Raw genomic sequence first — 55,187 nt, forward strand, 5'->3', positions numbered from 1 at the left:
CGGGGCTGCTGCTCTGCTCGGTGGGCGGTGCTGTTTCTTCGGCGCCGCTTTCGAGTTCGAGGTCGAAGTCCTGGACCACGGTGCCGCGGAGCGCGGCCTCGGTGTACTGGCCCCAGGTCCGGGCGGGTGTGTCACCGCCGTTGACGCGGTCCAGTCCGAGTGCTCCGTAGAGCGGTTTCTGCACGCCGGTGTCGGGGTCCTGGCCCATGACGGCGATGACGGTGGTGAGGTCGGGGGTGTATCCGGCGAACCAGGCCGCCTTGTCGTCCTCGGCGGTGCCGGTCTTGCCCGCGGCGGGGCGGCCGGCCGCCTGGGCGGCCGCGCCGGAGCCGCTCTCGACGACGCTCTGGAGGATGGAGGTGGTGGTGTCGGCCGCTTGCCGGCCGACGGCCTGCTCGGTGTTCCTGTCGGGGAGATCCAGGTCCGTGCCGCCCTTGCTGACCCTGCCGACGAGGACGTACGCGCCGTGCCTGCCGTGGTTGGCGAGGGTGGCGTACGCCTCGGCCATGTCGAGGACCCCGGCGGTTGCGACGCCGAGCGCGATGGACGGGTACGGGGTGAGGTCGGGGGTGTTCTCGGGGATGCCGAGGTCGATGGCGGTCTGCTTGACCTTTCCGGGACCGACGTCCTCGGCCATCTGGGCGTAGACGGCGTTGACGGACTTGTCGGTGGCCCTGCGGACGGTGATGGGGCCGTAGTCGATGTCGTCCTCGTTGGCGGGGGCGTATCCGGTGGGTCCGTCGGGGCCCTCGACCATGCGTCTGTCCATGCCGTCGTAGATCGTGTTGGGAGTGATGCGCCGACCGTCCTGGGTGGTGGCGCCGTTGGCGACGGCGGAGGTGAAGACGAACGGCTTGAAGGTGGAGCCGACCTGGTAGTCGCGGCGGGTCGCGTTGTTCACGTACTGCTTGGTGTAGTCGACACCGCCGTACATGGCGACGACCCGGCCGGTGCCGGTGTCGATGGAGGCGCCGCCGACACGGACGTTGCGGTCGGCCTTGCGGTCGGTGCTCGTTTGGGACATGACGTTGTCGTCGACGGCTGCGACGAGCGCGTTCTGTTTCTTCCTCTCCAGGGTGGTGGTGATCCGGTAGCCGCCGGTGGCCAGGGTGTTCTCGTCGATGATCTTGTTGTTGGTGAGGTAGTCGTCGACGGCCTGGACGATGTAGCCGCGCTGTCCCGAGAGTCCGGTGGGCGGCTTGACCTTGCCGGGCACGGGGAACGCCATGGCGGCGCGTTCCCCGGTGCCGAGCCACTTCTCCTTGACCATGCCGTCGAGTACGTAGTTCCAGCGAGCGACGGCCGCGGCCTTGTTCCCGGGGTGGACGACGACGTCGTACGCGCTGGGGGCGTTGAGGAGGGAGGCGAGGTAGGCGCCCTCGGCGGTGGTGATCGCGCCGATGTCCTTGCTGTAGTAGGCCTGGGCGGCGGCCTGGATGCCGTAGGCGTTGCGACCGAAGTAGCTGGTGTTGAGGTAGCCCTCGAAGATCCGGCTCTTGGATTCCTCGCGGTTGAGCTTGACGGAGATGAAGAACTCCTTGATCTTGCGGGCGACGGTCTGTTCCTGGCCGAGGTAGTAGTTCTTGACGTACTGCTGGGTGATGGTCGACCCGCCCTGCGTGCCCTTGCCGGTGAGGGTGTTCCAGGCGGCGCGGGCCATCGCCTTGAGATCGACGGCCCGTTCGGAGTAGAAGTCGCGGTCCTCGGCGGCGAGCACCGCGCGCTGGACGGTCAGCGGGATCTGGGCGAGCTTGACGTTCTCCCGGTTGACCTCGCCGGAGCGGGCGATGACGCTGCCGTCCTTGTAGAGGTAGACGTTGGACTGCGCGGTGGCGGTGGCGTTGGCGGGCGGGATGCCGACGAGTTCGTACCCGGCGATGAAGCCGCCGATCAGGAGGACGACGAGGACGAGGAGGGCGCCGAGGACCATCCGCCAGGTGGGGACGGCGCGGCGCCAGCCGGTGCGCCCGGGGCGCTTGGACTTCCTCGTCCTGCCGGGTCCGCCACCCCGTTCTCCGTCGTGGCCTTCGTGGCCTTCGTGACCGCCGTGGCCGGCGTGAGCGCTGTCGTCGTGGGCGGACGGATCCCTGGGGACCCAGGGCCGGTGTTCGTTCCCCCCGCTCGGCTGCTGTGGCTCGTCGCTCATGTCCGTGCAGACTCCTCGGCCGCGGTCAGTTCCCCCATAGTGCCCTTTTCCATGGAATAAGCACCGGATCGACCCCGAAAAGCGGTCGCGGCGGTCGTCCCCATGGGTCTAAGGTCTTGCGCTTTGGTGTCCAACGCCGTTGGGCGCCCGAGCGATGAGCGACGGGGGTGGATGCGGTGCGGCTGTACGCGGTGGTGGCGGCGGGCGGGTTCCGGCGCCATGCCACCTATCGGACGGCGACGGCGGCGGGAATCTTCACCAACACCGTCTTCGGTTTCATCCTGGCGTACACCTATGTGGCGCTGTGGGACCAGCGTCCGCGGCTCGGCGGCTACGACATGTCCGAGGCGCTCACCTATGTCTGGCTGGGGCAGGCTCTGCTGATGACCTGCGCCATGCTGGGCGGCGGTTTCGAGGACGAGCTGATCGAGCGGATCCGTACCGGCGATGTCGCGGTCGACCTCTACCGCCCGGCGGATCTCCAACTCTGGTGGATGGCGGGCGATGTGGGCCGGGCCGCATTCCATCTGCTGGGCCGCGGCATCGTGCCGATGCTGGTGGGCTCGCTCGCCTTCGATCTGGCGCTGCCCGCCTCACCGTGGGTCTGGCCGGCCTTTCTCGTCTCGGTGACCCTCGGTGTCCTGGTCAGTTTCGCGATCCGCTATCTCGTGGCGCTCTCCGCGTTCTGGCTGCTGGACGGGGCGGGGGTGTCGCAGATGACGGCCCTGGCCGGGATGTTCTTCTCCGGGATGCTGCTGCCGCTGACGCTGTTCCCCGGCGCGCTCGGCGAGGTGGCACGGGCGATGCCGTGGTCGTCGCTGCTCCAGGTTCCCGCCGATGTGCTGCTCGGCAAGCACACGGGGTGGGGTCTGGTGGAGGCGTACGCCTTCCAGGGCGGCTGGGCGGTGACGCTGCTGCTGGTGGGGCGGTTGGTGCAGTCGGTGGCGACGAGGAGGGTGGTGGTCCAGGGTGGCTGAGACGGCCGGTGCGGTGAAGACGGCCGGGGCCGGGACGGCGGACCCGCCCGAGGTGGTGTTCGTCGAACGGTCGAGGCTCGTCGAGGGGGTCCGGGCGTACGGGCTGATCGCGGCGATGTGGCTGCGGTCGACGATGGCGTACCGTGCCTCGTTCGCGATGACGGCGTTCGGGAACTTCGCGGCGACCGCCTTCGACTTCGTCACGATTCTGCTGATGTTCTCGCACGTGGACGCGCTGGGCGGTTACTCACTGCCCGAGATCGCGCTGCTGTACGGGGCCTCGGGCACCGCGTTCGGGCTCGCCGACCTGGTGATGGGCTCGATGGACCGGCTGGGACGGCGGGTGCGCGACGGCACGCTGGACACGCTGCTGGTACGGCCGGTGCCGGTGCTCGCCCAGGTCGCGGCGGACCGGTTCGCGTTGCGCAGGCTGGGGCGGATCACTCAGGGGGTGCTGGTCCTCGGGTACGCGCTGGTGGCGCTGGACGTCGACTGGACGCCGCTGAAGGTGGTGATGATCCCCCTGATGCTGCTGAGCGGGGCGGCGATCTACGCCGCGGTGTTCGTGGCCGGGGCGGCGTTCCAGTTCGTCGCGCAGGACGCCTCCCAGGTGCAGAACTCCTTCACGTACGGAGGGAACACGCTGCTCCAGTACCCGCCGTCGATCTTCGCGAAGGATCTGGTGCGCGGGGTGACGTTCGTGGTGCCGCTGGCCTTCGTGAACTGGCTGCCCGCGCTCTACGTGCTGGGCCGGGACTATCCGCTGGACCTGCCGGACGGGGTGGCGTTCCTGCCCCCGGTGGTGGCGGGCCTGTGCGGGTTGCTCGCGGGTCTGGCCTGGCGCGCGGGTCTGCGTGCCTACCGCAGCACGGGAAGTTGACGGAGCACCGGGCAGGACAGGTCGGGACGGGACAGGGCCGACAGGACAGGGACGAGAGGCATGGACGCGGAACTCACCACCGACACCGCCACCGGCGGTGTGGACACCATCGGAACCACCGACACCGCACGCACCGGCGCCGGAGCCGGTTTCATCGAGCTCGACAACGTCGAGAAGGTCTTCGACGTGCGCCGGAAGACCGGCTTCATGCGTGGTGAGCGCCACCAGGTGCGCGCGGTCGACTCCATCAGCTTCCGCGTCGCGCGCGGCGAGATGGTCGGTTACATCGGGCCGAACGGCGCCGGGAAGTCGACCACGATCAAGATGCTGACCGGCATCCTCACCCCGAGCGGCGGCCGGCTGCGGGTGGCGGGCATCGACCCGTCCAGGGAGCGTACGAGGCTGGCGCACCGGATCGGTGTGGTGTTCGGCCAGCGCACCACACTCTGGTGGGACCTGCCGCTGCGCGACTCGTACCGGCTGATGCACCGGATGTACCGGATCCCCGACGCACGCTTCCGCGAGAATCTGGACCGCTGCGTCGAACTCCTCGATCTGGGCGAGCTGTTGGACGTACCCGTACGACAGCTGTCGCTGGGGCAGCGGATGCGCGGTGACATCGCGGCGGCGCTGCTGCACGATCCCGAGGTGCTGTACCTGGACGAGCCGACGATCGGCCTGGATGTCGTGTCCAAGGTCAAGGTCCGACAGTTCCTGCGGGACCTGAATGCCGAACGCGGAACGACCGTGCTGCTCACCACGCACGACCTGACGGACATCGAGCAGCTCTGCAGGCGCGTGATGGTGATCGACCACGGCCGGCTGATGTATGACGGCGCGCTCGCCGGACTGCACGAGGTGGGCGAGAGCGAGCGGACCCTGGTGGTCGACCTGGAGCGTCAACTCCCCCCGATCCGGCTGGACTCGTTGCCTTCGGTCCGCACGGTGAAGGTGGAGGGGCCGCGCCAGTGGCTGGCCTTCCCGGCCTCGGAGTCGGCCGCGCCGCTGGTCGCCCGGATCGCCGCGGACTACCCGCTGGTCGACCTGTCGGTGCGCGAGCCCGACATCGAGGCCGTGATCGCGAAGATGTACGCGTCGTCCGGCGGCAGGCAGGTCGGTGACGGGAGCGTACGCGTTCAATAGGCTGCGCGGTATGACAAGTGACCTTCCGGAAATGCGTGCCTCCGATACCGAGCGTGAGCGTGTCGCCGAGACCCTGCGCGAGGCGGTGGCCGAGGGCCGGCTGGAGATGGAGGAGTTCGAGCAGCGGCTCGAATCGGCCTACAAGGCGCGTACGCACGGGGAGTTGGAGCCGCTCGTACGCGACCTTCCGGCACCGGGCACGGAGGTGTCCTCGTTGAGCCCGGCCCCCGCACGCGCGGCGAAGGGATCGGCGGTGCGCTGGGCGGAACGGGTCGGCAAGCCCGCCACATCGAGCGGGGCCTTCGCGTTCTGGGGCGGGTTCGGCCGCCGGGGGAACTGGACGGTGGGCCGGAAGTTCACCGCGTTCGCGATGTGGGGCGGCGGTGAGATCGATCTGCGCGAGGCGAACTTCGAGGACCGCGAGGTGGTGATCCGCTGCATCACGATCATGGGCGGTATCCATGTGGTGGTGCCGCCGGAGCTGAATGCCGACGTCAGGGGCATCGGCATCATGGGCGGCTTCGGGGAGCACTCGAAGGACGAGGGGGTGCCGTCGCCGGATTCCCCGCGGGTGCGGATCACCGGGTTCGCGCTGATGGGCGGCGTCGGTGTGGAGCGCAAGCGGAGCAAGGCGGAGAAGCAGCGGCTGAAGGAGGCCGAACGGGCCCGGGAGCTGGACGGGGAGCGCGGTGACGGGCGGGGCCGGCTGGAGAAGGGGCCGTCGGACTGAGTGGCTGTGCGTGCGCCGTAAGTCCGGGCGGCCTGCGGCCGGTTCAGTGACCCGGCCGGACATCGGGGTTCTGCGGCGCGTGCTCGCTGGGTTTGAACGGGTCTGACGATCGCGCATGCCGACGCCGCCCCGGGCGTTCCGGTCCGGCCGCTCCCGTGGAGGTGGTCGCCGCCGTCGCAGGCCGGCCGGAGCAGCGCCCAATGGTGCGGCGGCATCTGCTCCGGGCGGTCTGGCGTGGTGTGTGCGGTCAGCGGGGGGAGAGGCCGGCGAGTTCCCGGCCGAAGCCGGTCAGCAGCTTCCCGCCCGGTGCCACCGCCACCGCGCGGACAGGTGCGGGGAACACCAGCTCCGCACCGATCATTTGGCCGGTGGCGAGGTCCCACACCCGTACCGCCCCGTCGCGACTGCCGGTGACGGCGACGGTGCGGCCGTCGACCGTTCCGATTGCCACCGCACCCACGTGGTCGGCGTGGTGCCCGAGGGGCTCATCGGCGTGCCGACCGGTGGTGAGATCCCACCTGCGCACGGTTCCGTCGCGGCTGCCGGTGACCGCCACGGTGCGGCCGTCGACCACCGCGGTCGCCACCGCCAATACCGTGTCGGTGTGGCCGGTGAGGGGCCGGCCGATGAGCCGACGGGTGGCCAGATCCCATGCCTGCACCGTCCCGTCCTGGCTGCCGGTGACGGCCACGGTGCGGCCGTCGAGCGTCCCGGTCGCCACCGCGGACACGCTGTCGTCGTGGCCGTTGAGGGGTTCGCCGATCTGTCGGCGGGTGGTCAGATCCCACACCCGTACCGTCTCGTCGCGGCTCCCCGTGACGACGACGGGGCGGCCGTCGACCACCGCGGTCGCTGCCCCCCACACCCTGTCGACGTCGTCGGCGAGGGGTTCACCGAGCGGCCGGCCGGTGTCCAGGTCCCATACCCGTGCGGTCTCGTCCCGGCTGCCGGTGACCGCTACAGGACGGCCGTGAAGCGTCGTGGTCGCCACCGCCCACACCTGGTCGGCGTGGCCGATGAGGCCGGTGCCCGCCGGCCGGCCGGAAACCAGGTCCCACACCCGCGCCGTGGTGTCACCACTTCCGGTGACAGCCACCTGGCGGCCATGGATCACCGTGACCGCCACGGCGTTCACATCGCCCAGGTGACCGGGCAGCGGCCGGCCGGCCGACGGTCCGGCGGCCAGGTCCCAGACCCGCACGATCCCGTCCCCGCTGCCGGTGACCGCGACGGGGCGGCCGTCGACCACCGCGGTCGCCACCGCCTCCACCCCACGGGGGTGGCCGGTGAGGAGGTCACCGATCTGCTCGCCGGTGGTCAGATCCCACACCCGCGCCTCGTCGAAGGTTCCGGTGACGGCCACCGCACGGTCACCGATCACCGCAGTTGCCACCGTCTCCACCCCGCGGGCGTGGCCGGTGAGGGGTGCACCGATGAGCCGGCCGGTGGCCAGGTCCCACACCCGCTCCTCGTCGTAGGCGCCGACGACGGCCACGGGGCGGCCGTCGACCGCCGCGGTTGCGACTGCGAGGGCGGGGCCGAAGAGAGGGGCATAGATGAGTTGGCCGGTGATCAGGTCCCACACCCGTGCGGTCTCGTCATCGCTGCCGGTGACGGCGACGGGGCGGCCGTCGACCACCGTGGTCGCCACCGCTGTCACCCCGCCGGTGTGGCCGGTCAGGGGTTCGCCGAGGGGCCGGCCGGTGGTCAGGTCCCACATCCGTACGGTCTTGTCGTGGCTGCCGGTGACGGCGACGGGGCGGCCGTCGACCACCGAGGTTGCCACCGCTGTCACCCCGCCGGTGTGGCCGGTGAGGGGTTCGCCGAGGGGCCGGCCGGTGGTCAGGTCCCACATCCGTACGGTCTTGTCGTGGCTGCCGGTGACGGCGACGGGGCGGCCGTCCAGCGCCGTGGTCGCCACCGCTGTCACCCCGCCGGTGTGGCCGGTGAGGGGTTCGCCGAGGGGCCGGCCGGTGGTCAGGTCCCACATCCGTACGGTCTTGTCGTAGCTCCCGGTGACGACGACGGGCCGGCCGTCGACCACCGTCGTCGCCACCGCCGGCACGCCATCGGTGTGGCCGGTGAGGGTGTGCCAGAGCTGGTGGGAGAGCGTGCCACCGGTGGCCCAGTCCACGCCCCACCGCGCCGCGGGCTCGCCCTCCACCGGCACGGCCGTGATCCGGGCGGCCAGCTCCCGCTCGCCGTACCGGGTGGCATCCATGGCCAGCAACTGCCGCCGCGCCCCGGCCCCCGCCTTCCGGTGCAGATGCGCCGACGCCCGGTACACCGCGGCCGTCAGCACTTCCTCCCGGCCCACCGCACCACCCAGCGCCGCCAGGACCTGTGCCGGGTCGGTGTTCACCAGCCATTCCGGATCAGCCAACCGGTCGCCTGCCATCGCGTTCTCGTGCGGGCCGTTTTCTCGAAGGTAGTCAGACACGGCCGCCACCGTAACCACCCCCACTGACACCGACCCGCCCTCAAGCGCACGCACCGGCAAAGGAGTTCAGAGCAGGCCGGAGGCGGGCCGCTCGTGCGCCAGTGCCGTCAGGTCCACCGTGGACGCCAGCTGCTGGTAGCCCGCGTCGTTCAGGTGGAGGTGGTCGCCGCAGTCGTAGGACGGCAGGAGCCGGGAGGGGCGGTACGGGTCGCGGGCCGCCCTGTCGAAATCGATGACCGAGTCGAAGACACCACCCGCCCGGATGAGCTCGTTGACCTGTTCCCGTACGGCGTCCTGGGCGGGCGTCCAGGTGCGGAACCCCTCGTACGGCATCAGCGTCGCCCCGACGACCTGCAGTCCGCGTGCGTGGGCGCGCCGGGTCAGGGACCGCAGTGCGTCCGCGATGCGTCGCGGGTCGGTCTCCTGCGGGGACTGCTGCACATCGTTGATGCCCAGCGCGATGACGACGGTCCTCACCCCGGCGACGTCCAGTACGTCGCGGTCGAAGCGGGCACTCGCCCGTACGCCGCGTCCGTCGCGCAGGATGCGGTTGCCCGCGATGCCCGCGTTGGCCACCGCGTACCGGTCGTGCAGCCGGTCGGCCAGGACGTCGGGCCAGCGGCTGTTGGCGTCGAGGGTGGAGCCGGTGCCCGCCGTGAGCGAGTCGCCGATCACCGCGATCGTTCCGGCGGCGGTCTCGTTGTGCACGTCGACGGCGGTGAGGTAGCGCCAGTCGGTGGTGCGCCAGGTGCCCCGCTCGTCCTCCACGTACGACGTCTGGTGCGTACCCGGGTGGATCGTGACGGGACCCTCGGCGGTGGGAGTGCGCAGGGCGACGACGAGATCCGCGTCGGCGGCGACCGGGACGACGACCGGGTCGCTGACGACCCGCCCGCCCGCGGCGACGGTCACGGCGGACGTGCCCCGGAAGGTCACGGGACGGGTGTTCACCGTGGCGTGGTCTATCACCAGCGGGTGTGTACCGAAGAGGTTGGAGAGGGTGATGCGGGCCGCGTCGCCCCCGATGCTGGTGTGCACGACGTTACGGATGGTGCGCCGGGCCGGGTCGCCGCCGTGGTACGGGTCGATCACGCCGGTGGTGGGTGCGGCCGTCCAGGTGCTGAGCCAGAGGCCGGTGGAGCGGGCGGGCGCGGCGGGTGTACGGGCCACGGACCGCGGATCGGGCGCGGCGATCTGCTTGCGGCCGGTGCCGGAGCCGGAGAGCAGCAGCGGGCCGGCGAACGCCACACCGGCGGCGAGTGCGGCGGTGCCCGCCACGAGGGCGATGAGCAGGGCGTACCCCTGACGCCTGGGCATGGGCGGTGTGTCTCCTCGTGGTTGTCGGGCTGACCCCATGATGGGGCAGGGCTCCGGGAACTCGACGTGCGGCCCGGGAGTAGGTCAGGTAAGGACAATGCGTACGGGACACCGGGGGCGAGACGTACGCGGACGGGTGGAGCGGATGGAACGGATCGATCGGACCGGGCCCGGGGAAGAGGGTGCGGGGCAGGCGGAGCGTGCCCATGAGCAGGCGGCGGGCGCGGCCCGTTCCGGGCCCGGCGGCCGTCCGGCCCCCCTTGCCTCGTTCGCGTACACCGCCGCCGACGAGGAGAAGCGGCGCGGCGTACGCCGGATGAAGACCACGGCGACGGGCCTCCTTCTGCTGGTCGCGCTGGTGTACGCCCTCGCCACCTGGGCGAAGAACGCGGGCGTGGGCGGCTGGCCGGGCTTCGTCGCCGCGGCAGCCGAGGCGGGGATGGTGGGTGCGCTGGCCGACTGGTTCGCCGTCACGGCGCTGTTCAAGCGTCCGCTCGGCCTGCCGATCCCGCACACCGCCATCATCCCCACCAAGAAGGACCAGCTGGGGGCCTCTCTGGGTTCCTTCGTCGGGGAGAATTTCCTCTCCGGCGATGTCGTGCGCAGCCGGATACATTCTCTCGGCATCGGCGGCCGGCTCGGGGCCTGGCTGGCCGAGCCGCAGCACGCCGACCGGGTCACCGCCGAGCTGTCGACCGCGCTGCGCGGCGCGCTGACGGTGCTGCGGGACTCCGATGTGCAGGCCGTGGTGGGGGAGGCGATCACCCGGCGGGCCAACGCGGCGGAGATCGCCCCCGGCCTCGGCAAGATGCTGGAGAAGATCGTTGCCGACGGCGGGCACCGCAGGGTGGTGGACCTGATCTGTGTGCGCGCCCACGACTGGCTGGTGCTGCACGGCGATTCGGTGATGGACGCGGTGCAGGGCGGGGCGCCCGGCTGGACGCCGAGGTTCGTCGACAAGCGGGTGGGGGAGCGGGTCTACAAGGAGCTGCTGCGCTTCATCACGGAGATGCGGGACATGCCGGGGCACCCGGCGCGCGCCTCGATCGACACCTTCCTGACGGACTTCGCCGCCGACCTCCAGACGGACACGGACACCCGGGCGCGGGTGGAGCGGCTGAAGTCGGAGATCCTGGGGCGCGGCGAGGTCCAGGAGGTCATCGCCTCGGCCTGGTCGTCCGTACGCACGATGGTCATCGCGGCGGCGGACGACGAGCAGAGCGAGCTGCGGCTGCGGGCGCGCGCCTCGCTGCTGACGTTCGGCGCGCGGCTGGCGACGGACGGGCGGATGCAGGCCAAGCTCGAGGGCTGGCTGGAGGACGCGGCGGTCTATGTCGTCACGACGTACCGCACGGAGATCACGTCGCTGATCAGCGACACGGTCGCGAGCTGGGACGCGGACCAGACGTCGAAGAAGATCGAGGCGCACATCGGCCGTGACCTGCAGTTCATCCGGATCAACGGCACGGTGGTGGGTGCGCTGGCGGGGCTGCTGATCTACACGGTGTCGCGGGCGCTGGGGGCGTAGGGCGCAGGGCGGTCCGGGGCGTCGCAGGGCGCGTGCGGAGTCCGGGGCGTCCGGTCCCACGGAAGCCGTGGGAGCGGACGCCCCGGGTCCGGTTCCGCGGGGACGGGCGGGCGCCGGGCGCCCGGAGGGGCACGGGTCAGGCGGTCCGGCGCGTGACCGCCCATGACGCGGCGGCCACCCCGCCCGCCACGGCGAAGACGGCGGGCCAGGCGCCGACCTTCTTGGCCAGGGGGTGCGAACCGGCGAACGCGGCGACATATGCCGCGGTCAGCCCGGCGGCGGCACGCGGTCCCGCCTGACGGTTCCACTCGTACGCGGCGACGCTGCCCGCGGCGGCGAGGGCGACCCCGCCCAGCGGCCGCTTCTTCGTCCACCGGGCGACGGCGTACCCGCCGACCAGCCCGCTCGCCGCCACCGCCGCTGCAGGAACCTTCGCCATCGCAGCCACCTTCGCCTTCTCGTCCGTGTCGTCCGGGCCAGGAGCCCGGGTCTTCGAGGCTAACGCGGTGTCCGTACTTCCTGTCGCCGAGGGGGTGCACAGGCGTTTACCCTGAGGGGGTGAACGCTCGTGCACCCCTGCGCGACGCCCCGGCCGACGAGCACCGTACGGAGAGCCATGCCCGCGGACATACCCGCCCCGACCGCCGCCACCAGCACCGGTGAACAGGCCCCGCATCCCCGTTTCGCCGTCGGCGTGCTGGCCTTCTGCGGCGTCGTGGTCGCGGTCATGCAGACGATCGTCGTACCGCTGCTTCCGCACATCCCGGCCCTCACCGGCGCCTCCCCGGCCGCGGCCAGTTGGCTGGTCACCGTCACCCTGCTCACCGGCGCCGTCTTCACGCCCGTCCTGGGCCGCGTGGGTGACATGTACGGCAAGCGGCGGGTGCTCGTCGCCTCGCTCATGGTGCTGGTGCTGGGTTCGGTGCTGTGCGCGGTCAGCTCTCACATCGGGGTGCTGATCGTCGGCCGTGCCCTGCAGGGCGCGGCGCTGGCCGTGGCGCCGCTGGGCATCAGCATCCTGCGTGACGAACTCCCGCCCGAGCGCGTGCTGTCCGCCGTGGCGCTGATGAGTTCGACGCTCGGCATCGGCGCGGCGATCGGGCTTCCGGTCGCCGCGCTGGTCGTCGAGAACTTCGACTGGCACACGATGTTCTGGGTCTCGGGAGCGATCGGCGTCATCGACATCCTGCTGGTGCTGTGGTGCGTGCCGGAGTCCCCGATCCGCACCCGCGGCCGTTTCGACGCCGTCGGCGCGCTGGGCCTGTCCGGGATCCTGGTCTGTCTGCTGCTCGCGGTCACCCAGGGCGCGGACTGGGGCTGGACCTCGGCCCGTACGGTCTCACTGCTCGTCGCGGCCGTGGTGCTGGCGCCGGTCTGGGGCGCGTACGAGCTCAGGATCGCGACGCCCATGGTCGACCTGCGCGTATCGGCCCGCCCGGCCGTCCTGCTGACCAATGTCGCGGCCCTGCTGATCGGTTTCGCCTTCTACGCCAACTCCCTGGTCACCGCGCAGATGGTGCAGGAGCCGAAGGCGACGGGTTACGGGCTGGGCGCCTCGCTCGTCGTCAGTGGGCTGTGTCTGCTGCCGGGCGGCGTGATGATGGTGGTGCTCTCACCGGTCTCGGCGCGGATCTCCGCGAAGTACGGTCCGAAGGTCAGCCTGGCGGTGGCGGCAGGGGTGATCGCGGCCGGATACGTGGTGCGGTACTTCACCAGCCACAGCCTCTGGTTGATCATCACCGGTGCGACGGTCGTCGCCTCGGGCACGGCCATCGCCTACTCGGCGCTGCCCGCGCTGGTGATGCGCGGCGTCCCGGTCGGCGAGACGGGCGCGGCCAACGGTCTCAACACTCTGATGAGGTCGGTCGGGCAGGCGTTCTGCAGCGCGACGGTGGCCGCGGTGCTCGCCAACCTCACGTTCCTGGCGGGTGGCCGCACAGCCCCGACGCTCCACGCCTACCAGGTGGTCTTCCTGATCGCGGCGGGCACGGCGCTCGCGGCGCTGCTGGTCACGCTGTTCCTGCCCGGCAGCCGTGCATCCGCGACAGGTACGGTCGAAGGGAGCCGCAACGCCGCCCGTGACCGGGAGGACGGTGTGCGGACGATGTCGATCCGGGAGGGCGCATGACCAGCGGGCAGGCCACCGTACCGGCGCCGGGCGCCGTGGACGCGGCGGGCACGGGCCGGGACGCGATCCTGCGCGCCGCCCGCCGGGCGTTCACGCAGCGTCCGTACGCCGAGGTGACCATCAGGGCCATAGCCGCCGACGCGGGGGTGAGCCCGTCGTTGGTCGTCAAGCACTTCGGCCGCAAGGAAGAACTCTTCAACACCGTCGCCGACTTCGGCCCCGCGGCCGCGGAACTCTTCGACGCGCCGCTCGGCACGCTGGGCCGCCACATGGTCGTGACGCTGGTGAGGCGACGTCGGGAACTGCAGTCCGACCCCTTGCTGCGGGTCGTCTTCTCGCTCGGCAACCGCGACGAACGCTCCCTGCTGCGCGACCGCTTCCAGGAACAGGTCACCGACCCCCTGGCCGCCCGCCTGCCCGGCCCCGAACCCGCCCTGCGCGCCGAACTGATCGCCGGCCACCTCCTCGGCCTCGGCGCCACTCTCAGCCTCCACCGCGACGGTGCCGGCGCGGAGGCCGGCCCCGAACACATCGCGGACCTGTACGCGCCCGCGCTGCAGGCACTGATCACCGGCTGAGGACCCGGCCCGTCAGCGGCCGGAGGCCGGATCCCACGGACCGTACGTGTCGGCCCCCACCCGCGGCGACCTCCCGTACCCGCCCGTGGCAACTCCCCGCCTCGTGACGACCGCACCCCGGCACGAGCGGTGCGGCTCGTACCGGGGTGCGGTCGGACGGTGGTGAGGGACCAGGATCAGCTGAAGACGACGGACCGCAGCTTCAGCCGGCTGGAGGCGTGGCCGCCGTTCGGCCGGAGGATGAAGTAGTCGCCCTCGCAGCCGGCACCGGAGAAGACGATGGCGGTCGCGTCGGTGTGGTTCCACGGCGTATGGGCGGGGCTCGACGAGGCGGGGTCGGCGACCTCGGGCAGGGTGATGCAGACCCTGCTCGGCGGGTTGAACAGGAGGCCGATCTGCGGGGCGCCGTCGAGGCCGCTGTACGTGTAGCCGAAGTCTCCGGAGGCCGCGTCGGCGGAGGCGGGCACGGCGACGACGAGCGCGAGCGCTCCGAAGGCGGCAGCCACGGTGGAACGAAGACGCATGAAAGGCACTCCTTGTGCGGGAGAAGAAAGATCGGAACCGGCCCAAGTCTGCGTCGCTGACCTGCGATTACCGACGGACAAGGGATTTCTTCACCCGGACGGGAACTGCTGAATCGGTTCTGCCGACGGCCGTGTGGGTCATGTGTGAACCCTCGCCGGCGGTGGTTCCCCGGGGCCCGGCCGGACGGGCCCCGGCAGCCGGACGGCGCACTCGGAGACGGCCAGGCAGGGCGTCAGCCAGTGGTAGAGCCACGACCACCGGAACCCGCGTACGAGTATTGGTGTCAGTGGTCGATGCGATCCTGCCCGCATGGACGAGCTGATGCGGCGCCGGGTCTACGGCGCCGACCACGACGACCCCGATCCCGGACCGCAGCCCGGCCACGAGTACGTGGAACTCGTCGGCGGCCCCCTCGACGGGCTGCTGCTGGACGTGACCGGGTGGACAGCAGGGGAGCGTGCGACCGGAGCCATGCTGATCACGGAGATCGGCGCCTACGGTCCGGGTGGCCGCGCCGAGTACGGGCCCAGGCCTGGCACACCGGACAGGTGGGACTGGCTGGGGGACGTGCCGTAGCTCATCGCGTCCGGGTCACCGCCGGCGTTCCTCGCTTCCTGTTCCGGCACGGCTGGGAGCGCCGCTTCGGTGGCCGGCGCGGTGACCGGAAGGGTTCACCGGCCGGGGCGCCCGGCATGACCCGGACGAGAGACCCCGGCGGCGAAGCGGGACGGGGGCATGCCGAAGGTGCGCGTGAAGGCGGCGGTGAACGCGGCGGGAGAGGCGTAGCCGAGACGACCGCCGACCTCGCTGACCGAGGCGGTGCGCAGCAGCGGGACGGCCGCGAGCAGGCGGGCGCGGGCCCGCCAGACGGCGGGGCTGTCACCGGCCTCGGAGCGGAAGCGGCGGGTGAAGGCCCGTTCGCTCATGGCCGTCCTCGCGGCCCATGCGGCATTGGTGACGCCGGCGTCGGGGGCGGCCAGGTACTCCCGGCAGAGTCCCGCGAGATCGGCGGAGGCGGGGATCCCGACGTGGAACGGGAGCGGGGAGAGCTCGGCGATCTCGTGCAGGAGGAGCGCGGCGATGCTTCCCTCCCGCCCGGAAAGGCTGTAGTCGGCCTCGAACTCGACTGCGGCCAGCAGCAGTTCGCGCAGCAGCGGCGACACGTCCACGACCGTGCAGGTGCCGGGCCACCAGGGAATGGCATCCGGCTCGATGTACAGGCTCCGGGTGCTCACCCCCATCATGCGGACCCGGTGCCGGGTGGCGGCCGGAATCAGTACGGCGCGCTCGGGCGGAACGGTCCAGCTGCCGTCGGCGGTGTCGACGACCATGACGCCGGTGGCGCCGTAGAGGAACTGCGCGCGCCGGTGTTCGTGCCAGTCCAGCACATGGCCGGGCGGGTAGTCGGTGCCGATCGGCAGGACGGCCCGGTCGACGTGGTCGACGCCGTCCAGGGAGATGTTCTTCACCTCAGCCACCCTACTGGCCGAGACGCGAAGGAATGGTGCCGACCATCGCATGCGGGAACCTCGTCGCAGCTGGTGGAGTGAGGCCATGGATGTTGTGGCATTGATCGGGATCGGACTCCTCACCGGGACGACGACGGTGTTGTTCGGATTCGGCGGCGGATTCGTCGCGGTGCCGGTCGTGGTGTGGGCGGACGCCGCACTCGGCGCGGACGCGATGCGGGTGGCGACGGCCACCTCGGCCCTGGTGATGCTGGTGAACGCGGGGTTCGCGACGGCCGTCACACCGCGGCGTGTCCTCCTCGCACTCCGCGGCAGTGGCACGCTGCTGCTCCTGCTGGCGGCCGGTGCCTCGGTCGGCGCACTCGCCACGCGCCTCGCCCCGGCCGATCCGGCCCGCTGGGCGTTCGTCGCGTACGTCGCTCTCACCATCGCCGACCTGCTCCTGCGCCCCGGCTTCCTGCGCCCGCGCGCTCCGGTCGAGGCGACCTCCGATGTTCCGCGTCCGCCGTCGGCCGTCCTCGGCGCGCCGATCGGTGCGGTCGCGGCCTTCCTCGGCGTGGGAGGCAGTGTCATGACCGTCCCCGCGATGCGGCGGGCCGGGCACACGATGCAGGTGGCGACCGCGCTGGCCAACCCCCTCACTCTCGCCATCGCGCTCCCGGCCACCGCGCTGTCCCTGGGCGGCGCCGCGGTTCCCGCCGCCTCGGACGCGCATGTGCACCTGGTGGGTCTCGTCGACCTCCGCGCCGCCTCGGCGCTGCTCCTCGGAGCGCTGCCGGTGATCGCGGTGCTGCGACGGCGCCCGCCGCGGATCCCGGACCGCACCTACGCCTGGGCGTACGTCGGGCTGCTTGCCACGGTGGCGGTCGCGATGCTGCTCCCGGCCTGAGGTCCTTCGTTCGGGGCAGGGCGGTCATGCATCCTTCCCGCACTCGCCCGAGTGCCGGCGCCGGCAGGGCGCCTGCGCTCCTCGTGGCGTGCCGGGACGTCGGGCCGGCCGGATCGGGAGAGTCGATCCGGCCGGCCCCGGCCCGGGACACCGTCGCCGGTGCCGTCAGTCGCTGTAGACGCCGACCTCGTGGAGCGAGTAGCCCCACTGGGTGCCGCGCTCCACGCCCTGGATTCGTACGTAGCGCGCCGGAGTCCGGGCGAACCACGCTGTGTCCAGGCCGCCGTCACCAGAGGTCGTGGACCATACCGTCTGCCAGTTCTCGCGGTCCTCCGACAGTTCGATGCGGTACGACTTCGCGTATGCCGCCTCCCAGTCGAGGGTGACGCGCTTGACCGGCTTCACGGATCCGAGGTCGATCCGCAGCCACTGGTCGTCGTTCCACTCGCTGGCCCAGCGGGTGTCCTTGTCTCCGTCCACGGCCTTGCCGGGAGCGAAGCTGACGAACGGGTTCCACCACTCCGACGTGGACGCGTAGGCTGCCGCACCCGAGGCCAGATTCACCCCGGACTTGTGCCTCTCGGTGCTCCCCCAGGTGCGGAGGTAGGACTCGGCACCTGAGAAGAGGTCGTCCACGACCTTCTGTCCGCCGACGTTGCGGATGTCCTCGATCCAGTCCGGGACCATGCCGTAGTGCGCCGCGCCATCGGTGTTGAAGTCCCATGTGCGCTCGCCGGTGGTCTGCTTGTCGATCACCGAGCCGCCGTCCGTGCTGCGGAAGGGGTACTTCACCGGGTTCGGGGCGTTCGCGCCCCGGGGGGCCGGCCAGCCGCCGACGCCGTTCATGTCGGTGCCGTAGCCGTAGCCGACCTTGTACTTCTCGCGCAGCGCCTCCTTGCTCTTTGCCTCCGCGCTGAACGGCCCGGCGACGCTCATGTACTGGGCGGCGAACCCGCCGAGCTTGTAGAGACGCTCGGTCCACCCCGAGTCCATCCAGCTGTGCGAGGAGATGGCGCCCGGGTACGACTCGGACTCAAGGATGTCGAAGGCCTGACCCGCGGCCTTGACGCTCATGTGGTCGAGTTCCAGCATCATGTGGCGCTTCATCATCCCGCGCACCGCGTACTCGCCCAGGCTGGTCAGCCCGCGGGTGTTGCACTGCGCGCCCGAGGCGTACGTGGGGACGTCGACCCCCTCCGGCAGTTCCTTCTCCGCCTGCGCCGCCACCGCGTTGCCGATGGGGTTGTCGTGCTGCGGGCCGCGGCAGGTCTCCGTCTTCCAGAAGGTGCCGGTCGACAGGAACTGGCCCACGTTGATCGCCGTACCGAGGGCGCCGGAGTCGAAGCGCACCCCGCACAGGGCGTTGTCGAACTTGTGGCACAGGAACATGCTGCTCACGCCCAGTTCGCGCAGCTCGTCCAGACCGCGGTCGATGTCCGCCTTGCTGCACTGCGCGATGTCCAGGATCTGCTTGCAGCCGAACGGCTCGGAGGTCTCGACCCCCAGGACGACGGCCAGCTTGCCCTGCTCGATGACCTTACGGGCCTGCTCGCTGCTGGTGACGATCCGGAACCACCCCTTGCCCGGACCGCCGTACATCGTGTCGATGTAGGCCTGCATGTCGTACGACTTCTTCGCCTCAAGACGGATGGCGGTCATCTCGTCGCAGGTGCGGTCCTTGAAGAAGTAGACCGAGCAGATCACGCCGTTGGTGACCAGGTCGTTGACCAGCACCCGCTGGCCGCCGCGCCATGCCCGCTCGATTCCGGCGTAGTAGTTCTGCTGGTGGGTCAGCGAGTCGTGGGCGGGCCAGTCCTTGAAGGTGGGCCACCCGTCGGGGTCGTGCTTGCCGTCGCCGCCCTTGGTGATCATGTCGAAGATGGCGAGCGAACCGTCGGGGTAGTGCTCGGGGCAGTCCTTGAGCGCATCGGCCACGCCCTGCTCCGAGAACGGCTTGCCGCAGATCAGCCGGCCGCCGAATCCCTCGTTGGACATGATGTGGTCGTGGGCGTCCACGAAGCCTCGTACGCGGCCCTGGGCGTCGGTGCCCTTGAAGGGCTCGCCCGTGACGTCGATCTGCGCGTCGGGTGCGGGCCGCGCGGTCGGGAGCCACCAGCCGGGGTCGGGCTCCGCCGCGGAGCTGGGCATCGGGCCGAGTACCAGGGCCATCACGGCGAGGAGCAGTGACGCCACCGTGAGGGATCTGAGCCTGCGGCGCGGAGGTCGAACCATGGTCATCACTCACTTTGATTGACATGTGCATTCAAGTTACTGACGAGTTTTCAGAATCCCGACCGCCGTCGGCGGAGTCAACGGCCCGGACCGAAAAACATGAGGATTTCTCAACTTTGGTGAACTCGTGTTCCGATGAGGCCAGTTGAGGGTCGAGTGAGCGTCGGAAGTCGAGTGGCCCGGAGGGACGGGTCCGCCCGTCCGGCCGACGTCAGGCCACGCTGCGGATGCGGTTGACGAGAAGGCCGCCGATGAGGATGACCAGGGCCGCGGTGGTGTAGAGGCCGGTGTAGCCGCCGAGGTGGGTGATGATCGGCGAGGCGAGGGCGGGGGCGAGGACCTGCGGGCCGGAGTTGGCGATGTTGATGACCCCGAGGTCTTTGGCGCGGTCGGCGGCCTCGGGCAGGACCTGGGTGACCAGGGCCTGGTCGACGGCGAGGTAGATGCCGTAACCCGCGCCGAGGACCGCCGCGGCGGCGAGGGCGGACGGCCAGGTGTGGAGCAGGGCGAGCAGCGCCGCCGCTGCGGTCATGACCAGCGAACAGAGGACGACGAAGACCTTGCGGTGTCCGACGCGGTCGGACAGGGCGCCGACGGGGACGGCCGTGAGTGCGGCGCAGAGGGTGTAGATCACCGTGAGGATCAGTACGCCGGTGCCGGGGTCGTCGTAGTGGACGGCGTCGGCGAGGAAGTAGAACAGGTAGAGGGTGCCGAGGGCGTTGCCGAGGTTGATCAGGAACCGGGTGAGCCAGGCCCAGCCGAAGTCGGGGTGCTGCCGGGGACTCACCCAGAGCGAGCGGGCGAACGCGCGGGCGTCGAAGGCGGGGCGCAGTGCCCGGGGCAGGGGCGGCTCCGAGTGGCGCAGCGCGAAGGGGAGGGCGAGTGCGACGGTGAGTACGGCGAGGGTGCCGTAGCCGGAGCGGACACCGGTGATCAGCAGTGTGGTGATCAGCGCGCCGAGGACGAGGCCGAAGGACTGCATGAGGCCGGTCCAGCCGGAGACCTGGGCGCGTTGGGTGAGTGGCACACGGTCGGCGATCGGGGTGGTGACCCCGGCCAGCATCGCGTTCAGCCCTGCCTGCGCGAGGCACCAGCCGACGGCGACCCCGGCCACGGTGTGCTGGGTGGCGGTGACCGACAGCCCCGCTGCCCCGGCGAGGGCGCCGCCGAGAATCCAGGGCCGACGGCGGCCGAACCTGCTCGTGGTGCGGTCCGACCATGCGCCGGCGAGCGGGTTGGCCAGTACCGCGACGAGCGCGCCGAGGCCGGTGACGAGCGAGAGCGCATCGTTCTTGCCGTGCGGGTCGATGCGCTCCAACTGGAGTGGCAGCAGGATCTGAATGGGTGTCATGAACGCCATGAAGACGGCGAGCGTGGCCAGCGAGAGGCTCACCGTCCAGCCGGCTCTGACCGGGACGGTGGGCTCGGCGAGGACGGCGGTGTCGTCCGCCGCGGAGGCGTGGGACATGACGACTCCGTCGCTCAGGACCGCTGGGAGGCGATCAGGTCGCGGTACCACTCGAAGCTCGCCCGGGGCGTGCGACGTCGGGTGGTGAAATCGACCTCGACCAGGCCGAAGCGCTGGTGATAGCCCTCGGCCCACTCGAAGTTGTCGAGCAGCGACCAGGTGAAGTAGCCGCGCACGTCCACCCCGCGGGACACGGCGCGGGCGACCGCGGCGATGTGTCCGGCGAGGTACTGGATGCGCGCCCGGTCGTGCAGTCCGGCCGGCTGCGAGCAGCCGTTCTCGGTGATCCACACCGGCGGAAGGTCGTCGCCGTAGCGGGCCTTGAGGTCGGTGAGCAGTTCCGTGAGACCGTCGGGGACCACCGGCCAGTCGAACGCGGTTCGCTCGTACGGATCCGCGGGCTCGGCCAGGTCGAAGGGCAGCGCGGCGGCAGGATCGGCCGGGGCGGTGACCCAGGTGGGGTTGTAGTAGTTGACGCCCAGCCCGTCCAGCGGAGTGGCAATCGTGGCGAGATCGCCGTCGCGCACCACTCCTCCCCAGCTCGGGTCGGTCATGCCGTAGGCCGAAAGGTCGGGATAACTCCCCAGCAGCAGAGGGTCGTTGAAGAGCCGGTTGTGCAGGGCGTCATAGGCGGAGGCCGCCGCCACGTCCTTGTCCTGCTGGGCGTCGGGGCGCAGCCGGACGGGCGTGCAGTTGTTGGCGATCAGTATCTGCCCGCCTGGAACGGCGGCCCGCAGCGCCGCGGTCGCGAGGCCGTGGCCGAGCAGTTGGTGATGTGCGACGGGCAGTGCGTCCAGCATCAGCGCGCGGCCCGGGGCATGGACACCGAAGCCGTAGCCGAAGGACATGTGGACGAAGGGCTCGTTCAGGGTGATCCACCGCTTGACCCGGTCGCCCAGCCGTTCCGCGACCACGGCCGCGTACTCGGCGAACCGATCGGCGGTCTCGCGGTTCAGCCATCCGCCCTCGTCCTCCAGGGCCTGCGGCAGGTCCCAATGGAACAGGGTGGGTGTGGGCTCGATCCCGGCGTCGAGCAGCGCGTCGACCAGGCGGTCGTAGAAGTCCAGTCCGCGCGGCTCGACCTTGCCCGCGCCGGTCGGCAGGATGCGAGGCCAGGAGACCGAGAAGCGGTACGCGTCGAGCCCGAGTCGGCGCATCAGAGTGACGTCCTCGTCGAACCTGTGGTGGTGGTCGCAGGCGATGTCGCCGGTGTGGCCGTCGCGTACGGCCCCGGGGCGCCGTACGAAGGTGTCCCAGATGGACGCTCCCTTGCCGTCCTCGTCGGCCGCGCCCTCGATCTGGTACGCGGCGGTCGAGGCGCCCCAGACGAAGTCGGCCGGGAGCCGGGGGAGTCGGGTGGCATCGGTGGAGCTCGTCGTCACTTGCGCCTGCCTTCATCGGTGATGCGCGAGTCGCCCGGGTTCGGCCGCCCGCGCGCGGCTCCGGAATTCTGCCGATGGCCGCTCTCGCGCCCCAACGGCGCCCTGGGTGGGCCGCACCGTAACATGAACCACCGTTCACGTTCTATGGGTCGGGCCTGGCCACGAACCGGCCGACGGGGCGGAGGGGGCGGGGCGCTGCTCGGGCCGTGGCGGCGTCGGCCGGGACCCGGGGCGGGCGTCGAGGCCGAGACCACGGTCCGCGGCGGCGGACCTGGGGTGGTGGCCGGCTCGGCGAGCCCTCGGAGCCGGCCGTCGACGGGGGACCTCGGGTGGTCGGACCCGGCCGGCGCGAGTTGCCGGGCAGGGCCTCGCCGGGATGACCGCGCGTGTCACGACGCCCAGGGTGCGGGCCGGTCGGCGGCGGTACAGGGCGGCCCGACAGTCCGGGCCCGCGACCCGGCGAACCGCTGAACGCCTCGGTTCACCCTTCCGCGGCCGTCAACCGGCCGCGCAGGTCCTCCCAGTAGGCGTTCAGCATCCGCTTGAGCTCGTCCACGGTTTCCAGGTCCGGCTCGCCGCCGCTCTTGAACACTTCGTGCAGCACGGCGTTGGCGGCCCACACCACCATCCGCGTCGCCCGTTGCGCCCGGTGACCGCCGGGCCCGCCGGTCAGGTGCTCCACGATGCGCTGCAGGCCCTCGGCGATGTGTGTGTTGCTCGCCTCGTCGGCCCGCGCGAGCTCGGGACTGAGGTGCCGCCCGGCCCACAGAGCCATGCCGCCCGCCTGGGACCGGAAGAGCTCGGCGTAGACGCCGACCATCATGCCGACCGGGTCGGTCAGTTCGCCCTCGACGGTCCGCTCGACGAGTTCGTCGATGGCGGCCTTGAAGGCATCGAGGTACCGCTGGCCCAGCGCGTCCACGACGGCGCTCTTGTCCGGGTAGAACTGGTAGATGCTGCCGACCGGCGCGCCCGCCTCCTGGGCGATCCGCCGCATCGTCAGCGCCTCGTACCCGTCCTGAGACAGGATCCGGTCGGCCGCGGCGAGGATGGCCTCGACCCGGGCCCGGCTGCGTGCCTGCTGAGGCTGCCTCCGCAGCCGCGCCCGCGACGACGGCTGCGGCTCGCCTGCTTCCGTCACCACGTGCCCCCGGTCGTCCGATGACGCGAACGTAGCACGCGGCCACGGAGCGGGGGCCGGCCACCGGACTGCCGATCGGGAGAAGTGGTTCACGGCGCATGCAGCCCGACGCCTCGGTCGCGGCCGACGTGCGCCACACACCACGCACGCCCACCGGCCCGTCGGGCAGGATGAGAGCATGTCCAGGGCAAGCCACCGAGACGCTCGCCCGGCGACCGACCGGTCGCACCCGCGTCGTCCGGCCGCCGTGCACGTTGGCACATGAAGCGCACGACACGGGAAGAGGGACGCCATGACACGTGAGACCGCAAGTGCCGCGACGAGTCCGGTGTCCTGGGCCGCGCGTCTCGCCTGGGGCGCGCTCGGGCTCCTCCTGCTCGCCTGGACGGTCTTCGAGGCGGCGAAGCACACGGGCCTCACCATCCCGTTCGCCGTGATCGGGCTTCTCGTCCCCTTCCTGACCAGGCTCGCGCCAGGCTCGACGGCCGTTCGGCACACGCTGCTCCGGGTCTGGATCCCGCTCGCCGTCATGGTGATCTGCTCTGTCATTCCCGGCCCCGCCGACAACGCCGTTGCGCCCTTCACCTTCGGGATGGCCTGGCTGACCCATGTCGCGCTGTGGCGGGCTCGGGGAAACGGTCTCTGACACGTACGAAGACACCGTCTCGCCCACCGGCGGCTTCGTCGCCACCCCGAGAGCGCCCTTGACTGCGCCTGTGGTTTCTCCCGCGCCGCCCCCGACAGGAACGAAGTCTGCAGCCGGGATCAACTCCCCGAAGGACGTGTGGAGCCGACCACTAAGTGGTCGAGCTCCTAAATCCTTCGGGGGTTGATCACGCTGCCAGCGCGACGGAGGATTCTTCTTGTTGATCGGCGGTGTGCCGGTCGAGTCTGGCCAGCAGATCGTCCAGGTCGGAGGTGGTGAACTTCCACTGGAACGGCTGTGCCGTGGCGTTGTAGCGGTCTTCGAAAGCTCGGAGCCGGTCCCCGACCTGGGTGAGGTCGGTGAAGTCGTTGGGCGTGACGACCTTGCGCTGGACGACGGAGAAGTAGATCTCCGCCTGGTTCAGCCAGGAGGCGTGCACGGGGGTGTGGACCATTACCGTGTTCGGGAACGCCGCCGTGAGGCGGGCGGCGGCCTTCTGTCCGCGGTGGGAGGAGCCGTTGTCGACGATCCAGAACACGCGCTTGGCGCTGGCGTACGGCTCCTGGCTCATGACCTGGGTCACCAGGTTCATGAACGGGTCGATACCGGTGCGCGGCTCGGTGCGGCCGGACACCTTCGCATGGTGGACGTCGTAGGCGGCGAGGTAGGCCAGGGCGCCGCCGCGGCCGTAGGTGTGGTTCACGCGCATGGCGCGGGCCTGGCCGGGGGCGAGGGTGGGGTGGCAGCGGCAGCGGGCCTGGATAGAGGTCTTCTCGTCTGCGCTGATGACGTACTCGTCCTCGCCGAGTGCCTTGCCTTGCCAGGTGCGGGCGTACAGGTCCAGCACGCGCTGGGCCCTGGGCCGGAAGTCGGGATCGGTGATGAAGATCCAGGAGCGGTGCTGCCATGGTTTGAGCGCGTCGGTGGCGCTCAGAGGCGGTCAGCACGATGGGAGCGGCGGAGACGGGAGGCACGAGATGAACGAGGCCGATCATTCGGGGTGACAGAGGACGGGGCCGACATCAGGCCGCCCCGTGCCCCCAATATTGCATGAGGGCGCCTCGACATCCGAGTACCGGCACGAAATTCACGATACCTCGTTAATTGCCCCGCCAACAGTCCGCCTGCAGAATACTTGACCCTGAAGCTGACCTATTAAGAAGTCCCGGAGGGGCGATCTAGTCGAATTCCTCGGGCTCAGGAATATATTCCTCCGGATAGGTCGAGATTTCAGCGATGGATTCTTCAAGCAGGTCTTCAAACCCCGGAGCGACATAGCTCACCTCGTCCGGATCATGCACGTATGCAATGATTTGGCCAGGGGTACCTTCCTGTGTAGGGCAATAATCCTGCATCAGAATCCCCGCACCCCCGCCGAACTCGGCGAACGGCAGCCAACCGTCACTGAACCAGCCTGCCCTGATCCGAGGATCCCGTGGCTGTGGACCGACATAGTCGGTATAGCGTGGGGCGTTGCGCTTCATGGAGCGTCGCCGCTCAGTCGCTGCCTCAATGGAGAGAAAACCGTAACCACTCAGATATCCCGGCCTGGCGAACACTGGCATCCAAGTTGGTCCCCCATCTGCCTCCAGCCATGCCGCCCGCAAGCCTGGATCCAAAGGGAATCCAAGATCATTTTCAAATGATCGAAGTGCGACCATGGAGGCCGCCGGAGAAAGTTCGAGCTGACCCTCGGACGCCAAGTAGATTTCTGCCAGAACTTCCCGGTAAGTGTTGAATTCCATGGGGGGCTCCTATTATTCGCACTCAGTCCGCGTGCATCAGGGAATCTTTGCACACCGCTCGAACGAGCCGTTGCTGATGGTGCACAGGTGAAGGTGGCGTCTGCGGGCCTCTACCGCACCACCCTCGATCGCTGGCCCGCACTTCCCACGGGCTCTACTACTCCGTCAACCCCCGACGGACTTACGGCGCCGACCACTAAGTGGTCGCCGCTGAAAGTTCTTCGGGGGTTGACGTGTCGGTTGGTTATGTGGTCCGGGGTGCTCAGGCGGGCAGACCGCTAAAGGGCCGCGATCACTATGGTTTTATCGGGGTAGCCCCAGCTCGCCTGCACGCAGCCCGGCCTGGAAGCGGGAGTCGGCCTCGAGTTTGGCCATCAGCTCGGCCACACGCCGCCGGTAGGTGCGCAGTGAGACGCCGAGCCGTTTGGCCACCGATTCGTCGGTGAGGCCCGAAGCGAGGCCTTTGAGGATCATGCGGCCGTCGGTATCGAGGTGCGGGACGTCGCTGTGCAGATAGGTTTCGAGATCGACGGCGGCGTCCCAGATCGCTCGGAACAGCGAGTGAACGCCGTCGACCAGGATCTGTGACGTCGTCACGGTGTACTCGCGGCCGGTGGGGGTCTCCTGGCCGGCAAGGATCATCACCCGCCGGTCGATGAGGATGGTCTCGTGCGGCAGCGGCGAACGGCTGACCCGAACGAGAGCGCCCTTACTCCGCACCAGCCGCAGGTGCGCGCGGGCCTCCTCGTCGGCGAGTGCCACCGGGCTGAGCAGCTTCCGAGGGGTGAAGTCAGCGGTATCCGCCGCACGCATCCGATTCCGGACCGCGGCCCTGGCCCCCGGTTGCGACCAGGTCTTGAGATCCCGGGCGGCGCACAGGAACTCGGTCCGCGCGGACTCGAAGAGATGACCTGCGCGCGCGATCAACTCTGCGTCTCCTCGCATTGAAAACACCTCTTCGTTCCGCATCCCGCCAGTCTGGCAGCAAGCTGCCACGACCTCGCCGGGAGTCGTGCCGGCGGACACGATGAGCGTCATGACGATCAAGACCTTTTCCCTCGGCGGAGAGCTGACAATCAACCGGCTCGGCTTCGGCGCGATGCGCCTGGCGATGGGCACCTTCGCCGGTCCAGCGCGAGATCCCGAGACGGGCATCGCGGTGCTCCGCCGGGCCGTGGAGCTGGGCGTGAACCACATCGACACGGCCAGCTTCTACGGCAGGGACGCGGTGTGGGCCAATGAGCTGATCCGTACGGCATTGACCCCCTACCGCGACGACCTGGTGATCGCGACGAAGGTGGGGCCGTTGCCCGGACCGAACGGTGTGCCGAGCGGGCAGGCGACGGCTGATCAGCTGCGAGGCCTGGTCGAGGCGGATCTGCGCTGCCTAGGTCTCAACCGGCTCGACCTGGTCTATCTGCGGGTCGGCGGGATGACCGGGCCGGGTAACGAGTCGATCGCCGAACGGTTCGCGGTCCTGGCTGAGCTCCGCGCGGAGGGGCTGATCCGACACCTGGGCGTCAGTAACGTCGACGCCGCCCAGCTCGCCGAGGCCCGGGCGATCGCGCCCGTCGCGGCGGTGCAGAACCGGCACACCAGTGACATGGGGCTGATGGAGGAAAGCGAGGAAGCGGGCATCGCGTACGTGCCGTACTTCCCGCTGGGCGGCGGCGTCGGCAGCGGCCCGCTCGACGCCGAACGGCTCGGCAAGGTCGCAGCACGCCTGGGCGCGACCACAGCGCAGGTCACCATCGCCTTGCTGCTGGCGACCTCGCCGACGGTGCTGGCGATTCCGGGCACTGGTTCTCTCGAACATCTGGAGGAGAACCTCGCGGCGAACGATCTCGGTCTCAGCGATGAGGACCTGTCTGACCTGCGAGGCTAACTGGTCGGCTCCGGAAGTTAGCTTGCCTGCCATGCCCGTTGCCGCCGCCCGCCCGATATCCCCGACTGCGACCGGGCGGCACCGGTTGAAGAAGGCAGCCCGGGGCCACAAGACCGAGCACCGGCTTCGAGTGCGCTCGCAGATCGTGCTGCACGCGGCCCGCGGGCTGCCGAACGCGCAGATCGCCGAGCGCGTCGGCGTGCACGTGGACACCGTACGCACCTGGCGGAGCCGCTTCGCCGAGCTGGGCATGCCGGGCCTGGCCGACCGTAAGCGCACCGGACGCCCGCCCTCCTTCACCCCGCTACAGGCCACCCAGGTCAAGGCCCTCGCCTGCCAACTGCCCGCCGAGACCGGCGCGCCCCTGTCCCGCTGGACCACCCCCGAACTGGCCCGCGAGGCTGTCAAGCGCGGCATCGCGCCCTTCCTGTCGGCCTCCACCGTGCGCCGCTGGCTCGCAAGGGATGCCCTCAAGCCCTGGCACCACCACTCCTGGATCTTCATCACCGATTCCGTGCCAAGGCCGCGCGCGTCCTGGATCTGTACGCCCGCACCTGGAACGGCGAGCCGCTCGGCGCAGACGAATTCGTCGTCAGCGCCGACGAGAAGACCTCGATCCAGGCCCGCTGTCGCTGCCACCCCACCCTCGTCCCGGGCAAGGCCCGCGCGATGCGCGTGAACCACACCTACGGCCGCGGTGGCGCACTGGCCTATCTGGCCGCCTACGACGTCCGCCACGCGAAGGTGTTCGGCCGCACCGAGCCCCGCACCGGCATCGACCCGTTCATGGCTCTGGTCGCCCAGGTCATGAGCCAGGAGCCGTACGCCAGCGCCAAGCGCGTGTTCTGGATCGTCGACAACGGCTCCTCCCACCGCGGCAAGAAGGCCGTCGACCGGTTGGCTGCCGCCTTCCCCAACTCGGTGCTGGTCCACACCCCGGTGCATGCCTCCTGGTTGAACCAGGTGGAGATCTTCTTCTCCGTCGTGCAGCGCAAGGTAGTCTCGCCCAACGACTTCACCGACCTGAGCCAGGTCCGGGACCGGCTCCGAGCCTTCGAAGACCGCTACAACGCCACGGCACGGCCGTTCCAGTGGAAGTTCACCACCTCCAACCTGGACGCTCTCTCCGTCGCCCCGACAACGTGATCAACCCCCGAAGGACTTCCGGAGCCGACCACTAAGACCGTGTCCTATGTGGTGAGCCGGAGGAGTCGTTTGTAGCAGCAGAGGGTGGCGGCGAGGCCGAGGAAGGCCAGGTAGTTGCGGGGGTGGCGTTCGTAGCGGTGGTTGAGTCTGCGGTAGCCGGACAGCCAGGACATGGTGCGTTCGATGACCCACCTTCGGCGTCCGAGTCGTTCACTGGATTCGATTCCCTTGCGGGCGATACGGACGCCGATGCGCTTCCCGCGCAGCCATCTACGCAGGTCAGGGATGTCGTATGCCTTGTCGGCGTGGAGCTTGCGGGGTTTGTAGTTCCAGCCGTTGTGGGGGTCGTGTCTCGATTGGAGACCGGCCACCATGGGCTTCAGACCTTGGCTGTCGTGGGTGTTGGCGGCGGAGACGCCGACGACCAGGGGCAGTCCGTTCGCGTCCGACAGGACGTGCATCTTGGAGCCCGGTTTGCCCCGGTCCACGGGGCTCGGACCTGTGAGTCCGCCCCTTTTTTGGCCCGTACGTGGGCGGAGTCGAGGACCACGCGGGTCACGTCGAGCAGTCCGCACTCGTCGATGCGGTCGAGCACCGCTTCATGCAGCCGGCCCCAGACACCGGCCCTGGACCAGATGACGAAGCGCCGGTGGGCGGTGGACTTCGAGATCCCGAAGCACGGCGGCAGGGCCCGCCAGGCACACCCGCTCACCAGCACGTAGACGATCGCGGCGAACAGGGTCTCATCAGGCGTGTCCTGCGTCCCGCCGCCCTGCGGACGCACCTTCGACGGCGGGATCAACGGCTTCGCGATCTCCCACAGCCCGTCCGGAACAATCCAACTCCACGTTTCCCGCCCCATGAACAGCCCAACGAGTGATCACCACATAGGACACGGTCTAAGCCTCCGACCAGCCATCGAGTTCATCCGGCCGGAAGCCCATCATGACCGAGGCGGTCCACAGGAGTACGACGAATACGCCGCTCACGATCTCCCAGACGAGGTGGAAGACGTCCCTGCCGGGTCGGGGACCGAGGGCCGGGTGGACCTTGCGCTGCGGGTCGATGGTGATGAGATACCGATCTCCGGTCCGCAACTTCCGGTTCACCGTGGACAGCTCGCGCTGACGCAGGTGCCCGGGGTAGGAGACGGCGTAGGAGTAGGTCACGACGTTGTCCGGGTCGGAGGATGCGGAGGTCTCCTCCTCTATCACGCCGTACACCTCCCGGCCGCGGTCGTGCAGGGCGTTGGACGAGAGGTACTGCATGTGCAGGGCGCAGAAGAACATGGCCGCTATCCCTCCCAGCAAACCCCACGAGTACCCGACGCCGGTGCCCAGTCGCGTGAGTGCCATGGCGCAACCGATGGCGATGCCGCTCCCCAGCAGCAGCAACAGTCCGAGCGAGCCCTCCCGGGTGTAGAGGGCACGACCGAGCAGGGTCAGCAGCCACAGTGTCACCAGCCCGGCGGCCGGGCCGAGCACGATTCCCGCGCACAGCCGCAGACTTGGAACCCTCACTCGGCGGCGTGGCATGGACGACCCCCTCTGACGACACTGATCCGGCCTGTTCCGGTCTCCTATGGACTCATGAGCCCGGCGGGGACGTCCAGAGCTTATGGATCTGTCGGGTGAGCTCGGAGGCGCGGTCGTAGAGTTGCGTCGTGATGACTCGGATGATCGTGCTCAACGGTGGCTCCAGCTCGGGGAAGTCCGGGATCGTCCGGTGCCTGCAGGCGGTCCTGCCGGAGCCCTGGCTGGCCGTCGGTGTCGACACACTGGTCGATGCGATGCCCGCGTCCATGCAGGCATCGGACACGGGCATCGAGTTCGCACCGGACGGCGAGGTGAACGTGGGCCCCGAGTTCCGCGCGTTGGAGGCGGCGTGGATCGAGGGGGTCGCCGCGATGGCCCGTGCCGGAGCCGGGGTCATCGTCGACGAGGTCTTCCTCGGCGGAGCGGAGTCCCAGCGGCGCTGGCAGAAGGCGCTGGACGGCGTAGGGGTGTTGTGGGTCGGCGTACGGTGCGAGAGCGAGGTCGCCGCGGCCCGCGAGGTCGCGCGCGGTGACCGGGTCACAGGCATGGCGGCGTCACAGGCGGACCTGGTCCACCGGGGAGTGTTCTACGACCTGGAGGTGGACACGACACGGAGCGAGTCCATGGAGTGCGCCCGGATCATCGCCGACCGAGTGGAGTGAACCGTTCGTTCACGCCCCCGTCGGGGACCATGGTCATTTCCGGCCACGACACGCAGGCCACGCACCACACATGCGGCACACGCGACAGGTACGACGCGCGCGGCGCCGACGGCCGCACCGCGTGCCACCGACGGCCGCACGGCAAGCAGCGGGACCTCGGCCGGCCGACGGCCCCGTCCCCGCTCCTGTCACGGCCCGGAGGCCGCGACGGGAGCGGCGACGTACGGCTCGCGCCGTTCTCCTGCGAGGGGCGTCAGTTGGCGGGGGCCTGGTAGAGGCCCCGGCCCGCGCGGTGGGCGCGGGAGGTGGCGACGAGCCGGTCCAGGGTGCTGCGGACGGTGTTGATGCCGTTGGGGGTCAGCTCACGCCCCAGGGCCTTGGTGACGTCACGGGCACGGACCGGGGTGTCGCCGAACGTGGACAGCACCTTGATGGCCATTTCGGTGAGGCTGCCACTGTCGTCGACAGCGGGTGCGGCGGGCGCCGCCTTCTTCGGGGCCGCGGCCTTCACGGACTTGGTGGCCTTGGCGGGCGCCGCGGCCTTCTTGCCCTTCGGGGCGGCGGACTTCTTGGCCGCGGGCTCGGCGGGCTTCGTGGTCTTCACGGACTTGGCGGCCTTGGTCGCGACGGCCTTCTTGGCCTGGCCGCGCTCGCTCTTCGGCTTGGCGGCGGCAGCCTGCTTGCGGCCCTTGGGGGCGGAGGTCTTCCGGGCGGTGCGGCGTGCGGGGGCAGCCGCTGCCGGCTCCTGCGGAGCCTCTGCCCGGACGGCGGAGTCGATGGGGCCCTGAGCCTGCTGCGGGATCTGCGGGGTCTGCGGAACCTCGGCAGTGACAGCGCTCTCGGCCTCGGCCTCGATGTTCTCGTCCTCGGCCTTGACGTCCTCCGTCCGGACGTCAGGTGCCTCCGTGTTCACGGGAACGGGGGAGGCGGCCAGCGAACGCAGTGCCGTCAGTGCGGTCCGCACCGACTCCAGCCGCTCGGTGACATTCGCGAGTTCCTTCTCCAGGGTCTGCTGGTGCTGCTCAAGGCGCGGAAGTTCCGCCTCCAGCACCGCAGTTGTGGCATCGATGGTGCCCAGTGTGTTGGTCTCTGAGGTCATGTTGTCGCCCTTCTCTCCCGGCCGACCGTTGGTGACCGATGTGTTGCAGCGTAAGGGGCGTTGTGTTGTGGCCGGAAATCGACCCTTCGGTGCGAACAGTCAGGAGCCGCTTCCAGTGCAGGCCGCCAGTCTCCTGAATCCTCCTGCCGTGCGCCCCGAGACCGGCCCAGAGGCACTCGTTTGGCCGCATGCGCTTCATCGGTGGAGTGCCCGGTTGGACTGCCACGGTCTACGCGTCGCAACGTGACGCGGCACGAGGAGGGGCGACGGAACGCGATGCGCCGGGAGACGGCAGGGCGTGAGGTTTTCGTGGCGTGGGCGCCGCTGCTCGTACCCGCTGCCGGAGGCTGGGGTGGCGGCGAAGCGGCCGGGGGGCGACGTCTCGGGGGACGGGGGCGACGCTTCGTGGCCGGAACCGGGATGCCGGGTCGGCGGTCGCTCTGTTCGGCCTCGCGGGGAGAGGCGCCGGTTCGCGGTGGCGGCGGCTCGTGCTCGATGACACACCGGGGGACGCGCATCGCCCCGGACCGCGTACCGCGCAGGTCCGGGGCGGACACGTGTCCAAAGGCGGACCCACGACCTGGGCGAGACCCACGCCAGGAGGGATCCACGCCAGGGGCGGGGCCCACGGCCGGGACGGACCGCCGGGCCCGCCCCGGCCGTCAGCTTCCGATGCCGCTGCCGTCGCCACCGTCTGCGCCGGTGCCGTGCGAGGCGGCCTCGGCCATCCGGGCCGTGGTGCTGGCACCGTCCAGTGCCTCGCGGATGATGTCCGCGTGCCCGCAGTGGTGTGCGATCTCCCGGAAGACATGCAGCAGCACGTGTCGCACGGTCCATGTGATCGGCTCCGGCGGTGACCAGGGGTACCGAGGGAGTGTCACGAGTCGGCCGAGATCGGGCTCCTGCCGCACGGTGCGGTCGAATTCCGCCGCCGCCGCGTGAAACGCGTCGAGCAGGGCGGCCAGGGTCTCGCCGTCGGTCATCCGATTGCCGTCGGGATCGAGGTCGGCCCAGCCGACCTCGGCGGGCGCCGTACCGTCCACCACGGCGAGCCAGGTCCGCTGCACGTCACCGAGATGCTTGACCAGGCCGCCGAGCGTCAGCTCGCTGACGGTGGTGGTGAGTCCGGCCTGTTCGTCACCGATGTCGGCGACCGTGTACAGGAAGTTGGTGCGCTGATCGGCGACGATCGTGAGGAGATCCTCGCGTTCCCCGGCCCGTACATCGTCGGCGCTGGTCGTTCCCATGAAACGTTCCCCCTTCGGACGGTTCCCGGCCGCACACACTACGGCTCCTCCCGGACGGCCGCGGCTCGGAGACGAGACGGGGGCAGATGGGTACGACGGGTTTCAGGTTCGCGCCTCTGCGCGCTTCTGTCCGCCGGGGACGGCCGACGGTGCCTGCCGCACCCCGGCACGGTCCAGGCCCAGCCGCAGAGCCGTGACCAACAGGGCGGCGACGGCGAACCCGATTCCCACCCAGGTGAGTTGACGGGCTCCGTACGCGGACAGCACCCACCCCCCGACCGCCGTTCCGACCGTGATGCCGAGGTTCGAGAACGAGATGAAGAGGCTGTTGCCGAACTCGGGCGCGTCGGAGGCGTCCCGTCCCAGCCAGCTCTGGCTCACGACGAGCCCGCCCGAGTGCACGGCCCCCCAGACCAGCACGGCGACGACCATCGGCGCGAACAGCGGGCCCACGGCGTACAGGAGCACGTAGACGAGCAGGCACAGAACCGGGTAGCCGACCACGGTGCGGATGAGATCGCGCCGCAACAGCTCGCCGAAGGCGAAGTTGCCGAGGACCATCACCACGCCGAACGCCATCAGCATGCCGCTGACCCAGGTGCCGTCCATGTGCGTGACCTGGCCCAGGTACTCGGCGAAGTAGCCGTAGACCGAGAACATCGCCGCGAAAACGAGAACGACGGACGCGATGGTCAGCCACAACCGCAGCCGCTTCAGAACCTTCAACTGGGCACCGTAGGAAACGCGTTGACCGACAGGCATCGGCGGGACGAACAACAGCACGCCGATGAGGGCGAGCAGATTGACGAGCGCGCCGAACCAGAACGCCGAGGCCAGGGACACATGCTCGGCGAGGTACGAGGTCAGCGGCACCCCGAAGGCGAAGCCGACGGTGACACCGCCGAACACGGTGGTCGTGGCGCGGGTGGCGTCCTCGGCGGGCACCAGCCGCGCGGCGGTCGCGAGCGCGACCGCGAAGAACACGGGATGGAAGAGCGCGGGAACGATGCGGAAGGCGAGCATCACCTCGTACTGCGTGGTGAGCGCGTAGACGGCGTTGGACACGGCGAACACGGCTGTCGCGGCCGCGAGCACTCTCTTGCGGTCGACGCCGGAGGCGAGCAGCGTGGTGAACGGCCCGGATACGGCGATGACCAGGGCGAACACTCCGACGAGCCAGCCTGCGGTGGACGGCGCGACGCCGAGCTCCGCCGAGACCTGGGGGAGCACGCCGACCATGCCCATCTCGGTGGTGATGATCCCGAACACGCCCAGGGCGAGCACCAGGACGGTGACGGAGGCCTTTCTCATGGCGACCTTTCATCAAATCTAGAAAAGTAGATATATGCGGTGCCGGGGCGGCACTCGCGGGGGATTGACCGGGATCTACAGCTCGTCGCGGACGTGCGCGGCGAACTCCGCGATCACCGGCTCGTTGCGCCGGTAGTACGTCCACTTGCCGATGCGTTCCGAGGTGAGCAGCCCCGCGTCCTTCAGGGTCTGCAGGTACCCGGAGACCACCGACTGCGCCAGTCCGGCGCGCTTCTGGATGTCGCCCACGCACACCCCGATGTGGAAGCCGAGCCCCTGCTGTCGGTAGGAGTCCTCGTCGAAGTACTTCTCCGGCTCCCGCAGCCACTGCATGAACTGCAGGCGCGCGGGGTTGGCGAGCGCCTTGTGTACGGCCAGGGGGTCCACCGGTCTGCCTCTCCGTGCTCTCCGTGCTCTCCGTGCTCTCCGTGCCCCAACGGGGGACTCATCTAGCTTTCGCGATATGTAGGAGCAAGTCAAGTCGGCCGAGCGGGCCCCTGCGGCACGATCCGGTACCCGGCGGCCGTGCGCTCCCGCACGGGAAACACTCGCTGCGGCGACTCTCCGCCATCGGCTCGACACCGGCACCGGTCGGCATCCGCGCGTCCTCGGACACGATCGGCGCGCAGATGCTGACCGGGCAGTGGCGCCGTGACGGCCGTCAGGGCCCGTCAGGCGCGGCTCGGTGCGGGCTCCGGCCCGGCGAGGGACGCCGTGGCGCGCCGGGGAAGCAGCAGCGGGGTCGCCAGCAGGAGCACGCCGGCCAGGCCGATGGCCGTGCGCGGGCCGAGCAGGCCGCCCAGTACGCCCCATGCGGCCGTCAGGAGCGCGGTCGAGGCCTTGGTCGTCACCGACCAGGCGGTCAGGGTGCGGGTGACCCGCTCGGTCGGGGTGCGCTCAAGGCGGTAGGTGGCCTGAACGGGGTTGAAGACCCCGCAGCAGAAGATCAGCCCGAGCTCGACGCCCATCACCAGCAGCAGCCCTCCGGCCCCCGGCCCCAGGAAGGCCAGGCCCACGGACCAGACCGCGCGCAGCGCCCCGGACACGACCAGGACCCGGTGCTGCCCGAACCGGGTGACGAGCGGTCGGGCCAGCCGCGAACCGAGCAGGCCGCCGATCGCGGGCGCGGCGAAGGCGAGGCCGTACTGCCATGGCGCGAACCCGAGTGGGCCGAGCATCAGGACGGCCAGCAGCGGCTGGGTGGCCATCACCAGGCCGTTGAACAAGGCGGTGTTGAAGAACAGCGGACGCAGCGTCGCGTCGGCGAGGATGTACCGCCAGCCGTCGAGCAGGTCCCCGGCCCGCATGCGCGCGGCCTCCCGGCGCTCGGGCCGCGGCTCCCGGCCGCCCGTCGCACGGATGCCCAGGGCCGAGAGCAGGTAGCTGACCGCGTCGGCCACCACCGTCGCCACCGGACCGAGGAGCCCGATCGCCGCGCCGCCCAGTGGGGGGCCGATGATCGTGGTCGTCCAGGTCGTCGACTCGAACCGGGCGTTGGCGACGAGCAGGTCCTCGGGCGGCAGCAGCGTCTTCAGATACGCGCCGGAGGCGGCGCGGAAGCTGATGTCGGCCGCCGCGACGACGACCGAGACCAGCAGGAGCTGGACGAAGGTGAGCACGCCGAGCGCGACCGCGGCGGGGATCGTCAGCAGCGCCGCGAACCGCACCAGGTCCATCCCGATCAGCACCGGCCGCTTGCGGCGGAACTCCACCCACGGGCCGAGCGGCACCGCCACGGCGGCGCCCACCGCCGCCCCCGCGGAGGACAACGCCGCGACCTCCGTCGGCCCGGCGTGCAGCACCCGGATGGCGATCAGGGGGAACGCGCCGAAGGCGAGCCACGTGCCGAGCGCACTGGTCCCGTACGCTCCCCAGAGCCAGCCGAACTGTCGGCCCAGCCGATGCCCGTTCCTCATGTCCGACGCCCCTCGTCGCTCACCCGCACAACCGATCCGCGATCGGAAGCATCAAAGCGAGCGCCGTGCCCGGGGATCAAACAACCACAGGGCCACCCGGCCACAACCAACGGTTGTGCCCATAGGGTGTCGGCATGGACCTCGAAACCGTCCGGACCTTCGTCGCCGTCGCGGAAGCGGGGCAGTTCCAGGAGGCCGCCGCCGAGCTGGCGGTCACCCAGCAGGCCGTCTCCAAGCGCATCGCCGCGCTGGAGCGCGACCTCGGGGTGCGGCTGTTCACCCGCACCCCGCGCGGTGCCGAGCTCACCATCGACGGGCAGGCGTTCCTGCCGCACGCGCACGAGCTGCTGCGCGTCGCCGAGCGCGCGGTCACGTCCGTGCGCACCGGCCACCGTCCGCTGCGCGTCGACGTGATCGCCTCGCGCAGCGCGCAGTCGGGCCTGATGCGCGGCTTCCACCGCGCGCATCCCGAGATCGACCTCGACGTGGTGATGCTGTTCGACATCGAGACGGCCGTCGCCGCCATCCGGTCCGGTGCGATCGACGCCTCCTTCCGCGCCGTCGCCGCGCCCGGCCGGCCCCTTCCCGCGGACATCGAGTCCGTCCGGGTCCTCGACGAGCCGCTCCAGCTCCTCACCGGCCCCGCCCACGCGCTGGCGCGCGCCCGGTCGGTGACCCTCGCCCAGCTCACCGGGCACCGGATCTGGATGCCCGGCATCGTCCCCGGTACCGAGTGGACCGCCTACTACGACGACCTCGTCGCCGAGTTCGGCCTCACCATCGAGGCGACCGGCCCCAACTTCGGCTCCGACGCGCTCCTGGACACCATCGCCGACACCCCGGCCCTGGCCACCTTCATGGGCGAGCACAGCCGCCTCATCTGGCCCGCGGGCCACGGCCTGCGCCGCATCCCGGTGACCGACCCGACACCCGTCTACCCGCACTCGCTCCTCTGGCACCGCGACAATCCCCACCCCGCGCTGACCACCCTCCGCGCCCACCTCGCCGCCACAACGGCCCGCCCCAACGCTGCCGGGACCTGGATGCCGCGCTGGGTGATTCCCCGCTGAGCATCACCACGATTCCGATCAACCCGGCCGGATGGACGGACGCTGATCCGGGGGCACGCGCGGCATCGGCAAACCACCGGAACAGCTCGATCCGGTTCATCTGATGGAGCGAAGTCCCGTTCACATGGCGAGAGATGGAAACAATGCGGTACGGTGACGAAATCATCACCCTCTGTGCGCATCCGTGCACATGAGGCAGCCCCCGGCGGTGCGCCAACACCATCCGAGGGCCTACACCACCAGTGGAAGCGACCCACCAGAAATGTTGCGTCATGCTATCGCGCCCTCCGCGCGCTACACGAAGGCATCACACGATGTCGTTCGCCATCCGCGTCTGAGCAGTGACGCGAAGATCCTGCTCCTGTACGTCCAGGGCCTGCCCGAGGACCCCACGTACAAGCCGTTGAGCGAGCTCGCCCAGAAGCTGGGCATCAAGGGCCGTGCGTACCAGAAGGCGAAGGAACAACTGGTCGCGCACGGGTACGTGCACGAGTGGCGGAGCCAGGGCGGCGGGGGCCGCTGGGCCACCGAGCAATTGGTCGCCAACAACCCTCTGACGGGCGAGCAGGCGGGGCACCTGCGAGAGGCCTCGCCCACGGCCGCCGCGCCACCGAGTACGCACTTCCCGACGGTCGGCGAACCGACTGCCCGGCCGGCCGGTGGCTGTCAACCGGTAGAAGACCACAGTGACAAGACCACTCCCCACCCACCCTCCGGACCCACGGCCGGACCCACGGCCACATCCGCACCGGAACCGACCTTCGAACCGCCCCTCGAATCGACCCCGCCGGTCTCGACGGCGGACCCCGCCCAACTCGCCTGTGCAGAACGGGTCCTGCTCTCCCTGCGTCACTCCCGCCGCGAACTGCACCTGGGCGTACGGGAAGCGCGCGCGCTGGCCGTGGAGGCGGTCAAGTGGCTGGAGCGCGGCCTGACCGAATCCGACCTCCGCCACGCCTTACTCGCCGAACGCCCCGAGAACGGTGTGCGCTCAGCGGTCGGCTTCCTCCGCTACCGCCTCATCCAGAAACTCCCCGAGCTCCCGATCCCATCGCTGCCCTCCCAGCCCCATCCCGTCCACGAGCTGTTGGAGTGCAAGGGTCCGGGCGGCAAACACGTCTTCCGCCCACTGGCCGACGAGACGGAATGCGCACCGTGCCGCCGGTCCGCGGCGCAGGCACCCCTCCACGGCGCCCCCGCGCCGCAGCCCGACCGCATCCCGTGGCGGGAACGGATCGCGAGAATCAGCGGGACGTCGGCGGCCCTGCCCGCACGGCAACAGGACTGTCCGACCCGACTGCCATAGTGCGGCCCATGGATGAGAACTCCTTCTGGGCCCTGCTGGAGGGCTCTCAGCAGCAGGGCCGTGACCCGGACCAGCGGCTGGAGGTACTGCGTGAGCAACTCATGCAGCGACCACCGGCGGAGATCGTGCAGTTCCAGTCGTGCCTGCACCGGGTGCGAACGCGGATCGACACATGGGAGATGTGGGCCGCCGCCGAGCAGATCCACGGCGGATCGTGCTCCGACGACAGCTTCTGGTACTTCCAGTTCTGGGTGCTCGGCCTCGGCCGAGAGGCGTACGAGAGGGCGGTGGCCGATCCGGATTCGTTGGCGGAGACCCCGAAGCTGCGCGCGCTGGCCGGACACCCCCTGAAGGACTGGTCGGACGACGAGTGGCCCGACTGGGAGTCGCTGGACTACGTCGCGGCCGAGGCCTTCGACCTGCTGACGGGCGAAGAGGAGGGCCTTGAGAAGGCGCTGGAGGCCGAGGGCCTGGACCTCCCCTGCAATCCCGAACCGAGCGGCGAGGCCTGGGACGTACGGAACACGGACGAAGCCTCTCGTCGACTGCCGCGCCTCAGCCGGATGTTCCCGCTCGCCGGCTGAGCGCAGGGGGGAAGTCTTGAGAGAGAAGGCCGTCGGCTCGCCATTGACCACAAAGGGGCATCCCTGGTGTTTCCGCTATCCGGCCACGACTGCACGCCTCGCCGCCCAGAAACGGTAGACAGCCCAGCCGACACTGAACACAGCGGCCGTCCAGACGACGACCTCGGCGAGAACAATGGTCGTGGTCAAGGTGGCGTGCGGTCGGGGCGGTAGCACGACCATCTGCACGGCAGCACCCACCGGAACCGTCAACGCCGCAAGCAGGCCGACCAATCCAGGCCGCCGGAAGGCTGAACCCACCGCGCCCAGGACCAGCCCGAGCGGCACTGCTGCCACCCCCCACCTGACCATCTCCGTTTCGGCCCCCGAGGCGAAGGCGTCCGTGACGTAGTACGCCCCCGTGGCAGCGATCAGCGCCAGAGCCCCGACCAGCGCGCCTCGGACCGGTGCCCCGGCCAGCCAGCCCACCGCCACCACCAGCGCGGCCCAGGACCAGCCTGCGTCCACCAGCAGGCTGAGCACCTTGGCAGCGCCGGCTCAGGCGGTGCCCCTGAGAGGGGCGCCGAGCTCCCCGTACGGGGAGGAAAGCGCGTTGATGAGCGAGGTAGCCGCCCCGAATCCCGCCCCGGCCGCAAGAGCACCCATCGTGATCTTCATACTGGGAGAGTAGCCAGCGGGCGCGTGCGCCCGAGCCGCGAGTGGGCGCTGTCGGCTCTCCACGAGTGGCTGTATCGCCTGGGCAAGAGGCTTCATGTCCTGAGGTGGGCAGCCACGCGCCCAACCTGATCTGCCCTCCACAGGTACTGGCTGCGCAACTGGATCGCCTGGCCGACGTCATCGGCATGGACACTGTCTACGTCGGTGTCGTCTCCCTCCACGCATCGATGGAGGTTCCCCGGCCAACGGCTTCTGGAGCTTCGAAGCCCGCCCCGTGATCACCGAGGAATGGCATGCCGAACTATGGCTCGACGACGCGGACACCATTGCCACGTACCAAACGTGTGTGGAAGTCCCTGAGTGAAGAATCCGCCCTGTTCGGAGCGGAGGCACAACACGTGATCGCCAGGGCGCGCCGGAGCCTCGACGTGCGTTGACGGTGGCCGCGACGTTCGAGCGAGGCTGACCTACTGGGTCCGCAGAGAGGCCACGAACCGCGCCCACGCATTGTGGCGTACGACTATGTGGGGCCCGCGGGGCTGCTTGGAGTCCCGTATGCCGACTGTCGATTGCAGGTCAGCGACCTCAACGCATTCCGTGCCGCTGCCACCGCTGTGACCACTTTTCCGCCACTGGGGTCCGAGGGAGGGCTGATCCATCATGAGTACACATCCTTGTCACTTGACGGAGCCGCGGGGCGCCGCCCCTGGAATTTGAGGCACTTCCTGCAAGGCAGAGTGGACGCCGCCACAGGAGGTGGGCCTACCACGCGCCGAGTTGCTGATGCCGTACAGCGGTGAGGAACCCCTCCCACGATGCATGGCCGAATGTCAGCAGCGGACCGTCAGGGGCCTTCGAGTCGCGGACCGCAGTGGCCTGGGGGAGGCGGGCTGCCTCAACACACTCAGTCGTATTCGCTCCGCTGTACGACGACTTGAACCAGCGGAGAGACTTGGCGGAGTGAGGAACCGAAAGCATTACATCTCCTTGCGAACGCGCTCGATCAAGGCCGATGAAGCGGCCATGTCCAACGCTTGTGCACGCAGGTAGTCGAACGCAAGTCTGTATCGGTCGAGTTCTTCGTCCTTCTCCATGAAGAGCGGGCCGACATGCAGGTCGACGTAGACGACGTCCAGACTCGCCTCGGGCCCGCCGAGGATCACGAAGCTTCCCAAGGCCGCGCCATGGGTGCCCTTGGAGAACGGCAAGACCTGCAGGGTGATGTGTTGTGAGTTGTTGGCCCCCAGCAGGTGACCCAGCTGATCGCGCATGATTTCGGGGGATCCGACCACGCGCCGGATCACCGACTCGTCGAGGATCGCCCAAAGGTGGGGTGGTTTCGGTCGGCTCAGGATCTCCTGGCGCTTCATGCGGATGTCCACGAGACGCTCGATCTCCTCGGGGGCCAGGCGCATCTCGCTGGCTCCCTGAATCGCTGTGCTGTAGTTCCGCGTCTGCAGAAGACCAGGTACGTAGGTGCAGGAGAAGTGGTCCTCGCGCACCGCCTCGTCTTCAAGGGTCAGCAAGAGACCCATGTCAGCGGGGATGGAGTCGGTGTACGGCCCCCACCAGCCCTGCTGCTTGGCGTCCTTCGCCAGAGCGACCACGGCAGCCCGCTCCGCTTCGGTTGCGTCGTACTGCCGGCAGAGGGCGTCGGCGATGGGCCACTTCACTGGCCCTTCCTGGGTTTCGTAGCGGCTGACAGTGGCCTTCGAAAGCCCGACGAGCCCTCCGGCCTCCTCCAGCGTCATGCCTTTCCGTGCGCGCAACTTGCGCATCATCGCGCCGAGCTGTCGGCGTCGTGTTGTGGTCCTGACGGACATGGCGGGTGGCCTTCCGTTCCGTGCGTTGAGGATTCCGAAGCCAACAAGGCTATGGCTGGAGCGAGTTGCCGCCATCTGGATTCACTCGATCGAGTCTCGTGAGAAGTTTCATGGAGAGACTTCTTGCTGCCATACTCGCAAGCCTGGCCACTCAGTGCAGTCGTTTGGATACGGCAGGTGCAGGGCTGATGTGGCGCCGTAAGGAGAGCGCATGTCCGTACACGACAACGGTTCGCAACTCCGCAGTGTCTTGCCGTTCACGGCTGAGCCCGTAGTGGTTCGGGATCTTCGAAGAGCTGTCAGAGGGCAGCTTGTGGAGTGGCAGCTGTCAGCCTTCATCGAAGAAGCTGAGCTCGCGGTGAGCGAGCTGGCGGTCAATGTGATCAACCACGTGGGAAGAGGTGCGGCTGCCACCCTGGTCCTGGAGACGGCAGGGGCCCGGCTGCGGATCGAGCTCCATGACGAGAGCTACCGGTTGCCGGTCCTTGGACCGGTGGCTTGCGAGGACGAGTGCGGACGGGGTCTGCACCTGCTCGCCGGCATGGCTGCCGACTGGGGGACATTGCTGACTGCGACGGGAAAGGCAGTCTGGTGCGAGCTGTCGGGCGACCCCGAGATGCGTTGCCGCAGGGTGCAGCGCGCTGAAGCGGCCCTGGCGAAGTATCGGAGTGATGTCGGTGCACCGCCTTTGCTTCAAAGCCGCTCCGCTCAGATCCTTGAGGAATCTGCCATCGATCTCATCGCGGATGTTCTGCACTGGGTCACAGCCCGGGGTGGCGACCCGGACAGTCTGCTGGACCGCGCGCAGATGCACTTCGAGGCGGAGACGGCGTGATCAGCGAAGTGCACGAGTCGGCGGTGGGCGGTTATGAGGTTCCGTCCACCTTGGCGGCTTTCTCGATCTCAGCCCGCAGGGCCGCAGGGGTGCGCCAGGATGCGCCGCGATGGCCTCTGTGGCACATGCGGTGGCAGTTGGCACAGAGGAAGGCGAGGTCTTCTAGCTTGGTCTCGCGCGGGCCCGAGAGGTGGAGGGGAAGGACATGGTGCACTTCGATGTAGCCCTCGCCGAGGATTCCGTACCGCTGACCGAAGTGGAACGCGCACACGGAACACTGGAGAGGCTGCCCGAGCCTGCGCGCTTGGGCGATCTTGCGCTTGCGCAGTGCGGGATTCCGTTCGCGAAAGGTCGCCCAGCGGGTCAGGAGACGCCCTTCGGCGGCCGGGACGCCGTTCTCATCCACTTCGTCTGGCTGCTCGGGGATGAGGGCGAGCTCGCCGGAGGCGATCCCGTCCTCAATGGCCTGGGCGGCGAGCAGCATCTCTGCCTCGCGTTCCGTGAACGCCTCAGCGACGAGCTTGGTCAGCCGACCACCTCTGGTGGCGGGGCCGGAGTAATCGCGGTGGCTTGTGATCAAGTCTGCGCTCTTGCGACTGATGCTCGCGGCCGACCGGAATTCGGGCACGTTGCGTGCCGCGTCCCTATGGAGGGGCAGAGAACGGAGAAGGTCGGCAAGGTCGTGTGTGGGCTGCTGGTACGCCCTGAGCTGGCCCCAGTCGTTGTTGACGACACGCGAGCAGATCAGCAGCAACTCGTCCCAGGTCCAGTCAGGGCTACGCATGGGCAATATCGTATGTACGTTCGCCATGGTGCGGGTGATGTGTCGCAGGTGGTGTCTGGGGCACGGCGACTCGTGCCGCACACTGGAGGACGGTCGTGATGTCAGTGGGGTCTGTCACCCTCTGTGATGACTGGTGGCAATCGGCGCCAGTCGGGCAAGTCTGGAAGGAGGGTGCATGACCAGCACCAAGAGGGAGTTCACCTCGGTTGAGATCTGCGCCGGGGCGGGCGGGCAGGCATTGGGCCTGCACAATGCGCTGTTCAGGCACCTAGCGTTGATCGAGATCGATACGAGCGCGGTAGCCACCCTCAAGGCAAACGTGGAGGGGAACGCGGAGTGGGAGGGCTGCGAGGTCAAGCAGGCTGACTTGACGCTGCTCAAGCCGCTGGATCTGAGGCTGGAGCTGGGACTGGAAGCGGGGGACCTTGACCTGCTTGCCGGCGGTGTTCCCTGCCCGCCGTTCTCCATCGCAGGCAAGCAGTTGGGACCGGACGACGAGAGAGACCTGTTCCCGACCATGCTTGACCTGGTCCAGGAACTTGAGCCCAAGGCCGTCATGATCGAGAACGTCCGTGGGCTCCTTGAGCCGAAGGAGAAGTTCCAGGGGTACCGGGAACAGCTTCTGGAACGTCTTGAGTCCATGGGCTATGAGAAATGCTACTGGGAAGTTCTGGAAGCCAAGAATTATGGGGTTCCGCAGCTCCGCCCGCGCGCCATTCTGGTGGCGATGAAGAAGGACTACACTCCGTTCTTCGCCAATACGAAGCCAGAAAAAAGGCCGCTCGTTACCGTAGGGCAGGCGCTGGAGAAGACCATGAAAAAGCGCTTCGACGACGTCGATGACCCACGGTCCGAGAAGGTATTCCAGAAGTGGCTGAACCAGGCGTCGAAGGGTGTCGCACCCACGCTCGTTGGGGGCTCCAAAAAGCACGGCGGCGCTGACCTTGGCCCCACACGGGCCAAGAAGGCGTGGGAAGCGCTAGGTGTATGCGGGCTTGGCGTTGCGAACAACGCAAAGGACATGGAGCGGCTGCAGAGCCACGACCGTGATCTCTTCGCCAAGGCCGGGCCGAAGCTTACGGTGACGCAGGCGGCCATTATCCAGGGCTTCCCGGAGACCTGGAAGTTCTCAGGCAAGAAGACTGCTGCGTACCGGCAGGTGGGGAACGCTTTCCCGCCGCCGGTCGCTCAAGCAGTGGGAGAACAGATTATCGCTGCTCTCAAAGCAGCTCGCGAGGCCGGAGCCGTAGCCCCGGTGCGGCAAGGACAGGTCCCGACTGGCGAACGCGACAGTGAGTTGCTGTTCAAGCTGGCCGACCTCTCAGCGCCTGTCATCCCGGAGCCGACTGACCGCAGCGGCGATCGTGAGGGCGCAGTCGTCGGGTGACTCGTGCTCCCAGAACCGGAGCACGGTCCACCCAGCTTCACGGAGGCGTTCGTCAGTGTCTCGGTCCCGAGTCACGTTCCGCATGACCTTATCGGACCAGTATCCAGAATTGGTTTTCGGAGAGACGTAATGCTCCGGGCAGCCGTGCCAGTAGCAACCGTCAATGAATACTGCAAGCTTCGCCGGACGGAAAACAATGTCTGCCGTCCGGCGAAGGTCTGGCAGCGGCTTAGCCGCTACGCGGTATCGCAGTCCCTGCGCGTGCAGAAGCTTCCGGACCAGGAGCTCCGGCTTGGTGTCCCTGCTTCTGATCGCCTGCATGTTCCGACGTCGGGCGGCCGACGAGGCCCAGGAGCCCTCTGGTGGTTCCCAGTGACTACCGCTATCCATTCTCAGAAATTCCCGCGTTCTTGAAGATCTTCTGCTTCTCACTCTGTGTGAGTGACTTTGTCTGCCTTACTTTGTTCCTCATAATGGCTGGAATCATGTCGAAATCTAGATTGAGTGATTTGAGTTCGTAGACGCTGATTTCCTCAGTCTCATACCAGTGAACATCGAATCCAAGCTCGCGTAGTTCGCGAGCCCTCCGTTCGGTATGAACGTCATCACCGGTCACGATTCTTAGCATGGTGGCTGGCACAGGCTGGGCCAAGCTTTCCTGAAGTAGGGAAAACAGGCGCTCGTGTGTTTTCCCGCTGTACGGAGCTCCGAGGAGCCGAGCTGGGATCTTCCCCTGATAGCGTGAGTGGATCTCCTGCTGAACCCTCGCGTGCAACGCCTTGAACTGCTGGTTTTCGTCCGGCAAATGCATCAACATTCGAGACTGTATGGCGCGGGCAGTGATTTCCTTGGCGTAGGTGTACGCCTCGAACAATGACTGAGGATCCTGATGATCAGAGATCTCTGAAAGCAGGTTTCTCAGTGCATGTTCAGCATCTGGTCTGAGTCGCTGCCACTCGTCTCCAGGGGAATGCAAGGAAGTCATGTGGTGATTCCGTTCTGCAGGTTTTCTGTAAGGTGTTAGCGCTGATCTGCCAGTTCGAACGCCAGTTGCTGGGCAGCGAGGCCCTGCAATATTTTCCTGTCTCGCCGAGACGAGCAGTTGACGGACTCTGAGAACCACGGGGCGATCCATGATGAGCTCCTGTACGGCCACTCACCAAGATGGAGCCTGAGTCCAGGCACCCAGTTCGGATCCGGCTTTACCGCTGAGCGAGTTGCTGGCGCGAGTGAGACGTCTGGTTCATCGTCGAGGCGCGGACGCCGTTCCAATTGTGCCGTGACGCCAATCAGCCACCAGATGAGGATCAGGCGCGAGGAACCACTATCGATATTGTCTACCAACGACTCGTCCAGACCCGCTGCATCGAAGGCTGCGGCGACGAGGTCAGGCGGAGGCTGGGTATGGGGGGCGCTCTGCTCAGTGACGGCCATTTCGGCAGTGCTCACAGCGGCGCGGTCGATCTCTGCGTAGGTGGCCTCGGCGATTTCCGCATCGAGGAAACGGTTCACTCCGCGATAAAAGTCCCCTGGTGTCTCGATCCGCAGCTCAGCCCCCGTGCGCTGCCTTAGCTCACTTGCCAAGGAAGGCCAAGGGCGTGAGGCGCTCCGTCCTTCCCCTTTCGGCTGATACCAGTCTTCCTTCGTGTCGTTGGAGACGAAGAGTAGGTGAGAGCGTTCTGGCGAGTTTGCCATGTACCCGATAGTTTCCTCCCAGAGAAGGAAATCACCCGATGACGTCAGACTGGTCCCCTTGCCGGCATCTTTGAAGCCTGGAGGAATGAGGTTGGGGAATCTGTATGACGAGGCTTCCTCGACGCGTCGCCGGGTCTCTGCCGCATCTGGAGGGACCGCAATCTTATCGCCGAACAAGGCAGCCACTTGGGAGAGTACGGGATCGCCTTGGCTGCCTGCCGATACAGAGATGTCGTACTCTCTGAGCCGCTTGACCTGCGCTTCGAGCCTTGCGCTCCATACGCTGAGTAGCTCTTCGATGGCCTTGTTTGAGATCTCGGTGTCAAGCTCGCGACTGGCCTCGGTGTCCTGCGCGTACTTGATCAGCAGGCCCTGAGTGAACGAGCGCGCATCCTTGATTGCCGTCTTCGCATCACGGAGTTTGTTCTGGAGGGAACGCTGGGCATCATCAAGCGCCTTTTTCCTGCCTGTGATGATACGAAACCGATTCTGGACGAACTCAAGCCCAACCTGGTGCGGGAGCCATAGGCGTTGCTGCACACTTTGGAGAGCTTTTAGTACCTGCTCGCGCGCGGTAGGGGTGTACTCATACAGGCTGAGCAGGACGTTTGTGTCAAGAACGACGATCCCGCCCGTGAAGAATTTGGCACGATCTGGATCCGCCTCAGACGGGCCGTTCTGAATCCAGTCCCGGTACTGCCTGATTAACGGGTGCTCACCCTCAGGGTTGACCACTGATCACTCCTTGTTCTCGGGCGGGGATGAAGAAGACGAACCCGTCGTCAGTGTGGTCGTGTTACTGGGCTGAGCAGCTCACTCGTGCTCCGACTTGGCTCTGCTTTCCTGGGCCTCGGGAAGCTGTGGTGCTGCGTCATCTGCTGCTTCACCGGGCTGGACCACAACCCAGTACTCCCCGGCAATCTTTGCCTGCGGGCGATTGCTGTGCTCCGGCCGGGCGCGCATAACTCGGTGGGCGACGAACTCTCCTTCGCGTGGCACTGGGCCGCCGAGGGCGTGGGCTACTGCTTGGTGTGACTTGTAGTCGCCAAGGATGATGATTCCCTGTGGACGCAGGGCGGGACGGGCGCGCCCCTTGTCCCCCTCGCGAACCCGCGCCATGTAGTCGAGTTGCTGAGCGGCGGTTCGTACTACGCCGCGACCGATTCGCTTGCCGTGCACGGAACGGAACAGCTCGCGGACACGGGCTTGCCCCTTCTGCTTTCCCGGGATCAGGATGCGTGCCCGGGTCGCTGGGTCAAGGTGGAGCAGCACGTTTTCCGGAAGGGCTTCGTCCTTCCACAGCCAGGTGATCTTGCTCCGGTGCTGTGCCTTGATGGTGAACTTCATGTCCCGGTTAGTTCCGCCGTTGAGCCACTCGGGCTTGATGCGCAGCAGCCCGGCACTCCAGCGGCTCTGGTAGTCGTCCGCCCAGACAAGCAGACACAGATGCCCCTCAGCCTCGGGCGGAATCATCCAGGAACCAAAATTTTGAGAGAACTTACAGTCGACGTCGATTCCCTCTATGCGGTAGTCCATGTCGATGCCGTCTGCGAACTCAAACTCACGCTGCAGGTTGATCTCAACGAGTGTTCCTGCGTGCGTCTTCTCGGTCTTGAAGAGGGTGCTCCAGTCGTACCGGCCGGTTGCTTCACCGTTCAGCAACTGGTCAATAGTGTCACGCAACACACGGGAGAAGCGTGCTCCCGCAGGGTCGAGCTTCATCAAGTGCTGGTGCACCAGCATGAGTTCAGGGTCGTCGCATACGCCGGACACCGGCCCCGGGGGGTCAAATAGGGTCACTCTGTACTCTTTCGTGAAGCAAGCAGGATGTCGATGGCACCTATCCTGACTCTCGGGGCTTGGGAGGAGTTCCCGTCAGGGGGAAGTTGCCGCCGCGAAGACGTCGTTGGCGCGCCCAGAGTCCTTGGCTCGGAATCGAGGCAGGTGTTTCGACGAGGCGATTGCGGATGACAGGGGCATCAGGGTGAACGCCATGATGACCTCGGGCGGGACAGCCGCACCCTGTCTCGGCGTTGCTCTGACCCTCGACAACCGGGTGAAGCAGAACCACACCCGGGGCGGAGCCGACAGGCAGTCCGTTGCTGCCAGTGCCGTTGACCAACTGCAGTACACCGGTCTGGTGTTCCACGCTTGCGATACGGCCGAAGTCCGTCTTCCCTGCCTGACGGCTACGGCGAACGAGCGAGAACTAGTGCCGCATCAGACAACCTTTGCCCCGTTGTGGCGTGACGCGGCGTCCGGAGGATGCTCCAGGTGACGCTTCTACGTCAAGCTGTGCGGGTGGCAGAGCGAGTACGGATCAGAGAGATCGATGACGACGAAGGGCAGCGGTTGCTGCGGATCGTCCGGCGGGGCACCGGGTCGGTGGTGACCTGGAGGCGGGCCCAGATGGTGCTGCTGTCCGCACAGAACATGAACGTCGGCAAGATCGCCGAAGTGACGTTCACCAGCGCGGACCGGGTCCGCGACGTGATCCACAACTTCAACGCCGACGGCTTCGACTCCCTGTACCCGAAGTACCGGGGAGGCCGGCCGAAGACGTTCACGCTGCCGGAACGCCGGGAAATCAAGAAGATCGCCAATCCAAGCCGGCCGAGCACGGCCTGCCCTTCTCGACCTGGAGCCTGGCCAAGCTGGCCGACTTCCTGGTCGCCGAGGGGGTGGTCGACGACATCAGCCACGAGGGCCTGCGCATCCTGCTCCGCGAAGAAGGCGTCAGCTTTCAACGCGTGAAGACCTGGAAAACCTCGAAGGACCCGGACTACGCCGCCAAGAAGGCCCGCGTTGAGCACCTCTACGCCATAGCCGACGGCGAGGTCATACCCGAGGAAGGCGAGCCGCAAATCGTCTTCTGCATGGACGAGTTCGGCCCGCTCAACCTGCAGCCTCACCCTGGCCGGCAGTGGGCCGAGCGCGGCGGCACGCACAAGGACCCCGACCGCGAGCCCCGCCCCCGACGCCGGGCCACCTACACCCGCCCGCACGGCGTCCGGCACCTGTTCGCCGCCTACGACCTGGGCAAGGACCAGCTCTACGGCCACATCAAGAAGACCAAGAACCGCTCCAAGTACCTGGAGTTCTGCCGCTACCTACGCTCACTGCACCCGGCCGACGTGCGCATCGCGATCATCTGCGACAACTACTCCCCGCACCTGACCACGAAGCGCTGCCGTCGGGTCGCGGACTGGGCCGAGGCCAACAACGTCGAGATCGCCTATACCCCGACGAACAGCTCCTGGCTCAACCGCATCGAGGCCCAGTTCACCGCTCTGCGCTACTTCGCCCTCGACGGCACCGACCACCCCAGCCACTCGGCCCAGGGCAGCATGATCCGCCGCTACATCATCTGGCGGAACAAGCACGCCGCCGACGAGCGCCTGCGCGCGGTGGTCAACAGGGCGAACGTCGCCTGAGCTGGCCATCGCAAGCAGGGCCAGGTCACCCCTCGATACCCGGCTCGACCGGGCGGACGTACCACTCCGAGCAGAAATCCGCTTGCAGGACTACTTCGTCCTGCCTGAGGTGGTCGGCGTCATGAAGGACGACTCCGCTCACCACGAAGTGGCCGACGCCCGAGTCGACCGAGTCGCGCATCTCACCCGACCGAGGACGCAGCGGCACATCGATACGTAGCGGAGCCTCGGCAGGCAATCCCCTGAGAGCTTCGAGCAGCTCCCCCACCGTCAGCTCCACGGCCTCATGCCGGTAGGGCTCTATCTCAATGTCATCAGCCATACGGCACAGGATAGGAGTAAATGTCTTTACTCAACCGGTCTCGATCAGCTCCGCTCAGCCGCAACACCGGCAGGGCAAACGTTGCTTGATGCGGCACTAGTGCGGGCCGAGGGTACTAGCTTCGATCCGTCTGGAACGCGACGGCTGCGGAGCGCGTGCCCGCACGTATCTCACACTCTGCGGCTGTTCAGTGCGGCGAAGCCTGAGCAGTTGCCACGGAGTTGATGGCTTCGAACCCCTTACAACTTCGCCGATTTCGGATGGCCAAGCGGGCCTGTATAGGGCCACGAAATCGGCGAAGTCTTCGCAGAGGTACTTCGGACCGGACGGCTTCAGCCGTATGTGCTGGTGCTCCTCGTGCACCCACCAGATCTCGAAGTCGGTCGCAGTCCCCTCGACGGGCCAGTCCTCGATTCGACGAGGCAGAAGCGCGACGTCTACGAACCCTTCGACGCTGAGGCCAATGTCCACGAAGATGCCGATCGCTCCGGGCCTGGGCACCCGGACGACTGTGCCCGTGACGACCTGACCGAAGCGCAACTAACCTTGAATTCGCTCCCACTCCGCCTCCGTCACCACGCGCGCATCCTCGCACGAGCACCGGCCCGGACAGGGAGATCCGGTGCGAGCCCCGGCCCGTGCCGGGCCCGACGTCTGAATGCGCCAACAGCGTGAGCGTCTGCCGGGGCGGTTGGGGGAGTGGATGGTGTGTCACCCGAGGGCATCGGTTCGACGCGGGCAGCGGTCGGACAATGGGCGTGCAGGAGGGTTTGTTCCGCGGTGTGACCGTCCGTGTCGCGTGGCGCGGCCTTCAGGGAGACGAAGGAGCCGGACCCGAGGGGAGGGCTGGTGGTGACACGGTGGCTCGCGGTGCCGTCCGAGGTGACGGGGGTGTCCCCCTGCTATGCCGCACCGTCGCCCAAGGAGACCTGCTCCGCCGTACTCCGCACGTACCCCAGCCCCGCCCGCCCGCTCAGCAGGACTTCCTCGCCCGTCGGGACGAAGCCCGCGCGGGTCAGGACCGCTTGTGAGGCCGGGTTGTCGAGTGTGGTGGCGGCCCGCAGTGTGGTCAGGCCGTACTCCTTGGCCGCCAGGGTGCACAGGCGGCGGACGGTGGCCGTGGCCAGGCCCCGGCCGGTGGCCTTTTCGGCTACGCGGTAGCCGAGTTCGGCGGAGCCGTTCGCCGCGTCGACCAGGTTGAAGCGGCCCAGGATCTCGCCCTCGTCGTTCACCAGGACGTGGAAGTGGCAGATTCCGGCGTCCTGTTCGGCGAGCAGGGCCGCGAGGCGGGCGTCGAAGTTCGTGAAGTAGTCGTCGCCGCGGTCCGGGACCGATGCGGCGAAGAACGTGCGGTTCTCCTGCTCGAACGCGAGCAGGGTTGGGGCGTGATCGGGGTGGAGGCGTTGCAGTTCGGGCATGGCTGCACCATACGGATCGGCGGCATGACGGGGCCATCGGGATTTCGGGGGATGCCACCCCCGTAGTGGCCGTGTGGTGACGGTCGCGGCCCAGTGTGTCACGTCACGCCCGCGCGGGGTCATGGGCGGCCGTGCGGTACGGGAACGGTCCCGGCCCGGCCGGGACCGCCCCTTCGTACGTCGTTCAGTCCGTCCCGTGGCACTCCCGGTACGTCCGGCCCGAGCCGCACCAGCACGCCGCGTTGCGGGCCGGGGGCCAGGGGATGGCCCGGCCGCGGGCGGCGAGGGTGGTGGCGTACTGGGGGAGGAGGTCCGGATCGGCCGGGGACGTGGCCTCCGAGGCGGCGAAGGCCTCGTACGACGGGACCGTGCCGGTGACGATGCCGAGGTTCGGGGTGCCGGCGTGGTGGAGGTCGCGGAGGGCGGCCTCCAGGCGGGCCAGGTGGTCGGGGTGGGAGGGGTACTCGCTGCGCAGGTTCGGGTACGCGGCGAGGAGTTCGTCGAGTTCGGCGGCCGGCCAGTGCAGCACCGCCACCGGGAACGGGCGGGACAGCGCGGTGCGGTACGTGCCCAGTTCGGCGCGGATGCGGGTGATCTCGGCCCGGAGCTCGCCCGGGTCCGAGGAGCCCAGTGCCCACAGGCGCTTCGGGTCGTGCAGCTCGTCCAGCGGGACGGCGGCGGTGTGGAGGGTGTCGGCCAGTTCGTCCCAGACGTCGTGGTCGGTGCCCATCAGCCTTCGCACACGGTGGCGGCCGATCAGCAGCGACTGCGTGGCGTACGGGACCTCCTCGCCCGGCGTCAGCAGGAGGGTCAGCGCGGTCGTGAAGCAGTCGTGGGCCGCGGTCAGCTCGTCGTGCGATTCGAAGGTCTCGGCCACGATCTCCCACGGCGCGGGATCGAGCGGGCCCGCGGCGCGGATGCCGTCGAGGATCGCGCGGGCCTCGGCCTCGTGGCCGTACTCCCACAGGTTGGCCGCGTTCAGTGCCTTGACCAGGTGCGGGTGGTCGAGGTCGGGGGAGGCGAGCAGTTCGTCGTAGAGGGTGGTGGCGCGGGCGCGGTCGCCGGCGAGTTCCAGGTGGGCCGCGGCCTGGAGGAGCAGCGGCTCACGGTCCTGTGGATACTGCGCCGCGGTGCGCAGCAGGCGCTCGGCTTCGGTGGTGTGGTCGGCAGGCGTGTCGGGGCGCATGAATCACACCGTACTGCTGTACGGCACCTGCACGGAGGGTGGTTCCGGCTCTGGAGAGTTGGGGGACATGGCCCTATCGTGCGGGCCGTGCGAGAGCGGATACCGGTTGTGACGCAGCACAACTCGCGAGGGCGCAGGGCCGCCGCGCGCGGGCTCTGGACGGGTGCCGAGGTGGTGGTCACCCTCGGCGTCGTCCTGTTGTTGCTCGTTGTTCATCAGCTGTGGTGGACCAACCGGCAGGCCCGCGCCGACGCCCGGCACGAAGTGCGGGCCCTTCAGCGGGAGTGGGCGCAGCCGGAGGGGGAGAAAGCGGGGGAGGAGGGGAACGAGGGGCAGTCGCGGGGGCAGGGGGGCGGTGACGGTACGGGGGGCCGCGGTGGGTCCGGCCCGGGGACCTCCGGTGACCGGTCGTCCGCGGGGCGCACCGCACCCACCGGACCCCGCCGGGATCAGGCGTACGCCGTCATCCGTATCCCGCGGCTCGGGCTCGCCGCGCCCGTCGCCCAGGGCATCAGCAAGCGCGGCGTGCTCGACAAGGGGTACGTCGGGCACTACCCCGGCACCGCGCAGCCCGGTCGGACGGGGAACTTCGCGCTCGCCGGGCACCGCAACACACACGGCGAGCCCTTCCGGTACATCAACCGGCTGCGGCGCGGGGACCGGATCGACATCGAGACCCGGGACGCGGTCTACACGTACACCGTCGACCGGACGCTCGGGCAGACCGGTGCGCGCGACGGCGGTGTCATCGCGGCCGTGCCGCGCAGCAACGTGAAGCCGTACGTCGGCTACACCGCGGCCGGCTCCTATGTGACGCTCACTACGTGCACGCCCGAATTCACCTCCCGTTACCGGCTTGTCGTGTGGGGGAGGCTGACGGATGTCCGGGCGCGGTAGTGGTGCCGGACTAAGGTTTTCCGACGTGCTCAGAAGACGTCCGCATCTGTTGTGGTTGCTGGTCCCCTATGTGCTGTACCTGGGGGCGCTGCCGTTCGTGAACCGGGTCCGTCCGGTGGTTCTCGGACTGCCGTTCCTCTTCGTGTGGCTGCTCGGCGCGACCCTGCTGACCCCCGTCGCCGTGTGGCTGACCCGACGGGGGGACCGCCGGTGAACGCCACGGTCGCGACCTCCGTCTTCGGGGTCTTCATGGTCGCCACCGTCGCCCTCGGGCTGCTCGCGATGCGCGGGCGGCGGAGCGGGGACGGGGGCGGCGGCGGGCTCGCGGAGTGGTCCGTGGGCGGGCGCAGCCTCGGGACCGTGTTCATCTGGGTGCTGATGGCCGGTGAGGGCTACACCAGCTTCAGCTACCTGGGCGCCGCGGGGTGGGGCTACAACTACGGGGCGCCGGTGCTCTATGTGGTGGCGTACATGTCCTGCGGCTACGCCGTCGGCTATGTCGTCGGGCCGATGCTCTGGGCGTACGCGCGCAAGCACGGGCTGGTCGGGATCACCGACATGGTGGCGCACCGCTTCGGGCGGCCCTGGCTCGGCGCGCTGGTCGCCGTCCTCGCGACCGTCTTCCTGCTGCCGTACATCCAGCTCCAGATCACCGGCATGGGCGTGGTGGTCTCGACCATCTCCTACGGTGCCATCGGCCTGAACTGGGCCTACTTCATAGCCTTCGCCGTCACCACCGGCTTCGTCGTGGTGAGCGGGCTGCGCGGCAGCGCGTGGGTGTCCGTCCTCAAGGACGTCCTCGTGATCGCCACGCTCGGCTTCCTCGCCTTCTACGTGCCGTTGCACTACTTCGACGGGTACGGGCCGTTCCTCGACCGGCTCGTCACCGAGAAGAGCGAGTGGCTGACGTTCCCGGGTCACGGGGACAGCGGGCTCGGGCAGGCGTGGTTCATCACCACCTCGTTCCTCAACTCCCTCACCGTGGTGATCTTCCCGACCACCGTCGCCGGCTATCTGGGCGCGAAGAACGCCGATGTGCTGCGCCGCAACGCGATGTTGTTGCCCGCCTACAACGTGCTGCTCTTCGTGCCGATGCTGCTCGGCATGGCGGCTCTCTTCGTCGTGCCGGGACTCGTCGGCGCCGAGTCCAACCTGGCGCTCTTCAAGCTCGTCGTGGACTCCCTGCCGGCCTGGGCGGTCGGCATCATCGGTGTGGCCGCCGCGCTCTCGTCGATCGTGCCGATGGCCGTCTTCATGCTGGTCATCGGCACGATGTGGGGGCGCAGTGTGCTCTCGCTCGTGCCGCGGTGGGAGCGGCGGCAGAAGGGCGCCGCACAGACGGTCGTGGTGGTCGCGGGGGTGATCGCGCTCGTGCTCACGTACACCGCGCCGAACACCCTCGTACGGCTCTCCCTCATCTCGTACGAGGGGATGGCACAGCTGCTCCCCATGGTGTTGCTGGGGTTGATGTGGCGGCGGCTGACCCTGCTCGGGGCGATGAGCGGGCTGATCGTCGGGGTGGGTGTGGTGTGCGGGTTCGTGTTCACGGAACACGATCCGGTGTGGGGGGTGAACGCGGGCATCGTGGCGCTCGCCGCCAACCTCGTCGTCGCGCTCGCCGTGA

Annotated in this window: 55 protein-coding genes and 1 pseudogene (2 of these 56 running past the window's edge); 23 read left to right on the forward strand and 33 right to left on the reverse strand. The window is 68.8% G+C overall.

Annotation, left to right across the window (positions count from 1 at the left end; genetic code table 11):
* Positions 1-2,146, reverse strand: the 5' portion of a protein-coding gene (locus tag ACIRP2_RS00745; RefSeq protein WP_404245127.1) for a transglycosylase domain-containing protein. It extends 314 nt beyond the left edge of the window; only the first 2,146 of its 2,460 coding nucleotides appear in the window; it begins with the start codon at positions 2,144-2,146; the stop codon falls past the left edge of the window.
* Between the two features lie 176 nt (positions 2,147-2,322).
* Between ACIRP2_RS00745 and ACIRP2_RS00750 the strand changes: the two genes are divergently transcribed.
* The 4 genes from ACIRP2_RS00750 to ACIRP2_RS00765 are packed head-to-tail and all read left to right on the forward strand — an operon-like array spanning position 2,323 to position 5,876.
* Positions 2,323-3,123 carry an ABC transporter permease gene (locus ACIRP2_RS00750; protein ID WP_404247113.1) on the forward strand — a complete coding sequence of 267 codons (801 nt, stop codon included), beginning with the start codon at positions 2,323-2,325 and terminating at the stop codon, positions 3,121-3,123.
* A gap of 13 nt (positions 3,124-3,136) precedes the next feature.
* A complete protein-coding gene (locus tag ACIRP2_RS00755; protein WP_404247115.1) occupies positions 3,137-4,003 on the forward strand; it encodes an ABC transporter permease in 867 nt (288 codons plus the stop codon).
* 60 nt (positions 4,004-4,063) lie between these two features.
* Positions 4,064-5,146: an ATP-binding cassette domain-containing protein gene (locus ACIRP2_RS00760; protein WP_404245129.1), complete on the forward strand. Its 1,083-nt coding sequence runs from the start codon at positions 4,064-4,066 to the stop codon at positions 5,144-5,146.
* 31 nt (positions 5,147-5,177) lie between these two features.
* Positions 5,178-5,876, forward strand: a complete 699-nt coding sequence (locus ACIRP2_RS00765) for a DUF1707 domain-containing protein (protein ID WP_404247117.1) — start codon at positions 5,178-5,180, stop codon at positions 5,874-5,876.
* 247 nt (positions 5,877-6,123) lie between these two features.
* Here ACIRP2_RS00765 and ACIRP2_RS00770 read toward each other — a convergent pair whose 3' ends face one another.
* Both ACIRP2_RS00770 and ACIRP2_RS00775 read right to left on the reverse strand, forming a co-directional pair.
* Positions 6,124-8,316 (reverse strand): WD40 repeat domain-containing protein, encoded by a 2,193-nt coding sequence (locus tag ACIRP2_RS00770; protein WP_404245131.1) that lies wholly within the window; start codon positions 8,314-8,316, stop codon positions 6,124-6,126.
* Between the two features lie 66 nt (positions 8,317-8,382).
* Positions 8,383-9,633, reverse strand: coding sequence for an SGNH/GDSL hydrolase family protein (locus ACIRP2_RS00775; RefSeq protein WP_404245133.1), 1,251 nt, complete (start codon positions 9,631-9,633; stop codon positions 8,383-8,385).
* A gap of 145 nt (positions 9,634-9,778) precedes the next feature.
* Between ACIRP2_RS00775 and ACIRP2_RS00780 the strand changes: the two genes are divergently transcribed.
* Positions 9,779-11,161 carry a DUF445 domain-containing protein gene (locus ACIRP2_RS00780; RefSeq protein WP_404245135.1) on the forward strand — a complete coding sequence of 461 codons (1,383 nt, stop codon included), beginning with the start codon at positions 9,779-9,781 and terminating at the stop codon, positions 11,159-11,161.
* Between the two features lie 136 nt (positions 11,162-11,297).
* Here ACIRP2_RS00780 and ACIRP2_RS00785 read toward each other — a convergent pair whose 3' ends face one another.
* A complete protein-coding gene (locus ACIRP2_RS00785; protein WP_404245137.1) occupies positions 11,298-11,600 on the reverse strand; it encodes a hypothetical protein in 303 nt (100 codons plus the stop codon).
* Positions 11,601-11,777: 177 nt separating this feature from the next.
* On the opposite strand from ACIRP2_RS00785, the gene ACIRP2_RS00790 reads away from it, so the two are divergent.
* Together ACIRP2_RS00790 and ACIRP2_RS00795 are read left to right on the forward strand one after the other, a co-directional pair.
* Positions 11,778-13,289: an MFS transporter gene (locus ACIRP2_RS00790; RefSeq protein ID WP_404245139.1), complete on the forward strand. Its 1,512-nt coding sequence runs from the start codon at positions 11,778-11,780 to the stop codon at positions 13,287-13,289.
* Positions 13,286-13,867, forward strand: coding sequence for a TetR family transcriptional regulator (locus ACIRP2_RS00795; RefSeq protein WP_404245141.1), 582 nt, complete (start codon positions 13,286-13,288; stop codon positions 13,865-13,867). The genes ACIRP2_RS00790 and ACIRP2_RS00795 overlap by 4 nt, the downstream gene beginning before the upstream one ends.
* Before the next feature lie 176 nt (positions 13,868-14,043).
* Here the strand turns inward: ACIRP2_RS00795 and ACIRP2_RS00800 are convergent, their stop codons facing one another.
* Positions 14,044-14,391 carry a hypothetical protein gene (locus ACIRP2_RS00800; protein ID WP_404245143.1) on the reverse strand — a complete coding sequence of 116 codons (348 nt, stop codon included), beginning with the start codon at positions 14,389-14,391 and terminating at the stop codon, positions 14,044-14,046.
* A gap of 310 nt (positions 14,392-14,701) precedes the next feature.
* On the opposite strand from ACIRP2_RS00800, the gene ACIRP2_RS00805 reads away from it, so the two are divergent.
* Positions 14,702-14,968, forward strand: coding sequence for a hypothetical protein (locus ACIRP2_RS00805; RefSeq protein ID WP_404245145.1), 267 nt, complete (start codon positions 14,702-14,704; stop codon positions 14,966-14,968).
* A gap of 95 nt (positions 14,969-15,063) precedes the next feature.
* Here the strand turns inward: ACIRP2_RS00805 and ACIRP2_RS00810 are convergent, their stop codons facing one another.
* On the reverse strand, positions 15,064-15,861 hold the full coding sequence (locus ACIRP2_RS00810) for an AraC family transcriptional regulator (RefSeq protein WP_404245147.1): 798 nt from the start codon (positions 15,859-15,861) through the stop codon (positions 15,064-15,066).
* An 85-nt stretch (positions 15,862-15,946) separates the two neighbouring features.
* On the opposite strand from ACIRP2_RS00810, the gene ACIRP2_RS00815 reads away from it, so the two are divergent.
* On the forward strand, positions 15,947-16,750 hold the full coding sequence (locus ACIRP2_RS00815) for a sulfite exporter TauE/SafE family protein (RefSeq protein ID WP_404245149.1): 804 nt from the start codon (positions 15,947-15,949) through the stop codon (positions 16,748-16,750).
* Positions 16,751-16,915: 165 nt separating this feature from the next.
* Here the strand turns inward: ACIRP2_RS00815 and ACIRP2_RS00820 are convergent, their stop codons facing one another.
* The 4 genes from ACIRP2_RS00820 to ACIRP2_RS00835 form a co-directional block, all read right to left on the reverse strand.
* Complete coding sequence (locus tag ACIRP2_RS00820; RefSeq protein ID WP_404245151.1) at positions 16,916-18,988, reverse strand: discoidin domain-containing protein; 2,073 nt, start codon at positions 18,986-18,988, stop codon at positions 16,916-16,918.
* A gap of 205 nt (positions 18,989-19,193) precedes the next feature.
* Positions 19,194-20,450 (reverse strand): MFS transporter, encoded by a 1,257-nt coding sequence (locus tag ACIRP2_RS00825; protein ID WP_404245153.1) that lies wholly within the window; start codon positions 20,448-20,450, stop codon positions 19,194-19,196.
* Positions 20,451-20,464: 14 nt separating this feature from the next.
* Positions 20,465-21,832, reverse strand: a complete 1,368-nt coding sequence (locus ACIRP2_RS00830) for a GH1 family beta-glucosidase (RefSeq protein ID WP_404245155.1) — start codon at positions 21,830-21,832, stop codon at positions 20,465-20,467.
* 481 nt (positions 21,833-22,313) lie between these two features.
* Positions 22,314-22,973 carry a TetR/AcrR family transcriptional regulator gene (locus ACIRP2_RS00835; RefSeq protein WP_404245157.1) on the reverse strand — a complete coding sequence of 220 codons (660 nt, stop codon included), beginning with the start codon at positions 22,971-22,973 and terminating at the stop codon, positions 22,314-22,316.
* A 292-nt stretch (positions 22,974-23,265) separates the two neighbouring features.
* On the opposite strand from ACIRP2_RS00835, the gene ACIRP2_RS00840 reads away from it, so the two are divergent.
* Positions 23,266-23,619 (forward strand): hypothetical protein, encoded by a 354-nt coding sequence (locus ACIRP2_RS00840; protein ID WP_404245159.1) that lies wholly within the window; start codon positions 23,266-23,268, stop codon positions 23,617-23,619.
* 187 nt (positions 23,620-23,806) lie between these two features.
* Here the strand turns inward: ACIRP2_RS00840 and ACIRP2_RS00845 are convergent, their stop codons facing one another.
* From ACIRP2_RS00845 to ACIRP2_RS00855, 3 genes are all read right to left on the reverse strand, one after another.
* Complete coding sequence (locus ACIRP2_RS00845; protein ID WP_404245161.1) at positions 23,807-24,466, reverse strand: transposase; 660 nt, start codon at positions 24,464-24,466, stop codon at positions 23,807-23,809.
* 331 nt (positions 24,467-24,797) lie between these two features.
* The gene (locus ACIRP2_RS00850) at positions 24,798-25,364 is read right to left on the reverse strand and encodes an SMI1/KNR4 family protein (RefSeq protein WP_404245163.1); all 567 of its coding nucleotides are present in this window, start codon (positions 25,362-25,364) and stop codon (positions 24,798-24,800) included.
* 303 nt (positions 25,365-25,667) lie between these two features.
* A complete protein-coding gene (locus tag ACIRP2_RS00855; protein ID WP_404247119.1) occupies positions 25,668-26,333 on the reverse strand; it encodes a LuxR C-terminal-related transcriptional regulator in 666 nt (221 codons plus the stop codon).
* Between the two features lie 67 nt (positions 26,334-26,400).
* On the opposite strand from ACIRP2_RS00855, the gene ACIRP2_RS00860 reads away from it, so the two are divergent.
* The 3 genes from ACIRP2_RS00860 to ACIRP2_RS00870 are packed head-to-tail and all read left to right on the forward strand — an operon-like array spanning position 26,401 to position 28,395.
* Complete coding sequence (locus ACIRP2_RS00860; protein WP_404245165.1) at positions 26,401-27,249, forward strand: oxidoreductase; 849 nt, start codon at positions 26,401-26,403, stop codon at positions 27,247-27,249.
* 31 nt (positions 27,250-27,280) lie between these two features.
* Positions 27,281-27,928, forward strand: a complete 648-nt coding sequence (locus ACIRP2_RS00865; protein WP_404245167.1) for a helix-turn-helix domain-containing protein — start codon at positions 27,281-27,283, stop codon at positions 27,926-27,928.
* Positions 27,919-28,395 carry a transposase gene (locus ACIRP2_RS00870; RefSeq protein WP_404245169.1) on the forward strand — a complete coding sequence of 159 codons (477 nt, stop codon included), beginning with the start codon at positions 27,919-27,921 and terminating at the stop codon, positions 28,393-28,395. Before ACIRP2_RS00865 ends, ACIRP2_RS00870 begins: the two co-directional genes overlap by 10 nt.
* Before the next feature lie 44 nt (positions 28,396-28,439).
* On the opposite strand, the gene ACIRP2_RS00875 is transcribed toward ACIRP2_RS00870, so the two are convergent.
* Positions 28,440-29,257, reverse strand: a protein-coding gene (locus ACIRP2_RS00875; RefSeq protein ID WP_404245171.1) for an IS5 family transposase whose coding sequence is annotated in 2 segments (ribosomal slippage) — positions 28,440-28,900 and positions 28,900-29,257 — 819 coding nt in all. Because the reading frame shifts where the segments join, the coding sequence is not laid out codon by codon here.
* Between the two features lie 37 nt (positions 29,258-29,294).
* The gene (locus tag ACIRP2_RS00880) at positions 29,295-29,930 is read right to left on the reverse strand and encodes a hypothetical protein (protein WP_404245173.1); all 636 of its coding nucleotides are present in this window, start codon (positions 29,928-29,930) and stop codon (positions 29,295-29,297) included.
* 140 nt (positions 29,931-30,070) lie between these two features.
* Here ACIRP2_RS00880 and cpt point away from each other — a divergent pair, with 140 nt between their 5' ends.
* Positions 30,071-30,592, forward strand: a complete 522-nt coding sequence (cpt, locus tag ACIRP2_RS00885) for a chloramphenicol phosphotransferase CPT (RefSeq protein WP_404247121.1) — start codon at positions 30,071-30,073, stop codon at positions 30,590-30,592.
* Positions 30,593-30,845: 253 nt separating this feature from the next.
* On the opposite strand, the gene ACIRP2_RS00890 is transcribed toward cpt, so the two are convergent.
* The 5 genes from ACIRP2_RS00890 to ACIRP2_RS00910 all read right to left on the reverse strand — a co-directional run bounded on the left by ACIRP2_RS00890 (position 30,846) and on the right by ACIRP2_RS00910 (position 36,165).
* Positions 30,846-31,691, reverse strand: coding sequence for a hypothetical protein (locus ACIRP2_RS00890; protein ID WP_404245175.1), 846 nt, complete (start codon positions 31,689-31,691; stop codon positions 30,846-30,848).
* A gap of 662 nt (positions 31,692-32,353) precedes the next feature.
* Complete coding sequence (locus tag ACIRP2_RS00895; RefSeq protein ID WP_404245177.1) at positions 32,354-32,938, reverse strand: DinB family protein; 585 nt, start codon at positions 32,936-32,938, stop codon at positions 32,354-32,356.
* 102 nt (positions 32,939-33,040) lie between these two features.
* Complete coding sequence (locus ACIRP2_RS00900; RefSeq protein WP_404245179.1) at positions 33,041-34,249, reverse strand: MFS transporter; 1,209 nt, start codon at positions 34,247-34,249, stop codon at positions 33,041-33,043.
* 75 nt (positions 34,250-34,324) lie between these two features.
* Positions 34,325-34,636, reverse strand: coding sequence for a metalloregulator ArsR/SmtB family transcription factor (locus ACIRP2_RS00905; protein WP_351073365.1), 312 nt, complete (start codon positions 34,634-34,636; stop codon positions 34,325-34,327).
* A 284-nt stretch (positions 34,637-34,920) separates the two neighbouring features.
* Positions 34,921-36,165, reverse strand: coding sequence for an MFS transporter (locus ACIRP2_RS00910; protein WP_404245181.1), 1,245 nt, complete (start codon positions 36,163-36,165; stop codon positions 34,921-34,923).
* Positions 36,166-36,299: 134 nt separating this feature from the next.
* On the opposite strand from ACIRP2_RS00910, the gene ACIRP2_RS00915 reads away from it, so the two are divergent.
* From ACIRP2_RS00915 to ACIRP2_RS00925, 3 genes are all read left to right on the forward strand, one after another.
* Positions 36,300-37,235, forward strand: a complete 936-nt coding sequence (locus ACIRP2_RS00915; protein ID WP_404245183.1) for a LysR family transcriptional regulator — start codon at positions 36,300-36,302, stop codon at positions 37,233-37,235.
* Positions 37,236-37,497: 262 nt separating this feature from the next.
* Positions 37,498-38,541: a hypothetical protein gene (locus ACIRP2_RS00920; protein WP_404245185.1), complete on the forward strand. Its 1,044-nt coding sequence runs from the start codon at positions 37,498-37,500 to the stop codon at positions 38,539-38,541.
* A gap of 8 nt (positions 38,542-38,549) precedes the next feature.
* Complete coding sequence (locus ACIRP2_RS00925) at positions 38,550-39,125, forward strand: DUF4240 domain-containing protein (RefSeq protein ID WP_404245187.1); 576 nt, start codon at positions 38,550-38,552, stop codon at positions 39,123-39,125.
* 75 nt (positions 39,126-39,200) lie between these two features.
* Here the strand turns inward: ACIRP2_RS00925 and ACIRP2_RS00930 are convergent, their stop codons facing one another.
* The 4 genes from ACIRP2_RS00930 to ACIRP2_RS00945 all read right to left on the reverse strand — a co-directional run bounded on the left by ACIRP2_RS00930 (position 39,201) and on the right by ACIRP2_RS00945 (position 41,605).
* Positions 39,201-39,632 carry a hypothetical protein gene (locus ACIRP2_RS00930; RefSeq protein ID WP_404245189.1) on the reverse strand — a complete coding sequence of 144 codons (432 nt, stop codon included), beginning with the start codon at positions 39,630-39,632 and terminating at the stop codon, positions 39,201-39,203.
* Positions 39,633-40,249: 617 nt separating this feature from the next.
* The gene (locus tag ACIRP2_RS00935) at positions 40,250-40,444 is read right to left on the reverse strand and encodes a DUF397 domain-containing protein (RefSeq protein WP_404245191.1); all 195 of its coding nucleotides are present in this window, start codon (positions 40,442-40,444) and stop codon (positions 40,250-40,252) included.
* Between the two features lie 100 nt (positions 40,445-40,544).
* Positions 40,545-40,760 (reverse strand): DUF397 domain-containing protein, encoded by a 216-nt coding sequence (locus ACIRP2_RS00940; RefSeq protein ID WP_404245193.1) that lies wholly within the window; start codon positions 40,758-40,760, stop codon positions 40,545-40,547.
* Complete coding sequence (locus ACIRP2_RS00945) at positions 40,760-41,605, reverse strand: helix-turn-helix domain-containing protein (protein ID WP_404245195.1); 846 nt, start codon at positions 41,603-41,605, stop codon at positions 40,760-40,762. Before ACIRP2_RS00945 ends, ACIRP2_RS00940 begins: the two co-directional genes overlap by 1 nt.
* Positions 41,606-41,816: 211 nt before the next feature.
* Between ACIRP2_RS00945 and ACIRP2_RS00950 the strand changes: the two genes are divergently transcribed.
* Positions 41,817-42,440, forward strand: coding sequence for an ATP-binding protein (locus ACIRP2_RS00950; RefSeq protein WP_404245197.1), 624 nt, complete (start codon positions 41,817-41,819; stop codon positions 42,438-42,440).
* A gap of 31 nt (positions 42,441-42,471) precedes the next feature.
* On the opposite strand, the gene ACIRP2_RS00955 is transcribed toward ACIRP2_RS00950, so the two are convergent.
* Complete coding sequence (locus ACIRP2_RS00955) at positions 42,472-43,224, reverse strand: HNH endonuclease (RefSeq protein WP_404245199.1); 753 nt, start codon at positions 43,222-43,224, stop codon at positions 42,472-42,474.
* Positions 43,225-43,399: 175 nt separating this feature from the next.
* Between ACIRP2_RS00955 and ACIRP2_RS00960 the strand changes: the two genes are divergently transcribed.
* On the forward strand, positions 43,400-44,611 hold the full coding sequence (locus tag ACIRP2_RS00960) for a DNA cytosine methyltransferase (RefSeq protein WP_404245201.1): 1,212 nt from the start codon (positions 43,400-43,402) through the stop codon (positions 44,609-44,611).
* Here ACIRP2_RS00960 and ACIRP2_RS00965 read toward each other — a convergent pair.
* The 4 genes from ACIRP2_RS00965 to ACIRP2_RS00980 form a co-directional block, all read right to left on the reverse strand.
* Entirely contained in the window at positions 44,546-45,001 is a 456-nt protein-coding gene (locus ACIRP2_RS00965; RefSeq protein WP_404245203.1) for a very short patch repair endonuclease, read from the reverse strand. The two genes, ACIRP2_RS00960 and ACIRP2_RS00965, sit on opposite strands and share 66 nt — an antisense overlap.
* A complete protein-coding gene (locus tag ACIRP2_RS00970) occupies positions 44,994-45,596 on the reverse strand; it encodes a hypothetical protein (protein WP_404245205.1) in 603 nt (200 codons plus the stop codon). Before ACIRP2_RS00970 ends, ACIRP2_RS00965 begins: the two co-directional genes overlap by 8 nt.
* 35 nt (positions 45,597-45,631) lie before the next feature.
* Positions 45,632-47,041: a PIN-like domain-containing protein gene (locus tag ACIRP2_RS00975; RefSeq protein WP_404245207.1), complete on the reverse strand. Its 1,410-nt coding sequence runs from the start codon at positions 47,039-47,041 to the stop codon at positions 45,632-45,634.
* A 78-nt stretch (positions 47,042-47,119) separates the two neighbouring features.
* Complete coding sequence (locus ACIRP2_RS00980; protein WP_404245209.1) at positions 47,120-48,049, reverse strand: NaeI family type II restriction endonuclease; 930 nt, start codon at positions 48,047-48,049, stop codon at positions 47,120-47,122.
* A 558-nt stretch (positions 48,050-48,607) separates the two neighbouring features.
* Between ACIRP2_RS00980 and ACIRP2_RS00985 the strand changes: the two are divergent.
* Positions 48,608-49,740: pseudogene (locus ACIRP2_RS00985) on the forward strand (IS630 family transposase).
* A 25-nt stretch (positions 49,741-49,765) separates the two neighbouring features.
* Here ACIRP2_RS00985 and ACIRP2_RS00990 read toward each other — a convergent pair.
* From ACIRP2_RS00990 to ACIRP2_RS01005, 4 genes are all read right to left on the reverse strand, one after another.
* Positions 49,766-50,062, reverse strand: coding sequence for a hypothetical protein (locus tag ACIRP2_RS00990; RefSeq protein WP_404245211.1), 297 nt, complete (start codon positions 50,060-50,062; stop codon positions 49,766-49,768).
* 96 nt (positions 50,063-50,158) lie between these two features.
* Positions 50,159-50,602, reverse strand: a complete 444-nt coding sequence (locus ACIRP2_RS00995; protein ID WP_404245213.1) for a S1 RNA-binding domain-containing protein — start codon at positions 50,600-50,602, stop codon at positions 50,159-50,161.
* Between the two features lie 362 nt (positions 50,603-50,964).
* Positions 50,965-51,480, reverse strand: a complete 516-nt coding sequence (locus ACIRP2_RS01000) for a GNAT family N-acetyltransferase (RefSeq protein WP_404245215.1) — start codon at positions 51,478-51,480, stop codon at positions 50,965-50,967.
* A 184-nt stretch (positions 51,481-51,664) separates the two neighbouring features.
* Entirely contained in the window at positions 51,665-52,666 is a 1,002-nt protein-coding gene (locus tag ACIRP2_RS01005) for an SEC-C metal-binding domain-containing protein (protein WP_404245217.1), read from the reverse strand.
* Positions 52,667-52,753: 87 nt separating this feature from the next.
* On the opposite strand from ACIRP2_RS01005, the gene ACIRP2_RS01010 reads away from it, so the two are divergent.
* The 3 genes in view from ACIRP2_RS01010 to ACIRP2_RS01020 are tightly spaced (at most 55 nt apart) and all read left to right on the forward strand, a layout consistent with a single transcriptional unit that may run on beyond the window.
* Positions 52,754-53,563 carry a class E sortase gene (locus ACIRP2_RS01010; protein ID WP_404245219.1) on the forward strand — a complete coding sequence of 270 codons (810 nt, stop codon included), beginning with the start codon at positions 52,754-52,756 and terminating at the stop codon, positions 53,561-53,563.
* 55 nt (positions 53,564-53,618) lie between these two features.
* Positions 53,619-53,777, forward strand: coding sequence for a DUF3311 domain-containing protein (locus ACIRP2_RS01015; RefSeq protein WP_078852680.1), 159 nt, complete (start codon positions 53,619-53,621; stop codon positions 53,775-53,777).
* Positions 53,774-55,187, forward strand: partial view of a sodium:solute symporter gene (locus ACIRP2_RS01020; protein WP_404245221.1) — the 5' portion only. The gene runs 122 nt beyond the window's last position; 1,414 of the gene's 1,536 nt are visible here — the first part of the coding sequence; the start codon lies at positions 53,774-53,776; the stop codon falls past the right edge of the window. The genes ACIRP2_RS01015 and ACIRP2_RS01020 overlap by 4 nt, the downstream gene beginning before the upstream one ends.

This window comes from Streptomyces sp. NPDC101194, assembly GCF_044767885.1.
GTDB lineage: Bacteria > Actinomycetota > Actinomycetes > Streptomycetales > Streptomycetaceae > Streptomyces.

Coding starts and splice junctions, on each gene's coding strand:
- ACIRP2_RS00890 (WP_404245175.1), bottom strand. CDS start 31,691: ATGACCTCAGAGACCAACACACTGGGCACCATCGATGCCACAACTGCG.
- ACIRP2_RS00780 (WP_404245135.1), top strand. CDS start 9,779: ATGGAACGGATCGATCGGACCGGGCCCGGGGAAGAGGGTGCGGGGCAG.
- ACIRP2_RS00915 (WP_404245183.1), top strand. CDS start 36,300: ATGGACCTCGAAACCGTCCGGACCTTCGTCGCCGTCGCGGAAGCGGGG.
- ACIRP2_RS00935 (WP_404245191.1), bottom strand. CDS start 40,444: ATGATGGATCAGCCCTCCCTCGGACCCCAGTGGCGGAAAAGTGGTCAC.
- ACIRP2_RS00900 (WP_404245179.1), bottom strand. CDS start 34,249: ATGAGAAAGGCCTCCGTCACCGTCCTGGTGCTCGCCCTGGGCGTGTTC.
- ACIRP2_RS00860 (WP_404245165.1), top strand. CDS start 26,401: ATGACGATCAAGACCTTTTCCCTCGGCGGAGAGCTGACAATCAACCGG.
- ACIRP2_RS00805 (WP_404245145.1), top strand. CDS start 14,702: ATGGACGAGCTGATGCGGCGCCGGGTCTACGGCGCCGACCACGACGAC.
- ACIRP2_RS00945 (WP_404245195.1), bottom strand. CDS start 41,605: ATGTCCGTCAGGACCACAACACGACGCCGACAGCTCGGCGCGATGATG.
- ACIRP2_RS00820 (WP_404245151.1), bottom strand. CDS start 18,988: ATGACCATGGTTCGACCTCCGCGCCGCAGGCTCAGATCCCTCACGGTG.
- ACIRP2_RS00765 (WP_404247117.1), top strand. CDS start 5,178: ATGCGTGCCTCCGATACCGAGCGTGAGCGTGTCGCCGAGACCCTGCGC.
- ACIRP2_RS00785 (WP_404245137.1), bottom strand. CDS start 11,600: ATGGCGAAGGTTCCTGCAGCGGCGGTGGCGGCGAGCGGGCTGGTCGGC.
- ACIRP2_RS00795 (WP_404245141.1), top strand. CDS start 13,286: ATGACCAGCGGGCAGGCCACCGTACCGGCGCCGGGCGCCGTGGACGCG.
- ACIRP2_RS00925 (WP_404245187.1), top strand. CDS start 38,550: ATGGATGAGAACTCCTTCTGGGCCCTGCTGGAGGGCTCTCAGCAGCAG.
- ACIRP2_RS00910 (WP_404245181.1), bottom strand. CDS start 36,165: ATGAGGAACGGGCATCGGCTGGGCCGACAGTTCGGCTGGCTCTGGGGA.
- ACIRP2_RS00790 (WP_404245139.1), top strand. CDS start 11,778: ATGCCCGCGGACATACCCGCCCCGACCGCCGCCACCAGCACCGGTGAA.
- ACIRP2_RS00850 (WP_404245163.1), bottom strand. CDS start 25,364: ATGGAATTCAACACTTACCGGGAAGTTCTGGCAGAAATCTACTTGGCG.
- ACIRP2_RS00855 (WP_404247119.1), bottom strand. CDS start 26,333: ATGCGGAACGAAGAGGTGTTTTCAATGCGAGGAGACGCAGAGTTGATC.
- ACIRP2_RS00840 (WP_404245159.1), top strand. CDS start 23,266: ATGACACGTGAGACCGCAAGTGCCGCGACGAGTCCGGTGTCCTGGGCC.
- ACIRP2_RS00895 (WP_404245177.1), bottom strand. CDS start 32,938: ATGGGAACGACCAGCGCCGACGATGTACGGGCCGGGGAACGCGAGGAT.
- ACIRP2_RS00775 (WP_404245133.1), bottom strand. CDS start 9,633: ATGCCCAGGCGTCAGGGGTACGCCCTGCTCATCGCCCTCGTGGCGGGC.
- ACIRP2_RS01005 (WP_404245217.1), bottom strand. CDS start 52,666: ATGCGCCCCGACACGCCTGCCGACCACACCACCGAAGCCGAGCGCCTG.
- ACIRP2_RS01000 (WP_404245215.1), bottom strand. CDS start 51,480: ATGCCCGAACTGCAACGCCTCCACCCCGATCACGCCCCAACCCTGCTC.
- ACIRP2_RS00940 (WP_404245193.1), bottom strand. CDS start 40,760: ATGCTTTCGGTTCCTCACTCCGCCAAGTCTCTCCGCTGGTTCAAGTCG.
- ACIRP2_RS00865 (WP_404245167.1), top strand. CDS start 27,281: ATGCCCGTTGCCGCCGCCCGCCCGATATCCCCGACTGCGACCGGGCGG.
- ACIRP2_RS00950 (WP_404245197.1), top strand. CDS start 41,817: ATGTCCGTACACGACAACGGTTCGCAACTCCGCAGTGTCTTGCCGTTC.
- ACIRP2_RS00880 (WP_404245173.1), bottom strand. CDS start 29,930: ATGCCACGCCGCCGAGTGAGGGTTCCAAGTCTGCGGCTGTGCGCGGGA.
- cpt (WP_404247121.1), top strand. CDS start 30,071: ATGATCGTGCTCAACGGTGGCTCCAGCTCGGGGAAGTCCGGGATCGTC.
- ACIRP2_RS00965 (WP_404245203.1), bottom strand. CDS start 45,001: ATGGATAGCGGTAGTCACTGGGAACCACCAGAGGGCTCCTGGGCCTCG.
- ACIRP2_RS00815 (WP_404245149.1), top strand. CDS start 15,947: ATGGATGTTGTGGCATTGATCGGGATCGGACTCCTCACCGGGACGACG.
- ACIRP2_RS00955 (WP_404245199.1), bottom strand. CDS start 43,224: ATGCGTAGCCCTGACTGGACCTGGGACGAGTTGCTGCTGATCTGCTCG.
- ACIRP2_RS00960 (WP_404245201.1), top strand. CDS start 43,400: ATGACCAGCACCAAGAGGGAGTTCACCTCGGTTGAGATCTGCGCCGGG.
- ACIRP2_RS00990 (WP_404245211.1), bottom strand. CDS start 50,062: ATGGCTGATGACATTGAGATAGAGCCCTACCGGCATGAGGCCGTGGAG.
- ACIRP2_RS00800 (WP_404245143.1), bottom strand. CDS start 14,391: ATGCGTCTTCGTTCCACCGTGGCTGCCGCCTTCGGAGCGCTCGCGCTC.
- ACIRP2_RS00970 (WP_404245205.1), bottom strand. CDS start 45,596: ATGACTTCCTTGCATTCCCCTGGAGACGAGTGGCAGCGACTCAGACCA.
- ACIRP2_RS00825 (WP_404245153.1), bottom strand. CDS start 20,450: ATGTCCCACGCCTCCGCGGCGGACGACACCGCCGTCCTCGCCGAGCCC.
- ACIRP2_RS00870 (WP_404245169.1), top strand. CDS start 27,919: ATGCGCGTGAACCACACCTACGGCCGCGGTGGCGCACTGGCCTATCTG.
- ACIRP2_RS00920 (WP_404245185.1), top strand. CDS start 37,498: ATGTTGCGTCATGCTATCGCGCCCTCCGCGCGCTACACGAAGGCATCA.
- ACIRP2_RS00980 (WP_404245209.1), bottom strand. CDS start 48,049: ATGCTGGTGCACCAGCACTTGATGAAGCTCGACCCTGCGGGAGCACGC.
- ACIRP2_RS00760 (WP_404245129.1), top strand. CDS start 4,064: ATGGACGCGGAACTCACCACCGACACCGCCACCGGCGGTGTGGACACC.